We start from the raw sequence: 57671 nt of genomic DNA on the forward strand, positions 1-57671 counted from the left end.
CGATACGCGGCCATTTGGTGAGAAAATCCAGCCAAAAATCAAGCCTGCGATCAAAACTCCAAGTAGCATCACCACCGTTAGAATTGAGCCAAGTAATGTGCGCTTGAAGACGATGGTCCGATTAAACTGAGTAATGCTTTGGATCTCCCGATACATGAGTACGATTGGTACCAGTAAGGCGATAGTTGTTGACAAAAGCGGCCCATAAGAACGAAAGACCAGAATAAATGGAATTTGGAGGACCAATTTCACCACTACTCCATAGAGGAAGTAGCGAATAGCTTTGCGGTTTTGGAAGAGAGCTTGAATCATTGGGGACAAGACTGTGTAAAGACCCAAAATCACCGTCTGCAACATCGCTACGATAAAGAGTCCCAAAGCCAAGTCATCTGGTTTCCCATAAAATACTGTATAAAGTGGTTTTGCGACTGCAACTGCACCAAAGGTAGCTGGAAGCAAGAAGGCTAGCAACATGGTCAAGTTATCCTGTACGAGCTTGCCTGCAGCTTTTAAGTCGCCCTTGACATAATTCTCAGTCAACAGAGGAATCCCAACTCCCCCAATCGAAGTCGCTACTGCGATCAAGATCATGGTGATTTTGTTTGGATTAGCAGAGAAATAACTAAACATGACCAAGAGCTGTTTCTGACTATAATCTGTAAACCAAGACATGACATTGATAAAGGTCATCTGGTCGACAATTTGAAAGAGCTGAATGGCGGAACCAGTGATGATGAAAGGAACGGCCTCACGGATAGTATCCATGAGAAGCGCACGAGTATCGATTCCTTCACTTCTCTCTTGCTTTCTAAAAATAGAAGAGAGCAAGCCTGTCTTTGCAAGGTAATAAAAGAGCACCAGAAGGCTCGCTCCCATACCAATAAAGGCCGCAAAGGTCGACTGCGTCACAGCCTGCACATAATCTCCTGAGCCAGTCTTCATAATGAAGAAGGTCGTGAGCAACATCCAGATGACCCGGATGACTTGTTCTGCAATCTGGCTAATAGCGTAAGGTTTCATGTTGTTAAAACCTTGGAAAAATCCCCGAATGACACTCATCGAAGGAAAGATCAAGACAGCCCAAGAAAGGCTCTGCATGATCGGAATCAACTCTTTTCCCCCACCTGAAAGGCTCGCAAAGACAGGAGATAAAAGATACATGAGAATGGCAAATCCAAGGCCTAGTATTCCCATGAATTTCAAGAAGCCCCGAATCAAAGCAAAGCTATGATCGGCTTGGTCTCGGGTATTGTATTTGGCTACTTGCTTGGCAACAGCTACAGGTACCCCAGCTGTTGAAATCAAGAGAAACCAAGCGTAGATATTGTATCCCATTGTAAAAAGACCATTGGCTTGTGGCCCATATTTTCCCATCCAAATATACCAAGGAATAATATAAGCGGCTCCTAGCAAACGGCTGATAAAGTTGCTGGCTGTCATCCAGGCAGTCCCGCGTAGCATCTGGGCTTGCTGGTCATTTTGTTCGTGACTCATTGGTGTCCTCTTTCGTTTCTTCTTCTCTTCATTATAAACTTTTCCATGACACTTGTAAAATAGGGACTTTAGGTTTACAATAGAAAGTATGATGATAAAGATAGAAACTATATTAGATATTTTAAAAACTGATGGTCTCTTCCGTGAGATTATCGACCAAGGACATTACCACTACAACTACAGCGATGTTATTTTTGACAGCATCAGTTACGATAGCCGAACAACCAAAGAAAATACTCTATTTTTTGCAAAAGGAGCTGCCTTTAAAAAAGAATATCTGTTTTCAGCTATCGCACAAGGGCTTGGTTGGTACGTGGCTGAGCAGGACTATGAAGTTGGTATTCCTGTTATTGTTGTCAACAATATTAAGAAGGCCATGAGTTTGATTGCCATGGAATTTTATGGCAACCCTCAGGAAAAACTTAAAATCCTTGCTTTCACTGGTACTAAAGGAAAAACAACAGCGGCTTACTTTGCCTATCATATCTTGTCCCAACGCTACCCAACAGCCCTCTTATCGACAATGAATACAACTTTAGATGGCAAGACTTTCTTCAAATCTTCCTTCTCAACTCCTGAAAATATTGATCTCTTTGATATGATGGCTCAAGCGGTTAAGAATGGGAGAACCCATCTGGTAATGGAAGTTTCCAGCCAAGCATATCTGGTAAATCGAGTGTATGGATTAACTTTCGACGTGGGAGTTTTTCTCAACATCACACCAGACCATATTGGACCGATTGAACACCCAACTTTTGAGGATTATTTCTACCACAAACGTCTCCTCATGAAGAATAGCCGAGCCGTTGTTATCAATAGCGATATGGATCATTTCTCCGTCTTGAAAGAGCAAGTCGAAGGCCAAGAACATGACTTTTATGGAAGCCAGTCTGAGAATCAAATTGAAAACTCCAAAGCTTTCAGCTTCTCAGCCACTGGTAAATTAGCTGGAAACTATGATATCCAACTGATTGGTCACTTCAACCAAGAAAATGCTGTGGCTGCAGGTCTTGCCTGCCTTCGCCTAGGTGCGAGCCTCGAGGATATCCAAAAAGGGATTGCTAAGACGCGCGTTCCTGGCCGAATGGAAGTCTTGACTCAGAAAAACGGTGCTAAGGTCTTCATCGACTATGCCCATAATGGAGATAGCTTGAAAAAACTGCTCTCTGTTGTCGAAACCCATCAAACGGGGACCATTTCACTAGTTCTCGGATCAACTGGGAATAAAGGAGAGAGCCGCCGCAAGGACTTTGGCTTACTCTTAGAAGAGCATCCTGAGATCCAAGTCTTCCTCACAGCGGATGATCCCAACTATGAAGATCCTTTGGCAATCGCTGAAGAGATTAGTAGCTTCATCACGCGCCCTGTCGAGAAAATCGCAGATCGCGAAGAAGCCATTCAACTGGCTATGGCGACAACCAGCAAGCCTGAAGATGCTGTTATTATCGCTGGAAAAGGAGCGGACTGCTACCAAATCGTCAATGGCGTAAAAGAAGAGTATCCAGGTGACGCCGCCATCGCTGAACGTTATCTATAATCAAACAAAACAAGGCTAGGAAGTTTTCCTAGCCTCTTTCTATTGTTTGATAAACATCAGTCTTTCCTTATCCAAGTCCACTGCTAATGCATATTTGCCTTCATTATTTTTGCGGATATAGCCTAAGACTTCTAAACTATCGACAAAGATATCTCTGCGCTTTTGCTGGACTACTTCTTTTTTGAGAAATTTGAGCAAAAAGCTAGTCATATACTTGAGAGCATACTCAGGATTGACATCTCCCAAGATAGCATAGAGCTTCTCTTGCTCCTCCGTCAATAGATATTGGTGTTTCATCTTGTAGAAGTAATTGGAAAGAGTCTGTGCATTTCGCTCAAAGTCCGTCTCTTCCACCAAAATCGCTTCGTTGGTAGTATTGCGGAGTTCTGTTTGAAAGACCTTGGCTTTTAATTCTTGATAAAGTTCACTATCCTCTCGGACAAAGACCACTTCATCCAGGTCAACCCGATCAACTGACTCTAAGAAAGGCAAATTGAGAGTGTAGCGTTTATTTTCTCGAAGGATCAAGCTCGCTTTGATATACTCCTCCATCAGCTTATCCACTGGTTGATCTGGAAATTGGGCCTTGATTTGCCGCAGGATCACATCGTCGTGCTGATCCAGATAGTTGATCAAGTCCTTGAAAAATGGCTGACGTGTCAAACGTGTGGGATTAATGATGGTAATCATCCAAATACCTTTCTTTAAACTGTAGCTGTGGTGATTGGGCTAACTGACTAGGATTGGTCCCGGGCTGATTCAGAGGTACAGCTAGTCCTAGATCTCTGTAGTAGGCTTTCCAAAAGGAACTAATCTCTTCTTCTCCCTCTCCAAACTTCATTGGAATGGTATCAAAAATAGGAAGAATTGCTGCTACAAACTGGGAACAATAGAAACCATCTCCATCTGGATAAAAGGAAGCATTGTAGGGAGAACCTAAAAGGTTTTCCGACAACTTTTTGACCTCTTTGAGATCGATTTTCGGATAGCGATAAAGGTCATAGACTTTTCCAGCTTCGAAGAAGTCCTCAGGGGCCTGGACCAGGACGCCACCTTCCACCGTAGCATGATAAATGGAACCGTCCAAAAAGATAGCCACGTGACTGTAGTTACCTGTAGAAGCCTGGATAGCCTGCCCCATTTCTGTATCTTCTTTCACAAAAATCAAATCGCCATTTTCTAACATACTTCTCTCCTAGCAAAAAAGGAGCCGAAACTCCTTTTTAACAATGGGCTTCCCCATCTATGATTATGCATTAAAGCTTTCAGTCAATTGAGGTACCACTTGTTTCTTACGTGAAACAGCACCTGGAAGGAAAGCGTGGTTGTTTTCAAGTTTGAAGTCGAAAGCTGCTTCTACCTTGTCCATATTAGCACCAAGAGCCAAAATTTCTGAGTTTGAGTTCACGATATCTGTAATCATCAAAACAAAGTCAGAGTAGCCGTTAGCTGCATTTGCGGCTTGGATAGCTGCTTCGATTTCAGATTGGCGTTCCAAGACTTCAGCGATATCAACTGTATTGACTTGAGCCACACGAACATTGTTTCCGTTGAGTTCGAAGGTCTTGGCATCGATATCAATCAATTCTTCAGCAGATTTGCTTGCCAAGTTTGTACCAGCCTTGAGCATGGCAAGACCGTATTCTTCCAAGTTGACACCAGCCAATTCTGCCAATTCAGGTGCAATCACTTTATCAGATGGGTGTGTTGTTGGAGATTTCAAAAGAAGGGTATCTGAAATCAAACCTGAAAGCATCAAACCTGCCAATTCTTTTGGCACTGCTACACCGTGTTCTTTGAACATGCGGTATACAATAGAAGATGCTGATCCAACTGGTTCCAAACGCATGTAAAGTGGGCTGGCAGTTTCAAAGTTAGCCACACGGTGGTGGTCCACCACACCGTAAACTTCTACTTCAGCGATATCTGAAACAGATTGTTGGAATTCATTGTGGTCCGTTAAGATGACTTGCTCTGCACCTTCTGCTTTAGCAGATGTGATCACGCGCGGTGCTTCCACACCAAAATAATCCAATACGAAAGCCGTTTCTTCATTTGGAGTTCCAAGAGCCACCGCTTCTGTATCCAAACCATAAGCATCTTTTGCAAGATAAGCAAAGGCTACAGATGAACCAATGGCATCTGAGTCAGGGTTTTGGTGACCAAAAACGAGAATTTTTGACATATTTCTACCTCTTTATTTCATTTATAGATTCACTCTATTTTAACACGTTTTTCCGTTTAAAGAAAGGGAAGAACAATGCATTCACTAGAAAAAACAGTTGGGATTGCCAACTGTTTTTCTTCTTTATCCTTTGACCCGTTTCAGGTAATCTTGGTAACTTTCTGTTTCCATCAAATCTTTTGCATTTTGGACCCGTTCTTTTGTCGGTGGTTTCACACCCTCCAATTTGTACGGAATTCCCAATTCACGCCATTTGAATTCCCCCATAGTATGGTAAGGAAGGATCTCAAATTTATCGACATTTTTAAGGGTTTTAACAAATTTTCCAAGTTCGATCAAGTCGTCATCTCGGTCTGTCAAACCTGGCACCAAGACGTGGCGAATCCAAACGGGCTTGCCAATATCAGACAAATACTTGGCACAAGCTAGAATCGTTTTATTGGTATGGCTGGTCACAATTTTGTGTCGTTCATCATTGATTTCCTTGATATCAAGAAGCACCAAGTCTGTCACTGCCATCAAGCGGTCAAATTTTTCCAAATAACGAGGCGTATTCCGGAAAGGAAGAGCACAGGTATCCAAAGTACAATGAATGCCCAACTCTTGAGCCTTGGTAAAAAGTGCAATCAAAAAGTCAATCTGCAAGAGGGCTTCTCCACCACTGACAGTGATTCCCCCTTTTTCGCCCCAAAATCCACGATAACGGAGGGCTTCTTCTAAGACATCATCCACCGTCCGCTCACGGGACTTGTTGGTTTCCATTGCCCAAGTATCTGGATTGTGGCAGTATTGACACCGCATTTGACAGCCTTGAAGGAAGACAATAAAGCGGATCCCAGGCCCGTCTACTGCACCAAAACTTTCTGTCGAGTGTACCATTCCTGTTACTTTTCCATAGTCAACTGTTTCATTTTCCATTGAGGAACCTCTTCTCTTGAAAACGTTTTATGATTTTATTATATCACGATTCCATCTATTTTAAAGAGTTTAAGCTTCTTTTTGAAAAGAAACTGTTCTTTTCAGTAGTTTTCATTGTCCTAGTACAGTTTCCAATATGGGACTAACTGTCCTGTATTTTAATAGAAAAAAGGAGCCAGCGACTCCTTTTTTAGATCTTTCTTATGAAACACGTTAGTAAGTCATCCTTTTTTTCTTATACCAGACAAGACTCATCGTAGCTACTGCAACTCCAAAAAGAGCTAGATAGCTTGTTTTTTGTCCAGTAGATGGAAGGATTTTCCGTTTACCTGGTGTCTTAGTTTCTGTTACTGCCTCTTCCTTGTCTTCTTGCTTCTCATCTTCGTTCTTGCCCTTCTCTTTATTTTCAGCTGTTGAACTCTTTTGTTCATTAGCTTGGTCCTGATGAGGGGCTAGTTGAGTTCCTGTATTCGATGAAGAAGGGCTGGTTTGTTCCGTTGCTTGTCCTGTATTTCCTTGTTGATCATCCGTCGGCGTTCCTGGAATTTGTGCTCCACTAAAGTCGATTTGGACCAAGACAGGATCATGGTCTGATGCACGACCGTGTTCCTTCATAAAGGAAGCATTGATATGGACTGGTTCAAACCTTGCTTTGGCTGCCATGTTGTTTGAGATAAAAATGTTATCCAATACTTGATTGCTACCACGGTAGAAATAAGAATAGCGATCACCTGCATCATGTTGGGACATTAAGTTGGTTAGCTCATTGCCCGCAAGGATCTGTGCTGTGGTTGAGAAATCGTAATCATTAAAATCACCCGTCAAAACGAAGGTCGCCTTCGGATTTTGCTTCAATCCTTCTTGGACGAATTGATGGATGACACTAGCTTGTGCTTCACGAGTTGGCAAGGTATGTTCCACTGCTGGTTGGCTTGCCCCATAAATAGCATCATCTCCGATTTTTGATTTCAAGTGATTGGCAATCACCACAACTGGTTGACCTTTGAATTCAAACTCAATAGCTAAAGACTTGCGAGTATGATTAAACGATGGATCGTTAGGGGCAATCCGAGCTGGATTTTTAACCAGGTGTCCCTTGTCAAATTGTGCTGCTTCGTTGCTAGTCGCTGCCTCTTTCTTGGCTAAGGTCACACGTTCTGGATTGTAGAGGATTCCCAAACGAATATTAGAACCAGGCTTTCCTCCGTCAGCCCCATCTAGTGGAGCAACCTCCGTATACTCATAGCTCTTGCCACCCAATTCCTTGATCCGATTGGCTAGTTTGCGTCCACTTTCAAGACCACTGGTCGTCCCGTCATCCACACTGCCATTATTGTCCTGCACTTCGATCAAAGTAATAATATCCGGATTGTGAATTTCATGGATAAAGGAATTGGCAATCAGCGTCACCTTATCCTCTGGCGTTTCATTTTTGGCATTGTTGGCCGAGAAATTTTCAATATTATAGGAAGCGATGGTCAGCTTGTCCTCACTTGGTTGGGTTTGAGCTGATTGACGCTGCAAGCCACCATCTTGGACCGTCAGCTGTTGAGTGGGCTCTACCTTATAAAAGCTATTCCGATACGTTACCACTCCTGTTACGTCTTCTGCAAAGTAATCCTTGGCTTTTGCGACAAACTGATTACCAACATAAATCGGGATCGTCGCTGTATTTTGCGCATGTGGCCGTAGATTCAGACCTCCAATATTGTTGAAAGGAAGGCCTGTAAAATCTTCTCCCAATACATAGATATCTCCTTTATACTGGGGACCTAGAACATGCGGTTTCTTTACTACAGTGAGCATGCCTTCCAGACTTTCCCAATAATCGAGGGCATCGGTTTCTGGAGCATAAGCAGTTGGATTAGTCTTCACCTCTGCCGGCATCCCCGCAGTGATATTCACAGCTTCTGGAAGAGGGGCTGTCCCGTCTTTTGTGATCCAAGCATCAACCAACATGGTCACCGTTAAACTATTCGTCGGTTCCTTAAAGGTCTTCCCCGCTCCCAAGGTGACTTCTTCCATATAGCCTTCTTTGACGGTACCGGTGATTTTTACCTTGTCACCGACCTTGACCTTGTATTTAGAAACTACATAAATCCCATCTGAAGTCCGACTATTACCATCCGATTCAATATCTTGAGCATAAAAACCATAGCGGTCTGTTTTGGTCACCACCGCATTTTTGATGGCTACCTTTTGGCCTTCAAGTGGAGAGCGTTGCGCTTCCCCTTGAATCTCCCCAATCTTAACCGTTTTCTCTTCGGTATCCTCCGAGGAACTGCTAGATATCTCTCCTCTATCACTCGAAGCTCTCGTCGTAGCTTCTGTAGTTGTTGTAGCGGAAGTCGAATGATTTGTCGAGCCTTCCTCGCTACTAGTGTTCGTCACAAGTGCTGGCTCTGAAGTCGAAGCTGTGGTCTCGTCAGCAACTACCGTGAGGGCACTGTTAAAGACCCCAAACTGACTAGCCAATAAGGTAGCTACTGCTAATAATCGAATCTTTTTTCCGTTATATCTCATGCTTCTCTCCATCCCTAAAAAGTTTTCCTCTTTTATTATAAGGGAATGGTTTTACATTTTCAAGCGCTTTCAAAAATATTTTTCAAAAAAAAACAGACAAGCGAGTCCAAATCATGAAAAAATGCCAACATATCTATCAAATTTTTAAAGAGCAAATATTAGAAGAAAAATATCTAGTCGGGGATTTTCTGCCTAGCGAAAATGACTTAAAAGAGCACTACCAGGTCAGCCGAGATACCATCAGTAAATCCCTCAAGCTCTTCCAGGAGGAAGGCTTTATCGAGACTGTTCAAGGGATGGGGTCGCAAATTTGTAGACAATCCCATTTTGACTTTTCTGTCTCGCAATTAACCAGCTACTAAGAAATCGTCGAAGCTTCTGGTCTTCAGTCAGAGACCAATGTCATTCGTTTGGAAAAAATCGTTATCGATGAAAAAGGAGCCAAAAAAACTGGATTTCCCCTTCATCGTTTGGTTTGGAAAGTGACCCGGCAACGAGTGGTAGATGGCGTCGCTTCTGTCTTAGATATTGATTACCTGGATAGAGAGTTGATCCCTGGCCTGACTAAGGAAATTGCCAGCGCTCTATCTACCAATATATAGAAGAAGACTTGAATTTGCAGATTGGCTATGCCAAGAAAGAAATTTTGATTTCACCAATCGATAATCGCGATAAGATCTTACTGGATCTTGGAAAAAACCAACACGTGGTAACGGTCCGCTCCCAAGTTTACTTAGCAGACGGTCGGCAATTCCAGTTCACCGAAAGCCGTCATAAATTAGACAAGTTTCATTTTGTCGACTATGCAGAGAGGAGGAAATAAAAAGGAGGCTGGGACAAAAGTCCTAGCCTCTCAGTTATCTTTGTATTGTCGAGCAAGACGCAGTGATTGAGTGGGCTCTACTACACTGATTTCATCTGCTTTTACAGCCCTACTCAACTGTGCGGAGGTGGGACGACGAAATCGAATTCTAACGAATGACCGATTTCTGTCCCACTCTCTTTTATTCTATCCTAAGACCAATTCATCACTCACCAAGGTTTCACCACTGTTCTTGTGGAAAAGATGCATCAAATCTTCAACCGTTAGGTTTTTCTTTTCTTCTCCTTTGACGTCGACAACGATCTTGCCTTGGTAGAGCATGATCAAGCGGTTGCCGTATTCAATAGCATGGTTCATATCATGCGTAATCATCAAGGTTGTCAAATCATGGCTTTCCACGATCTTTTGTGTCAATTCCATGACCATTTCACTGGTCTTGGGATCAAGCGCTGCGGTATGTTCATCCAGAAGCAAGAGTTTGGGTTTAACCAAGGCTGCCATGACCAAAGTCAAAGCTTGACGTTGCCCACCAGATAGATATTGAGTATCGACTTTGAGACGGTTCTCTAAACCAATATTCAGTTCCTTCAAGGCTTCACGGAATAATTCGCGATCCTTCTCCCGAACGCCCCAGCCCAAACCACGAGATCTCCCCCGACGTTGGGCAATGGCCATATTTTCTTCAATGGTCAAACGAGAAGCTGTCCCCATTTTAGGATCTTGGAAGACACGCGCAATATCCTTAGCACGCTTACGAACACTGGTATTTTTGATGGAGTTGCCTTCAAGCAAGATATCTCCTTCATCTACGACCAGATTTCCTGCCAAGATGTTCATCAAGGTTGATTTCCCAGCTCCATTTCCACCGATGACCGAAATGAAGTCCCCTTCTTCTACTTGGAGATTCAAGCCTTTTAAGACATGGTTTTCATTAACCGTTCCTGCTTCAAATGTCTTATGAATGCCTTCAATTGATAATAATGTTGCCATACTATTCTCCTATTTATTTCCTAACTTCAATCCGCGAACACGAAGACGTTTTTGCGCCTCAGGAGCGAACAAGACAATCGCGAGCAAGATCGCATTGAAGAGACGAACCATATTTTGATCGAGATTTGGGATCTCGTAAATATTTAAGATAATCAAACGGTAAACAATGGCTCCAACCCCGATGGAAAGCAAGCGCCAACCAATGGTCAATTCGTGGATCAAAACCTCAGCGATAATCACCGCACTCAAGCCAACCACGATCGTCCCTGTACCAGAAGTCACATCTGAGAAACCATCATTTTGAGCAAACATGGCTCCACACAGAGCAATCAAGCCATTTGAAATCATGCAGCCCAACATCTTCATGTTGTCCACATTAACCCCATTAGCCTCACTCATCGGGATGTTATCACCTGTCGATCGTAGAACCAAGCCAAGTTGCGTCTTCATTAAGAGGGTCAACAAGATACATACGATGAACAAGCAGGAAATACTAATCAAAAAGACAGCTTCTTCATTGGAAAGTCCTAATTTCATGACACTCTTGAAAATGGTATCTGCATCGCCAATAGAAAGATTGGGAACTCCCCCCATGATTTTGATATTGATAGAGTAGAGACCCGTCAAAGTGACAATCCCTGTCAAAAGGGCTGGAATTTTCATTTTTGTATGGAGAATCCCAGAGATCAAGCCTGCGATCATCCCTGCTAGAAAAGCCAATAAGGTCGCCAGCCAGGGATTTCTTCCCGCTTGAATCTGTGAAGCCACAACCGCTGCTCCAAGTGGAAAGGCTCCTTCTGCTGTCATATCGGCAATATCTAAAATTCGAAATGTTAAGTAAACACCGATCGCCATGATCGACCACAATAAACCTTCTGATAAACTTGATAAAACGAAATTCATCTCAAACCTCCTATTTTTCTACCTTCAACGAGCTAATATCAATTCCAAGCTCTTTAGCCATCTCTTTATTGGTATGCAATTCTAATTTTTCAGGTGTTTCAACTGCGACTTTTCCAGGTTTCTCACCCTTCATGATGCGAATAGCCATCCGAGCTGCTTGTCTTCCCAATTCCTCATAATCGGTACCAAAATTGTACAAACCACCCGTAGTTACCATCTCAGTAGATCCACCAAAAACTGGCACCTTGTGACTGAGGGAAACCTGTTTGATGGTTTCCATTGTAGAAGAAATGATATTATCCGTCGGAACAAAGACGATATCTGCTTCTGACATGATACTGTCTGCTGCTGCTTTCACATTGTTACTATCGAGAATGGTTTTTTCAACCACTTGATAACCTTTGGCTTCTAGGATCTTCTTCGCATTGTCTTTTTGGACAACTGAGTTAGGCTCACTTTGCGTATAGAGAATCCCAACTGTTTTTGCTGTCGGGAGCACTTGTTTGATCAAGTCTACCTGTGTAGCGATCGCATCTTCTGACTGGTCACTTGTCCCTGTGATATTGCCACCTGGTTCTTTCAAGTTTTTCACCAATTTCGCTGCCAATGGATCGGTCACAGCTGAGAAGACAATAGGTGTTGATTTAGTGGTATTAGCCAAACTTTGAGCCGAAGGAGTTGCAATCGCAAAGACGAGATCACTTTCTTCAGCCAATTGTTTGGAAATATTTTTCAGATTTCGTTGCTCCCCTTGAGCATTTTGGAAATCGATCTGAATATTTTTCCCATCTATATAGCCCTCTTTCTTCAACTCCTCGATAAAGCCTTTTCGTGTCGCATCGAGCGACTTATGGGTGATGTACTGGGAAATCCCAATTCGAAAGACATTGTCTTTTTTAGCATCCTTCAGGTGGTGTAAGGTCACCAATGATGTTAATAGAAGTCCTACAACTAGGACAGGTGCTAGTAATTTTTTGACTACTTTCATTTCAAACTCCTTTACTGCAAAAATAAATAAAAAATCCGCTTAGATTATTCTCTAAACGGATGCTTGAAATTCTCCAACAAGATACAAAAACCTCGGTCCATTTAGATACTAGCTCTATGGACCATCATCAAAAATCTTAGCCACATAGATACAAACAAATTGCTTGGGTTGTTTGCATCCATGAGATCATGTCTACAAACACTATCTAAAGTAGCTAAAGTAAAATTTTTGAGTTGAAATGGCTTGTTGCTTCATGTTTATTTTCTGCTTTCTTTTTTTATGGGTATTATCTTACCGTAATTTTTTTTGGCTGTCAAGACTATTTCAGAAATTTTTGAAATTTTTTGAAAATTCAACTGGTCCTGACAAGAAAAAAAAACAGAGGCTGGAACACGTCCAAGCCTCTATTTTTTAATCTTCTTTTGATTTAGTTTCTTCATCTTCCTCGACGATTTCAGAAATTTCAACTTTCACCTTGGTCACACGACCATTTTTTACTTTGTCATTTGTCAAAATGAGGTGTTTCTTTTGACTATCGACTTCACAGCTGAGTCGCTCCTTCAAGGTTGGAATTCGCCCAACCTCTGTCAGATAATACCCTGCAATGGTATCCACATCATCACTTTGCAACTCAACATCAAAATATTCGTTAAAGTCATTTAGTGACATGGCTCCTTGTACGACATAGGTATTGTCCGCAATTTCAAAGACATCAATTTCTGCTTTGTCAGTCTCATCGTCAATTTCACCGACGATTTCTTCCAAGAGGTCTTCAAGGGTAACCAAACCAGACATCCCACCATATTCATCAAGCAGAATAGCCATTTGATTTTGGGTATTGCGCAATTCCTTCAAAAGATCATCCACAAAAATGGTCTCTGGAACAAACAAAGGTTCTTGTAAAATCTTTCTTAAGACAATATTATCAAAGCCATTGATAAATCCTTCGTTCAAGAGACGTTTGGTATGGATGAGACCGATGACATTGTCCTTGTCATCATCATAGACAGGAATCCGTGAAAAGTTTTGCTTAAGGATACTTTCAATGATTTCTTTGGTATCATCATTGATATCAACCATGAAGGCATCTGTCCGTGGCACCATGACTTCACGCGCTACCATTTCATCTAATGAAAAGATCCCTTGGAGCATCTCAATCTCGTCCGCATCTAGTGATGCTTCACTATTGGTCAGCATATACTCGATTTCATCCCGCGTCATCTTTTCATCTGGATCATCGAATTCCATTGGTGTGATACGGCTCAAAAGGTTGGTCGACGCTGAAAGCAACCAAACAAAGGGGCTAACAATTTTTCCTAATAAAATGACAATCGGAGCTGTTCGAACAGCTAACTCATCTTTCAGGTTCATAGCGATTCGTTTCGGATAGAGTTCCCCAAATACGATCGAAATATAAGTCAAAAACGCTAGAGATAAAAAGCTTCCAGCTGTAAGTGCCGTTTTAGTATTGCCCATCCATCCAGCAATAAGATGACCAAGGCTATCTGCAAGACTCGCCCCAGATAAGATGGTAATCAAGGTGATCCCCACCTGAATAGTGGATAAGAAATGGTTGGGCTGTTCCAAAACGCTAAGAAGACGAATGTATTTTTTATCCCCTTCTTCTGCTTTTTGCACTACACGAGAACGATTCAACGATACCATTGACATTTCGGTTGCCGAGAAAAAGGCATTCAACAATGTTAAAACAATCAATAAAATAAATTCCAGTAAAATTTCCTGACTGCCAGGGTCTTCCATGGATAATTTCCTCCAGTATATAATATTGTATATTATACCACAAAATAGGAGAGCCTGCATTCTTCTATAAAATTTTCTTTTTTTACCATCAAAAAATCAGGAACAAGTCCTGATTTTAGTGTTCTGCACTGGTAAAATCATAAAAGAAGGCATTGAGTTTTTCAACCAGCTCAAGCGATGAGAGACTACTTGTACAGATAAAAGGTTTTTTCTTTAATTCCGGCATCATAAAGTTGGCTACCACCACATCTGCATCCGTAGCTTCGATATCGTCCACTGTTAGATTGTACTTGATCATCTGTGTAAATTCAAAGTTGTCCGTACAGTAAAAATCAAGGAAATCAATCATGGATTTGGCATGGTGATCGTCAAAACGACTGATAATCAAGACCTTAATAGACTTCCGACGGCGCAATAACTGTGGCAAGAGACGTTCCCAGTGAGTGTATACCGTATAGATCATGTGCTTGATGATCTCATCATTCAGATCATGCTTCATGGTCTTCATATAAGTGATGATATGCTCCTTCAAATCATCATAGAAGGCTGGGAAGATGCTCATAAAATCTTCATTGGTGTTGGTCTTGGTATCAAATAAGAGAAACTCCGAGAATAATTCCTTCCGACCAAGATGAGATGTATTATGGACATGCATCAACATTTCATCTAAATTCTCAATTTCTAGATCATAGGTATAGCATAGATCCTTGAACATATCTCTGATGAGCGTCGTTGATTCTTTGGCATAAGTGTCTGTTTCTGCAGCTTCGATCAAACTTTCTGGACTGAAATAGAAATTCTCTTGAATAAAGATAATGAAGAACTGCTCCAGCACTTGTTCATTCAACTCGACACCCAGCTGTAAGCTAAAATAGCGCAACATCTCCTCGACATTGGTCACCTCTTGGTACTGATCTTTATAAGCTTCAAAAGTGGTTGGCATATCAATAAAGAAGCCTTGCTTAATGCGCGACAAGTAGACTGTCAAGAGAACTTTGTAAGACTTAATGACAGAGAAGGTCAATGGATAGCCATAGAGTTTAAAGAAAAAAGTAATCAAATCAGTCACAGCCTCTTCCTTAAATTCTGGGAAAGGCCATTCCATATAGTAATAACGCTCTGCAAAATATTGGGCATAAAAGAAACGAACATCGATCTCATTCCCAACAAGGTTCAAAGGTTTCAAATCAATCTTCACATTGTATTTAGTTTGAAGTTTCTGATTAATTGTCCGAATCAAGCGATAGAAAGATTGGTAACTCAGATCAAACTTTCTGCAAATATATTCATTGGAAACATCCTTGTGGAAGAAGAGGTATTCAATCAAGGCGAAGGCTTGTGATTCTTTAAAAAAGTGATGGTAAATCACCTCAAGCCCAACCGAATCCTCATAACTGATCTTGATCCCATTGGTAGAGGATTCAATTAAAAACTCATCAAATGTACTACGAAGATTAGACAAATCTTCTTTTAACGAACGTTCTGTACAATCCAAACGCTTGGCCAACTCTTTTAAGTGAAACCATCTTTTCTCCTTGATCAAGATTTCTAGCAATTGGAGTTGACGTCTTTGTTTTTTGGATAAGAGCAGTCTCATCTTTCCCTACCTATTTTCATATTTTATTTAAAAATCACTTATATTTTAACACATTTCATAACAGTTGTAGTTTTTTAACTGTATTTTTCTCAAAAAACTGTACAAAAAAGACTCCAAGGCCCATATAGGCGCTAGAGTCTAAGATTTATTAATGATTCCAAATTCTTCTTTTTTCTTCTGCTCCTTGGCAGCACGGTGGTTATCATAAAGATTTACCAAGAATTTTACAATTTCTTTCCCAATCGAATAGACTGGAATCGCGACGACCATCCCGATAATGCCGTAGATATTACTTGAGAGCAATAAGAGAACCATAATGGTAATCGGGTGAACCTTCATCACGCCTCCAACAATACGCGGATAAAGAATATTCCCATCGATCTGCTGGATGATCAACATGTAAATGACTGCTTTGATCATCATATCCATATCTGTGAAGGCATAGGTGATAATCATTGGAATCAAGCCGATGGTTGGTCCTACATAAGGAATCAAGTTGGCCAGCCCAGAAAAGATGGCAAAGACCAAAGCGTACTTCAATCCAATAAAACTATAGCCAATGTAGGCTAGTGTCCCAATGATCAAGGCATCGATTGAAATACCACTAATATAGCGGGAGACCGTTTCATTCAAACTAATCAAGAGGCTTGAGATATGAAGTTTGTCATTGCGTAAAATGGTCCGCTCTAGCATGGGTAATAACTTCTTCCCATCGATCAAGAAATAAACCAAGAAGACGGGGGTCATGATCAAAATAAAGACCGTATTGACAATGGTGTTAACCACACTTCCTAAACTGTTGGTCACACTATTCAAGAGATTTTGTAGGATATCCACATAAGAGAGATTCAACTGCTGAATCGTCGATTGGATATTCACATTCTGGAACAAAGGGTTGGTCGAGAGTTTTCGAACCAAACTTTGGACTTCCCAATACAGGCCTTGGGTCGAGTTGATCAAGCTGGTTAACTGATTGATTAAGATGGGGAGGAGATAAACAATCCCCAAGCCCACGATGCCAAATAAGACCACCAAGGTGATCAAAATGCCAAACACACGCTTGATTTTAAGGTGTTTCTCCAACAATTCCACAACTGGATTGGTAATGTAGTATAAAAAACCTGCAATTAAAAATGGTAAGAGGATGGTATTCAGAACGGATACAAATGGAGAAATCAAGGTGCCCATCGATTTCCAAATATAGAAAATCACCGTCAATAATAAAATCTCACATGTCCAGAATAACAATTTACTATTTCGAAACATTCCTTACCTCCTGTTTTCTATTCTACCATATTTTATGTTAGAATAAAGGAGATTTTAATCAAAAGGATGAAGTTATGAATAATTTGATTGAACTACAAGACGTCAATTTGATCCGCAAAGGAAAATCTCTTTTAAAAGAGATTAACTGGCGAGTAAAAGAAAATGAATGCTGGGCGATTTTAGGCTTAAATGGAGCAGGAAAATCGACCCTCCTTAAACTGTTGATGTCTGAATACTGGGCTAGTTCGGGACAGGTAACGGTCCTTGGAACACGCTTTGGAGAAGGGGGGATTCCTGAGTTACGAAAGCGTATTGGGATCGTTAGCTCCTTTATTTCAGAAAGACTGCCAGAGCATCTTTTGACAGAACAAATTGTCCTAACCGGTCAATACAAGAGTAGTATTTTATATGCTGCATACGGGGAGAAAGAACTAAACTGGGCACGGGATATGCTGACTTCTATTGGGGCTAGCTCTCTGATCGGTCGCAAATACCGGGAGCTCTCCCAGGGAGAAAAGCAGACGGTCCTCATTGCACGAAGCCTCATGGACCAGCCAGATCTGATCATCTTTGACGAAGCTTCAAGTGGATTGGATCTCTTTGCCAGAGAAAAGCTCCTCCGTCAGATCCATCATATCAAACAACTGGATCACGCGCCAACCATGATCTACGTCACCCATCATGCCGAGGAAATTACAAAAGACATGACCCATGTCCTCTTACTCAAACATGGCCAAGTGGTCGAGCAAGGACCAAAGGAAAAGATCCTAACTCCTCATGTCCTTAGCCAGTTTTACGAAGCACCAGTATCCCTTATCGATCTTGGAGATGAGCGACTTTTTGTTAAACCAGAAATCGCACACACAGAAGACCATGAATAAATCAAAAAGTGCTAAGATTTTCATCTTAGCACTTTTAGAATGTAGACAAACTACTTTAAAGTAAAATAAGTTAAGCGATTTTGCAAAAAAATAAAAATGAGTTCCAATTTTTAAATCGATTCAAGAAAATACCGAAACTTTCCGCTGTGAGAAAAGTGCCTGAAACGTTATTGTTTCAAGCACTCGGAATTATTGAGACCCTAGGCTCAATAATTAGTCATGGAACTTTAAAGAAGTTCGCTGACGTCCGTACTCACCTAAGGAAAGTTTTTTATATGACTTTTTCTTCAATCTGAAAGTGCTAAGATTTTCATCTTAGCACTTTTACTTTTACGCTTATCGATTTTGTGCATACTCGATCATATCGTATGGAAGAGTGTTGGCACTTTCTCTTAGGGAGTAGCTTTCTAATTCATTGACATTTTGACGCATGCGACGCGCTTGCTTGGCGGTAATCAGGTGTTGCGCTTCGTATTCAAAAATAATCTTACGCTCTAAATAATAACCTCTCAACATTTCATCGATATTATTTGGTTTCACCCGGTTAATAACCCGCTCCACAAAGGCTCCACTAGTAATAATGGCCGTCTCTCTCAGACGAGATTCTTGCAGGTAAGAGATCAAACTGCTCCGATAAACCCCTTTGAGGTCTTCCAAACTTTCAATGATGATTTCCGTATTGGCCAAATAAAGGGCCGCAATCTGGTCATAATCAACGGCTTCTAACTTTCTATCTTCTCGGTTCCACCAAGTTCGAAAGCCAGAACCTAATGTTAGGATTTCATGGACCAGCAAACGCAAGATGCGGAAAGAAACCAAGAGGTAGTAAGTTAGACGAGACGAAAGGTTGCGATTGACCCGCTGCTCCATATTACGAAGATAGCGTTGGTAGACGCGGTAGCCCCGCTCGCGCATCTTTCCTTCTTCGTAGGCTTGTTCCAAGCCGTCACTTTCAATACTCAAAATCAAGAGCTTCAGCTGTTCCCAGTCCTTTTGAATGAGCTTGTTTTCTTGGCTTAGAATCAAATTTTCAATCCGACCATGGTAGTTATCAATCGCCGCATACAAGGGGCCCTTGTGCTTACTATTCTTTAGGTCTGCTTCTAATTCCATGACGACATCATTTAAAATCGCGATCTGCATCAGGTAGTTATTGGTTTCTTCCTTATCTTCTGATAATTTTGGAAGCACCACTAAGCCAGCAATAAAGCTGACAAGGGTAACTCCTGCCACTAAAAAGAGTAGGACGGGGTATTCTTTTTCGATTTTGGTTGGTATCAAAAGAATCGTCGCAATCGAAACCGTTCCCTTCACACCCGAAAAGGTCAGCAATAAGGCATCTTTCAAATAATTTCTCAATGATTTTTTTAGTCGAACCGTTCGGAACCAATAAAAAAGGTAAACCATGACAAAACGAATTAAAAAGAGCAAGGTTGTCAACAGAAAGACAGAAAGAACTAAAAGAAGATTGTTGTAAATGGGACTACTTAAGATGGGCTTGGCGATCATTTCTAGTTCCATTCCCAAAATCACAAAGACTGACCCATTTAAGATAAAGTTGACCGTATTCCAGACAGTATGACTCACAGTATCTACCCGCGCTTCAAGGAGGGTAATGTGCTTAAAGCGACTGGCTTTTAGGATCCCTGACACAACCACTGCAATAATGCCAGAGACATGGAGTTCTTCTGCTAGGAAGAAGGTCAACAGCGGGAGGCTCAGTTCTAATAACAATTCACTGGCAATATCACTAGCGCGAACACTCAAGAGTAAGGTTTGCAGCCAACGGTTCACAAAGGCCGTCAAGATCCCCACCGCAAATCCTCCAATAATGGAGATTCCTAAGGAAATCCCTGCCTCTCCAAGGGAGAAACTCCCGGTCGCAAGGGCTGCCAAGGCCACTCGAAAGGCAACTAGACCTGAGGCATCATTTAGTAACCCTTCTCCTTTTAAGATATTCGAAACCCGCTTTGGAAAGGTAAAGCGCTCAGACAGGGAAGCAAAGGCTACTAAGTCTGTTGGACCTAGAGCTGCCCCTACGGCCATACAGGCTGCTAAAGGAAGGCTCAGCCACAAGGAGTGAGCTGCCCACCCCAAACTAATGGTTGAGATAAAAATCACTGGAAAAATCAAATAAAGAATAATGCGCCAGTGCTTTAAGACAGAGGTAATATCTGCTTCTTCCGCCTCTCGAAATAACAGAGGGCCAATGACCAAGGCCAGAAAGAGCTCTGTATCCAGATGAAAATTTTCTTCTGGGACAAAGAGAGCCCAAACGATCCCTAGTAAGATTTGAATCAAAGGCAGAGGAAGGCTCGGCACAAGTTTATTGGTGACATTTGAGACGATCAAGATCATCGAGAAGATCACTGCATAAAGGAGTAATTCCATCTTCCTCCCTCCCTAGCGTTCTTGGCAGCAAGTCTCAAATTGCTGTTTTAACTCCGCAATCTTTTGGTCTGTCTTGGTTACATCCTTGTGCTCAATCTTCTTTTGGCACCGTTCCATCTCAAGCGCAACCAATTTCTTTTTTATTTTGAGCATCTTTTTGGTCATATGGGCTTCATCATAAAAACCGATTGCACGCTCGTGAATGGTTGATTCAACAAAATGGTGTCTCAATCCTTCAATTTTATTTTTTAAATATTCTTTATCCATGACGATAGCTTTCTAATTTTTCAATCATGACCAAAAACGGTGGTTGGTTCACTTGATTCAGTGTCCGGTAGATGGTCGCTGTGTAATCTTTTTGAGGGAGCTGACTGACAAAATCTAGCACTGCATCACGCTCGATATCTCCTCCCTCATGACCATAATAGATCATCAAAGCCATTCGCCCACCTTTTTCTAGGCGAGCACAGATTTTTTCCATCGCTTCAATCGTGGTAACTGGAAGAGTAATCACCGACTTATCTGCAGATGGCAGATAACCCAGATTGAAAATAGCTGCTTTGAGGGTCTCTACATATTGGTCCACATGCTGGTGACCATCCAAAATCAACCGGACATGCTGAAGTCCCAACTTTTCCAATCTTTCTTGGGTATTTACAAGGGCCTGTTCTTGAATATCAAAGGCATAGACCTGGCCTGCTAGTTTGGCTAAAAAGGCCGTATCATGTCCATTTCCCATGGTGGCATCCACTACCACATCTTCTTTGGTGATGACTTCTGCTAAAAATTGATGGGCCATTTCAAGCGGTCGTAACATCAGCACTCTCCTTTTCTTCTAGCTTACATCCTTGGGTACTTCCACGACGACGCATTTCAATTTCAATAGCGTTTAGGACTTCCCATTTGTTGAGGCTCCACATAGGGCCAATCAACATATCCCGTGGTGCGTCCCCTGTAATTCGATGGATGACGATATGTTTGGGGATAATCTCCAACTGGTCACAGATGACCTTGACATACTCCTCCTGGCTCATGAGTTGAAGGCGTCCTTCATGATAGTCCCGTTGCATGCGTGTATTAGTCATCAAATGCAAGAGGTGCAACTTGATGCCATCAATTTCATTATCGGTCACACAACGGCGAACATTTTCCACCATCATCTCATGCGTCTCCCCCGGAAGGCCATTGATCAAATGGGACACGATCTCAGCCTTGGGCACCTGTTGGCGAATACGCTTGACTGTTTCAACATAGAGGTCATAACTATGGGCCCGATTGATTAATTGAGACGTCGCTTCATAAGTCGTCTGAAGCCCCAACTCAATCGTCACATGCATGCGCTCGGTCAGCTCTGCTAGATAGGCCAAGGTATCATCTGGTAAACAATCCGGACGCGTACCGATGTTGATTCCTACTACTCCTGGTTCATTGATGGCCTGCTCATAACGCTCTCGAATGACGTCCACCTTATCGTGGGTATTGGTGAAATTTTGAAAATAGACCAGATACTTCTTCACATCCGGCCATTTCCGATGCATAAAGTCAATCTCTTTGTAAAATTGTTCTCGAATCGGAGCTTCTGGGGCCACAATGGCATCTCCTGAACCCGAGACCGTACAAAAAGTACAGCCACCGTGGGCGACTGTTCCGTCTCTATTGGGACAATCAAAGCCTGCATCAATAGGGACTTTAAAGGTCTTTTCTCCAAATAAGGTTCGATAATAATCATTCAAGGTATTGTAGGATTTCATACCCTTCATTATAGCAAAAAAAGAGTCGAACTCAAAACACGAGTCCAACTCCTAGTTGTTAGTTATTTTTGCTTCCCTGTAAAGCGCCATTGAAACCGCAAGCGATCGTACAAGGGGTACTCAAATTGCAAGACAGCAAGACCCAAAATCATACTGCCGAGAACGTCTGATGGGTAGTGGACCCCAACATAAATGCGGGAAACCACAATGGTCACAATTCCCAGAACCAGAAAGCCTTGAAGGCAATAGAGGGCTGTTTTATTTTTTACATGTTGGCCGATCATGAGGATCAAACTTCCCAAAACAAGGGTAGACGCCAGTGAATGACCACTCGGGAAAGAAAAGCCCTTTTCCTCTACAAGATGAAGAATACTTGGTCTCGGTCTCTGATAGATATTCTTTAGAAGAAGAACCAAAAGACCAGTCAATACCAGATTGCTCCCAAGAAAAAGAGCTTCACTGTACCATTTCTTATAGGCAAAGACCGCCAGCAGAAGGCCCACCCAGATGACAATGATCTTGGTATCCATGACATGGGTCACCTTAGTAAAGAAGGCCGTCAGTGTTGCAGGCAGATCGCCTCGAATAGTAGATTGAAGCGCGCTATCAAAGCCCGTTAATTGTTGCGGGTAGAAACGAATCACATACCCGAGAATGACAAAAATGAGAAGGGCGAAGCTTGCCTTCGCCCAATGTTGTTGTTTATTTTTCATATTTTTTCAAAATCGGTTGCAAAAGAGTGTAGATCAATCCAAATGCGATGGCCCAAATCACTCCTTCGATCAGGTTAAACGGTGCAACCATTGCGGCTAAATAGTGGACAAGCCCTAGTGTTTTCGAAATATCATAGTTCATAAAGCGAGCATACAAAGGGATTGCATAGACATAGTTCACCAATACCATCGTGATACTCAAGCTGATCGTTCCGACAATCGTTGCCAGGACAAATCGGCCATGGGTCCGTTCCTTGTTCCAAATCCATGCAAAAGCAAGGACAAAAACAAGAATTCCAATGATATTGATTGGTAGTCCGATCAAGGTCTCAAGCCCCTTATTATTAAGAGCTAATTTAAGAACAGATCGGATCAAGGTCACCCAAACAGCACTTTTAAAATCCAACAAGACCAAGGCCAACAAGATGGCAATGATACTCAAATCAATTTTGAAGAAATCTATCAAGAAAGAAAATTGATAGAACATCAAAATAAAAGATAATGCGGATAAAACAGCCACTAGGGTCAGTTTACGTGTATTTGTCATAACAGGTTCCTCCAATTTTTTAAAAATTAGAGAAGCTGGAAAGACGTCTACCCCATCATTCTACTCTAAACTATTTAAACAAAGCTTAAACTAGAAAACATTCTAGTCACTTTAGCTGGTCCCCATTGAAAAACACCGCTAGTCAATCATAGCACCTAACGTTTTATTCCTATGCATCAGCTCTAAACAGATCAGAATAGCTGTCAGTCTATTCGTCTCTCGTCTTCTCCCATCCAGACTATACTGTCGGTTGTGGAGTCACACCACATCAGCTTGCGCTCGCGGACTTCTTTTAGAGTATGGAAATGGAGATTTTTCTTTTAAACGATACGACAAGCTGTAGTCATAACTTCTCGTTAAGCAAAGCTTGGCAACAAAGTATAAAAGGAAAAAAACATTTCCTAGTAAAAGTCACCGCCGGTCGGGAATCTCACCCTGCCCTGAAGACATTTTTATGATAACAAAAAAAACCTGCCTAGGCAAGTTTTTGTAACTTCATGGATTACATGGTTCGGTTTTTAATTTTTCGTTCTTATTTGAGCTTGTCGTGCTCATAACGATGGCTCAACTCCAGCCCCTTAAAGCCCTGCTGGCGAAGCGCCTCATAAACAATCATGCAGACGGTATTGGAGACATTTAAACTACGAACATGCTCGTCATTCATCGGAATGCGAATGGCCTTATCCTCGTGCTGACGCATAAAATCTTCCGGCAATCCTTTGTCCTCGCGTCCAAACAAGAAATAATGGGATTTCCCATCCTGATAAGAAACGTCCGAATAAGTCTGATTTGCAAACTTAGACACTAAGTGCACCTGACCGTCACGCGCTGCTTCCATAAACTCTTCTAAGCTATCATAGAAACGGACATCCAGCTTGTCCCAGTAATCGAGTCCAGCCCGCTTCATCTTGCGATCATCGATCGGAAAAGCCATGGGACGAATAATATGTAAGGGGGAATTGGTTGCCGCACAGGTCCGTGCAATATTGCCCGTATTTTGTGGAATCTGAGGTTGGAACAAGACGATGTGGTTTTGAGCTGCTGACTCTTGGTAGTCCAGTTCTTCAATATTCATACTCGATCTCTTTCTGATAAAAAAATAGCCACACTGCCCGGAGTCAAGCTCAGCAAACAGCGTGGTTACAGCTTCATTAACTTAACTCACAACAGGTTTGAGGTAAATCAACGAAGGTACTTTTTAAGTATATCACTTTTGAAGCTCCTGTCAATAGTTTTTTTAGATTTTTTTAAGAAACTTTATCAAAGTTTTCGTTCCCTCCTCATTCTTCTATTTTGACAATTTTTCCCACTTGTTCTTAGCTTGGTATAATTCCTCCAGAAAGTCCTTAAAATAGATGAATTTTTCTTGAAAATAGAGTATGATAGAAGCATACTCTGGAGGTAATCTATGAAAATTATTGTTGTTGGTGGAGGAAAGGTCGGAACGGCCCTTTGTCGTTCTCTCGTTGCTGAAAACCACGATGTTATTTTGATCGAAAAAGACGAATCCGTTCTCAACCATATTACCAAACGGTTTGATATCATTGGGATTTTAGGAAATGGCGCAAACTTCAAGATCTTGGAGCAAGCAGATGTTGAAGACTGCGATATCTTCGTTTCCATGACCGAGTACGACGAAGTGAACATGGTTTCTGCTGTTTTAGCTAAAAAAATGGGAGCCAAAGAAACCATCGTTCGGGTGCGGAATCCGGAATATTCCAATTCCTACTTCAAGGAAAAAAATATCTTGGGCTTCTCCCTAGTTGTCAATCCTGAATTGCTGACAGCTCGTTATATTGCTAATATCATTGACTTCCCAAATGCCCTTTCTGTGGAGCATTTTGCAAATGGTCGTGTAGCCTTGATGGAATTTAAGATCCGACCAGATAGTAATCTCTGCAATATGAGCCTCTCCCAATTCCGCAAGAAATATGGAAACGTCATTGTGTGTGCTATCGAACGGGGAAATGAGCTCACGATTCCAAACGGAGACTTTGTTTTGCAGCCCCAAGACAAGATTTTCGTGACAGGAAATCGGATCGATATCGTTCTCTTCCACAACAATGTCCGACCTCAAGTCATTAAGAGCATGATGATGATTGGTGCCGGAAAAATTGCCTACTATTTGCTCAATATTCTCCAAGATGTCCGTCGCAAGATCGATCTCAAGGTCATCGAGGTCAATCGCAAACGAGCTGAATTCTTTAGCCAAGAATTCCCTGACCTCTATGTGGTTCATGGAGACGGAACTGCTAAGGATATCCTCTTAGAAGAAAGTGCCAACAACTACGATGCTGTGGCCACTTTGACAGGAGTTGATGAGGAAAACATCATCACCTCCATGTTCCTGGATTCTATTGGCGTCAAAAAGAACATCACCAAGGTTAACCGAACCAGCCTGTTAGAGATTATTGGGGATCAGGATATGACCAGTATCGTCACTCCAAAACGCATTGCTGTGGATACCATCATGCACTTTATTCGTGGACGCTACAATGCACAGTTCTCAAACTTAGAGGCTCTACACCATGTTGCAAATGGCCGGATCGAAACCTTACAATTCCAAATCAAGGAAGATAATAAACTAACCCAAGGGCCACTATCCGAATTGAAATTGAAAAAAGGGGTTCTAATCGCTGCGATTATTCGAAACGGCAAGGCTATTTTCCCGAATGGAGATGATCATTTAATGGTGGGAGACCGAATTATCGTGACCACCTTGATTCAAAATGTCACTAAAATCTACGATCTACTTGAGAGGTAAGCCTGATGAATAGAAGCATGATTCGTTACCTCTTATCCAAACTCCTCTTAATCGAGGCAGGTCTCCTAATCGTTCCCCTAGTGGTCGCTGCAATCTATCGGGAACCTGCCAAGGTCTTTATCTCTATTGGAGCAACCATGGCCATCTTACTTGGACTTGGACTTCTTGGGAGTTTTCAAAAACCCAAAGACTTTCATATCTATGCCAAGGAAGGAGTCCTAATTGTGGCCCTCTGTTGGATCTTATGGTCCTTCTTTGGTGCCCTTCCCTTTGTTTTTTCCGGACAAATCCCAAACATCATCGATGCCTTCTTTGAAATTAGCTCGGGCTTTACAACAACAGGGGCAACGATTTTAGATGATGTCAGTGTCCTTAGTCACTCCCTTCTCTTTTGGCGCAGTTTTACCCACTTAATCGGAGGGATGGGAGTATTGGTTTTTGCTCTGGCTATTATGGACAACAACAAGAACAGCCACCTGGAAGTCATGAAGGCAGAAGTTCCTGGTCCAGTTTTTGGAAAAGTGGTTTCCAAATTAAAAAGCACGGCTCAAATCCTGTATTTCTTGTACTTGGGTTTGTTCTTCCTCTTTGTGGTTCTTTATTTCCTTGCCGGCATGCCCCTTTATGATAGTTTTGTCATCGCCATGGGGACAGCTGGTACTGGGGGCTTTACCGTCTTTAATGATGGGATCGCTCACTACAACAGTAGTCTAATTACCTATTTGGTCAGTATCGGGGTCTTGGTCTTTGGGGTTAACTTTAACCTCTACTACTTCCTTATGATCCGAAAATTCAAGGCCTTCTTTAAAGATGAGGAATTGCGGACCTACATCACTATTGTAATCCTATCTAGCGTATTGATTGCCTACAATTGCCTTCACCTTTATGCTAATGTTGCGAAGAGCTTTGAGATTTCCTTCTTCCAAGTTTCCAATATCATCACCACAACCGGTTTTGGTTATGGGACAACGGAAAAATGGCCTCTTTTCTCACAATTTATCCTCTTGATGCTGATGGTGGTCGGTGGTTCTGCTGGCTCGACTGCTGGTGGGCTAAAAGTCATTCGCTTCTTGACCTTATGGAGAATTGCTAAAAATCAGGTGCTTTCAACCTTGTCTCCCAATCGGGTGCTGACCCTACATGTCAATGATACCGTACTCGATAAGGACACCCAACACCGGATCCTTAAATACTTTACAATATATAGTTTTATTACGATCGGCTTACTTTTTGTAGTGAGTCTAGACAACAATAACTTCATGACGGTTGTCAGTGCTGTCTTTAGTTGTTTCAACAACATTGGACCTATGATTGGTACGGGCCAAACCTTCTCCATCTTTAGTCCGATTTCAAAACTGTTACTTTCCTTAGCCATGATTGCCGGACGGCTTGAAATCTATCCAATGATTCTGCTCTTCCTTCCTAAAACATGGTCTAAACGCTGATAAAACGAGAGTGTTATAAAAAAATGAGGCTGGGACAAAAGTCCTAGCCTCTTAATTGTTTTTGGATTGTCGAGCAAGACGCAGTGGTTGAGTGGGCTCTACAACGCTGATTTCATCAGCATTTACAGCCCTACTCAACTGTGCGGAGGTGGGACAACGAAATCGAATTCTAACGAATTACCGATTTCTGTCCCACTCTCATTTCTGTTTATTTGTGATCGTCCTACTTTGATTCTTCATTTCGCTTCAAACTAAAATGGTCTGGCAAGGGGTCTGGTCCCGCTTGGGTACCCGGATGGCATCGCAAGATTCTAGCAACCCCCATCAAGACACCTTTCACACCAAAGCGTTCAATCGCTTGGATCATATAATTGGAACAGGTCGGTTGAAAGCGACAAGAAGGCGGAAATAGGGGAGAGATCCATTTTTGATAGCCTCTGACCATAGCAATCAGGATTTTTTTCATGATTTTTTAGATTTAGTCACTGCTAGATTGTGCAACTGGCTAATTTCTTTTTTGTTCAAGCGACGGTATTCACCCGGACGAAGTCCTGAGACATCTAGGTTTCCAAACTGGGTTCGGGAGAGTTTGTCCACTAAAAGTCCTACAGCTTCAAACATCTTTTTGACCTGGTGGTTGCGCCCTTCATGAATGGTCAACTGAACCACTGAACGGTTCTTTTCAACATCCACTTTTAAGATCTCGTAAGTCGCTGGCTTGGTTTTCTTGCCATCAATGGTCACCCCTCGTGTCAAGGGACGCAAATTTTCCTTATTGGCAATCCCTTTGACACGCGCCACATAGACCTTATCAATCTCATTACGTGGGTGAATCATCTCATCTGTAAAATCACCATCATTGGTCAAAATCAAGACACCAGATGTATCCCAGTCCAAACGTCCTACTGGATAGATGCGCTCTGGCACTTGAGATAAAAGGTCAACGACTGTTGTCCGCCCTTTATCATCCGATACACTAGAGATGACGCCACGTGGCTTATTTAAAAGATAGTAGACCTTTTCTTCGTTGTAGATTGGAGTACCTTCTACTTCAACCTGATCACCGGTCTTAATAATGGTCGCTAATTCACGCACAACTTGGCCATTTACTGTCACCAAGCCTTGCTTGATCAGTTCTTCGGCCTTGCGACGACTAGCCACGCCTGCATGGGCAATATATTTGTTAATTCTCATCTAGTTCCTCTGTTCTCTCTGAAAATAATTGACCTTCCTCTGAATCGATGTCCACTTCTTCAACCTTTGGTAATTCCTCCAAATGATTGATTCCCATATAATCCAAAAAATACTCCGTCGTGACATACAAATTGGGACGCCCGAGGACTTCTTTTTTCCCATCCTCTCGGATCAGATCAAATGACAGTAGTTTGGTAATGGCACCGCTGGAATTGACACCCCGAATATCATCGACCTCCACACGGGTGATCGGTTGCTTATAAGCAATGATTGATAAGGTTTCGAGGGCAGCCCGAGACAAACTTTGATTCATGGGCGTTCTAGAATAGTCTCGTAAAACCGAAGCGTAGTCTGCCTTTGTCACCAATTTATAACGGGAAGCTGTCTCCATCAAACACAGACTCGTATCTGTGTCCTCCTGGTATTTTTGGCTTAATTTTTCTAAACTTTGCACCACACCTGTCGGAGGTAAAGAGAGAAGGTCTGCGATTTGTCTGGCAGTAATTCCTTCTTCACCCGCTACAAATAAGAGTGCTTCAATTTCAGCTAATTTGCTCATGTTCAATCCTATTTAAGTAAATTTCTCCAAAAGCCCTATCCTGTACCACTGTGACCTCTTGGATCTTGATCAATTCAAGGGTTGCAAGAAATAAGGTAATGACCTCTTGGAGATCCGCTGCTTCTAGAAACAAGTCCTGCAAGAGAACTTGTGAGCGATCGTAGAATCGGTGACGCAGCTGGTCCATCAGATCTTCAATCTTGTATTCATCCTTTACAATGGTTGTATGGTTCTGACGGAATTCTTCTTTTTTCTTGGTCAATAGCTTTGAGAAAGCCAAGAAGAGATCCACTGTGGTGCGATCATGAAGTAATTCGGTATCGTCATAAATCAATTCCATCTTTGGTTTTGAATAATAGAGGGCGCGCTCTTCGTGCTGTGAGGCCATCAACTCTCCTAATTGCTTGTAAGTACGGTACTCTTCCAATTGAGAAAGGAGGTCCTGCTCGAGATCCTCTGCTTCATCCATCTCCTCTGCAACCTTAGGAAGAAGTCTTCGACTCTTGATCAAGGTTAGTTGACTAGCCATCAGCATGTATTCTCCTGCTACCTCTAGTTTCATCGCCTGGAGGGTCGCCAGATAAGCCAGATACTGTTCGATCACCTCAATCAAGGGGACCTCATAAATATCCATCTGGTATTTAGAGACCAAGTGGAGCAAGAGGTCCAAAGGCCCTTCAAAATCTTTAATTTTAATATCCATTATTTATATTTTTCTAATGTCACCATGGTTTTTAGGCCCAATTCACGCGCAATACTAAAGAGATCCACACCGAGTTCACGTTGTTTCAAAATATATTGCTCACGAATCGATTGTGCCGAAAGGTCTTGATTCCCTTTTTCGATCAAGAAGGCTTCTAATTGTCGGAATCCCCACTGACGGGAGTAGCATTTTCCTTTATTATCAAAGAGATAAACACCATCTAGGAAAAGTTGCAACTCATCCAGTAAAGGCTCTGGAACCTTTAAAACCCGTTTTTGGCCATCTTTGCCCACTCGAATGACATGAAAGTCCAGCTGAATATCTTCGACTTTGACTTGGAGGATCTCACTTGGCAACAAGCCCATCTCCAGAATCAACAAGGCCATCAAGCGTCCCTGTGGGTTAGTTGATTCATCCCAAAAATGGGTCAGATCCAACAATTCCCGATCATGGGTCTTGGCCGGTTGAATTTTAGGCAATACCAAACGATGGTATTCAGAAATAAAGCGTTCTTGATACAAATAATATAAAAATTGGTTGACGGCGGATAATTTTCGTTTTTGAACCGCCGGTTTAAAATCTTTAATCGAAGCTTGGTAAATTCTCAAATTTGTCGGTGTCACTTTTCCATGGATCGACTCAATAAATTGGTCCAAATCATAGAAATAGGCAGACTGAGAATTTTCACTTAATTCTTTTTGATCAATAAAACTTGCAATAAATTCTTTCATTTTGGAATCATCTCGTATTCATTTGAAAAACCATGCAGGAGCGAATTGATGGCTTTAAGAATCGATTTCCGTGTAATAATCCCTTGGAAATAGCCTTCTTCATCCACCACCGAAAGGAAGGAGTCATCCACCAACTTGTGCAGGACTTCTGTCAAATTGAAGTCCAAGCCGATGACCCCGACCTCCTTCTTTGTAACGTCTACGATATCCATCGAAGCAAAAGTCTCCTCAGGAATCTCGTGTTTCAATTGATAAGATAGAATATCCGTTAGGGAGATCGTCCCCACAAACTTGCGTTCATCCGTCACTACCGGAATACGACTATAGCTAATCTGGCTCAACAACAAGACAGCATGGTCTACATTGTGGTTATCAATCAAGACCGCTAAATTTTTGGCTGGAGTTAAGAACGTCTCTTCCTGCGCCAGCAAGAAACGTTCAAATTCCTTTGCTATCATCTGCTAAACTCCTTTGTCAATTCAGGATACAATACATGGTCTCTCGTATAATACTCTACCTTGTAATGAGAATCATCTATCTCAATTTTAGCATAGAGACACTCTCGAATCAGACCGCGTGGCTGACTGATCGATCCAGGATTCACAAAGAGGGTTCTTCCTTCCTTCCAAGCATCTGGGATATGAAGGTGGCCGTAAAGACAGATATCTGCTTCTTCCTCTTGGGCCCACAGATCCAATTTTTGAAAACTAAAATTGATCTGGAAGAGATGCCCATGGGTCTGGATGATTCGTGTTGGTCCTAGTTGGGTCACCAAGCGTTCTGGATAGCCCTCATAAAAATCCATGTTCCCTTGAACAACGTGAATCCCTTCCCAGACAGGATCGTCACTTTTTAGCTCAGAATCCCCATTGTGAAAGATCCCATCGACCTGGCCTAGGTATTTTTCTTTAATAGCTTCAACAATGGAGCGGTCTCCATGCGAGTCACTCATCACGATGATTGTTTGCTTTGCCATGATGGAAATACCTCCAATAACTTTTTAACAGCTAAAGCACGATGCGATTGTGTATTTTTTTCTTCAAGTGTTAATTCAGCGGCAGCACGGCCCGTTTCCCCAACTAAGAAGAGTGGATCATAGCCAAACCCGTTTTCACCCTTAGGTTCAAAATTAATATACCCTGGCCAATCAGCTTCAACCACCAAGCTTTCCTTGCCTGGCCTTGCGACCACCAAGGTCGTATGGAACTGGGCTGAACGGTCTTTCAAGTCAAAGACCATGGCCAATTCGTGCAACAATTTCGCATTGTTTTCCGCATCTGTCGCACCAACTCCCGCAAAGCGAGCTGACCAAACCCCTGGTAAGCCTCCTAAGACATCTACCTTCAAACCTGAATCATCCGCTAAGACTGTTTTCCCAGTTAGCTCTGCGATGGTTTCAGCTTTTAGCCGAGCATTCTCCTCAAAGGTCATTCCTGTTTCTTCGACTTCTGGAAGCTCTGGATACTGATTGAGGTTTTCCACTTCAAAGCCTAGCTTTTCAAACATATTACGGAATTCTTTGGTTTTTCCCTCATTTCGAGTCGCAATAAGAATCGTATCTTTGACCTTGTCTTGCCCTAAAAAAGCTTCCAAATCCACCCCATCACTTGGCAAATGCAAATAGAGCAATTTCCCTTTTTCAACCAAGAGCAAGGCACCTTGACGCTGGACAATTTCAAAAGATCTTCCCTTGACTTCATTCAAGATTTTCGTCAAAAAGGTTAGGAAACGAAAGGCTGATCCATAGCGCATCACCGATAGATTGAGAGGAAATCCTTCAGGATCCTTGGCAAAGAGAAGTTCCAGCTGGTCTAACAGAGTGGAAGCTTCCGCAGGCACTTGACTAAATTGGTTGTAGTCTGCATCTTCTCCCCATTGGGCAATATACCAATCTTGGGAATCTTTGTATTCAAATAGTTTGTCACTCATAAATTTATGTGCTCCACATTCACTGAACGTTCTAGCCATTTTTCGGCAATCGCTGCAAAGCTATTGGCATTTGCAGTGGTATAAAAGCGGTGGGTCTGCTCTAAGAGTTCGCGACTCTTATTGAGCTCAAAATAGTTTAATAAAACGGAAATATCCCGAACACACTCTGCCCCACTATCAATCAATTTGACATCCGGTCCCATCACATTTTGAATGATCGGTTTTAAAAGGGGATAATGGGTGCATCCCAAGACTAAGGTATCAACCTTTCCAACTAGTGGTTTTAGGGTTTCGTAAACCACCTTTTTGGTCACACTGGATGCCAACTCGTTTGATTCTACTAAAGGAACAAACTTGGGACAAGCTAAACTGGTGACTTTCATATCTGGTGCCAGACTTTGAATCTTCTCTTTATAAATTCCAGAAGAAACTGTCATCGGTGTCCCAATGACCCCAATTTTTTGATGGGTCGTTGATTTAATGGCTGCAGAAGCTCCGGGCAAGATCACTCCTAAAACAGGAATATCAAGTTTTTCCTTGACTTCTTCCCAAACCACTGCAGTCGCTGTATTACAAGCTAAAACAATCATCTTGACATTTTTGGTCAGAAGGAAGTTCACCATCTGCCAAGTATACTCGCGAATTTGGTCTGCTGGTCTAGGACCATAAGGTGCACGCGCTGAATCTCCAATATAGACGACATCTTCGTGAGGAAGCTGACGGAGCAATTCGCGGACAACAGTCAAGCCCCCTACTCCAGAATCTAAAAAACCAATCGGTCGGTTATCCATATCTCTTCCTTCCAAAAGGAGGGACTAAGAAATTCCTCCAAGCCCCTCTCATTTATTATCGTGAGATTGCCCCACTCTTATTTTTTCTTGTTTTTCGCCATTGCTGATTTTTGTTGGTTCATAATTTGGCGATAGACTTGTTGAACTTTTGCTTCGCTTGGACGTTGGCCACTCGCACCTAAAAGTGTGCGGACTGCTTCAACATTCAAACGGGGATTTGATGCAAATTCTTTTTCAAATTGACGACGAAGCAAGAACATTCCTGCAACCATCCCACCAAAGAAAGCTAAAATAATCAACAAAATTCCTAAAAAGAGATTCATACAATTTTCTCCGATCCATTATTTTTACATAACTATCATTATATCAGACAATCGCTTATTTTTCAATGTCAAAGCCGTAGAGTGTCGCAAGATAATCTTCTGGTTTTTCTGCTCGACGAATCAAACGGGCCTGCCCATCTTCTTGAAGCAAAACTTCTGCAGAACGCAATTTGGCATTGTACTGATACCCCATTGAAAATCCATGAGCTCCGGTGTCATGGATCACGAGCAAATCTCCAATCTCCGTCACTGGTAGTTCTCGTTGTTTAGCAAATTTATCGTTATTTTCACAGAGACTTCCCACGACATCGACCACTTCAGTCGGTCCATCTGGACGATCCATATTGGTAATATGGTGATAGGCTCCGTACATAGCTGGTCTAAGAAGATTGACAGCTGAAGCATCAACGCCAACATAGGTCCGATAGGTCTTCTTTTTATGGGTCACAGTCGTCACTAAAAGACCGTGTGAAGCTAGCATAAAGCGACCAAGTTCGGTATAGATTTTCACATGGCCAAGTCCTGCCGGTTTGAGAATCTCATCAAACACACGATGCACGCCTTCCCCAATAATAGCAATATCATTTGGTTCTTGCTCTGGTTTGTAATTGACCCCAACTCCACCAGAGAGGTTGATGAAGCCCAAGTGAACACCTGTTTTCTCGACAACTTCGACTGCCAATTCAAAAAGTTGACGCGCTAGCTCTGGATAGTAATCGTTGGATACAGTATTAGAAGCTAATAAAGCGTGAATGCCAAACTCTTCCACACCTAGTTCTTTCAACTCGATAAAGGCTTGGATCAATTGCTCCTTGGTCATTCCAAACTTGGCTTCTTCCGGATTGTCCATAATATCAGTTCCCAGTTCAAAGACTCCACCAGGATTATAGCGACATGAGATGACCTTGGGAATGCTGGTCACAGACTTCAAGAAAGCAATGTCTTCATAGGCATCCAGATTGATAGTTGCCCCTAATTCTCTAGCATAGACAAATTCATCAGCTGGCGTGTTATTCGAAGAAAACATGATCTCTTTTCCACTAAAGCCAAGTTTATCTGCCATTAACAATTCGACGTAGCTGGCAGTGTCAACCCCACAGCCCTCTTCTTGCAAAATTTTTAGGATCGATGGGTTCGGAGTCGCCTTGATGGCAAAGTATTCTTTAAATCCTTCATTCCAAGCAAAAGCTCGATGGAGGGCACGAGCCGTTTCACGAATTCCTGCTTCATCATAGAGATGAAAAGGGGTAGGAAATTCTTGGGTCAGGCTTTCTAATTGTTCACGGGTTACAAAAGGTATTTTCATAAGTACTCATTTCTATTCTGTAGTCACTATAAGTATAGCACAAGTCGGAAGACAAAAAAAGCCGAGGCTATTGCCCCAGCTCAATCTCTCTTTGATTAGTCGTTTCTTCCGAAGATACGAAGAAGGCTGATAAAGAGGTTGATAAAGTCAAGATACAGTTCCAAAGCCATGGCCACTGCCCAGCCTGTCGCGGGTTGACCATTGGTTTGATCATAGACATAGCGGATTTTTTGGTTATCCCAAGCTGTCAATCCTGCAAAGAGGAAGACAGAAATAATACTCAAGATATAATCCATGCCAGAACTTCTCAAGAACATGTTCACAACAGAAGCGATGATCACACCGATCAAGACTCCCATCAAGGCACGTCCCATTCCAGAAAGGTCTTTTTTCACGACGCGTCCGATAGCTCCCATGACAATAAACATCAAGGCACTGACCAAGAAAGCCTTATAAACCGTCGCTTGCATGTAGCGCGCAATGATAAAGCTCAACGTAAAGCCATTCAAAGCTGAGTAGATCAAGAAGATTGGAAGAGCAGACGGACTGTTTTTAACAGCCTTCCCACTGGCAACAAAGACCAAGATCAATTCTACAACGACTGCTGCGTAGTAAACCATTGGTGCTGTTGTCAAGATTTGAACGAAGAAATCTTGAAAGACTGTCATCATCAGGCCAGACACAAGGGCTGAAATCCCAACACCAATTCCTACTAATGAATAGATTTTGTTATAAAAAGCATTCAATCCACTTTGTTCTTGGATTACTGAATCATTATACATATAAACAAGTTCCTTTCAAATTTGTTTACTACGATTTTAACATTTTTCGATGAAAAAATCTCTTTTTGGCCATCTTTTTCCGCCAAGGTTCGGAAGCTTCCTTAACAGCCCAGTATTTATCCACCATCGTCACCACGAAAGATTCTTTGTAGCGAGGCGGGGCAAGGGTAGCACCCCACATGTGTTTAACAATGATGTCTTCTTCCTTAGCATTAAGATCTGTAATCTTTCGCGCATTTCTCACGGCAATGCGTGGATGAATCCAGGCGTGACTCTTGGTAAACTTAGTCTCACGCCAATCATAGTAAAAAAGGTCATGCAAGAGGCCACCCCGAGCCGTACTTTTAGCATCCCAGCCAAATTTTTTAGCCAGTTTATAACTAGTATAGCTAACATGAATGGAATGCTCCAAACGATTGGAATGAATATGATGAGGAATGTCGGCTAATTTTTGAACCTTCGGATGCTGGATCAGATGTCCCACATAGTTCATGTATTCTTTGTCACGATGATATTGCATCAGATCACCACCTTTCCTTGATAGGCTCTCCCAATAAGATTTCCACCAATTTCTTTTTTCAATTTAAGTATACTGCTTTTTCTCAAAAATTCCTTAAATGAAACATCAAAATTCCAGCTGCTACTGCAACATTCAAACTCTCAGCCCGACCCGGCATGGTAATATGAACCAGCTGGTCTGCTTGTGCCGCCATTTCCTGGCTAATGCCATTTCCTTCATTCCCCATAACCAGGATAAACTGATCGTTCTGAGGAAGCTGACGGTAGTCAATGGAAGCTTCTGAAAGCGTCGTTGCGAGAACTGCTAGATGAGATTGCTCAACTCGCTCCATAAGTTCTTCTCGGTCCATTTTCCAGATAGGGAGATGGAAATGACTGCCCTGCATGGATCGAAGAGTCTTGAGATTATAGAGATCTGCGGATGCTTTCGAAAGCATGACACCATCAAAGCCGGCTGCATCTGCTGTTCGAATCATGGTTCCCACATTACCTGGATCCTGGACATCCTCCAAATAGAGGTAGCGACCTTGTAACGGATCTGGAAGGACGGGTTGCTCTAGAAGAATCTCTGCGACAATTCCTTGAGGGGTCTTCGAATCAGCCAAGAGACTCAAGATCTCCGAAGTCACGACAGTGACGTTTTGGATATTCTCTACCCGGTCTAAATAGGGTTCTAAAACAAAGACCTGACGAATGATCGCCTGATTTTCTACTGCCTCTTCAAAGAGATGCCAGCCTTCAATGAGATAAGAATCTGTCCGGTATTTTTTTTGATGTAATTTTTTGGCATTTTTGATTACATTATTGGATTTAGACGTTATAATATTCATAGACCTATTATAGCACAAAGAAAAAGAAGAAATCATGCCTCAGATAGATTTCTTCGAGTCAAGGAGGATGCACATGCAAAAGGTAAAAATGATTGCCCAAGGACGGGTTCAAGGAGTTGGTTTTCGCTGGGGAGTCTACAGTCTTGCCTTGGAGATTGGTGGGATCACTGGCCGTGTCTGGAATAATGACGATGGGACGGTTGGTATTCTAGCTCAGGCAGAGTCTAGCAGTCAAATGGCCAAATTCATCCAAGAAATACGCAAAGGTCCTACGCCGTTTGCGCATGTGACTTATTTGGATGTTACGCTCGCAAACTTTGAAAACTATAAGGACTTCAAAATTTCAAATTAAGACTAGAGAACTATTGTGTATTTTCAAAAAAAACAGTAGAATAGAAAGGTAACATTTTAAAAAAGAAGGAACGATTTGTGAAAAAAAATAAACTTGCATTATTGGCATCGATGGGACTAGCTTCGCTCGTCTTCTTATCAGGATGCGTGAGTGTCGATCGGAAAACTGGAAATCCAACTGGATTGATTTGGAATCTTCTTGGCCGTCCAATGGGCGAAGCCATCAAATTCTTTGCTAATAACCTTGGCTTGGGCTTTGGGATCGGGATTATTATCGTCACCTTGATCGTGCGTTTAATCATCTTGCCACTTGGTTTGTACCAATCATGGAAGGCAACCTACCAATCTGAAAAGATGAACTACTTAAAACCCATCCTTGGCCCAATCCAAGAGCGCATGAAAAACGCTAGCACACAAGAAGAAAAGCTATTGGCACAACAAGAATTAATGGCTGCTCAACGTGAAAATGGGGTTAGCATGTTTGGTGGAGTTGGGTGTTTACCACTCTTGATCCAAATGCCATTCTTCTCTGCCCTCTTCTTTGCAGCTCAGCACACCAAAGGGGTAGCAGAAAGTAGTTTCCTTGGTATTGCTCTTGGAAAACCAAGCTTGCTCTTGACGGCTATCGTAGCGGTTCTCTACTATATCCAAAGTATGCTCTCTCTTCATGGGATTGAAGATGAAACCCAAAAGGAAAGTATGCGTAAAGCATCACTGATGAGCCCGATTATGATCGGTGTCTTCTCATTGATCTCTTCAGCCGGAGTGACTCTTTACTGGGTAGTCGGTGGGGTGATCCAAATTATCCAACAATTTGTCATCAACTACTTGATTCGTCCAAATCTTCGCAAGCGGGTCGCTGAGGAATACAAAAACAATCCTCCAAAAGCGACTAGTCACCGTGTGAAAAAAGACGTTACACCAACTGCGACGACACAAATTCAACACAAACCAAAAAACAACCGCAATGCAGGAAAACAACGCAATAGAAAGTAGTACGAACTACTAATTCTAGCGAAAATAGAGCAGCACTTGAACCTTGGGTTCAAGTGCTTTTTTTGATATCGTTCAGTCAGCAAAGAATTTTCACTCTCACAAAAAGATTAAGAGCACAAAAAAAGCAGGCCCTCTAGGAGAGCCTGCTTTTTATAGTTACGCTGTTTTTTCTACGTTCAAAATTTTCACTTGGTAGCTTCCAGCTGGTGTTTCAACAGTGACCACATCACCTGTTTTTTTACCAATCAAAGCGTGACCGATTGGGCTTTCGTTTGAGATCTTTCCTGCAAAAGCATCTGCTCCTGCTGAACCTACGATGCTGTATACTTCTTCATCTGTTTCGCCAACTTCTTGGACTGTAACGGTTTTTCCGATCGCTACTTCATCTACAGCAACTGCATCGCTATCGACGATTTCAGCATAGCGGATTTTTGTTTCCAAGCTTGAGATTTGACCTTCCACAAAAGCTTGTTCATCTTTTGCTGCTTCGTACTCAGAGTTTTCTGAGAGGTCACCGTATGAACGAGCGATCTTGATCCGTTCTACAACTTCAGGTCGACGGACCAATTTCAATTCTTCTAATTCTAGTTCTAATTTTTCTTTTTCTGCTAGGGTCATTGGGTATGTTTTTTCTGCCATTATACTTCTCTTTCTATTATTTGAATGAAAAAGCTGTGGACGCGCCACATGCTTTTTCTAGTTTGAACTTGCTTGTGTCAATTTACTATTGACGTGTTCTTCTACATTTTTATTGTGTTCTTCGTATGTCTTAGCGAAGAAGACTTCACCATTTTCGACATTTGCGACAAAATACAAGTAGTCTGTCTTACTTGGGTTCACCGCCGCTTCGATCGCTGATACTCCAGGGTTATCCACTGGACCAGGCATCAAACCGGTATTCTTATAAATATTATAAGGTGAATCCAGCTCTGTATCAATCGTTGCATCTTCTTTTAAGGTCGTCTTTTGACCAAGTTTCCCTTCTGCATAAAGAATTGCAATATTACTTTGCAAAGGCATGTCTTGGTTCAAACGGTTATAGAAGACACTTGCGATATCTTTGCGGTCTTGATCTGTCGCCCCTTCTTTTTCAACCAAGGAAGCAAGAGTCAATACTTCGTTTACATTGATGTTCTTGCTCTCAAGTGTTTCATAGTATGGAGTTAAGTTTTGATCCATGGCCGCAAGCATCTGATCGATCATTTCTTTCACTGTGGTATCTTTCCCATAGTTATAAGTAGCTGGGAAGAGATAACCTTCTAAACGGTAGCGAACACCAGAATCCTTACCTGGCAGATTCGCCAAGAGCTTAGGATATTTGGCCACCATCTTCTCAATAAAGGCATCATCTTGGACAGCCTTCAAGAAATCTTCTTTCTTAAATGGAGTCTTGCCTGCCTTCTTAGTGGAGACATCGGTAGTGATAGCCGTCGCAATCTGATCGATCGTATAACCTTCTGGAATCGTCACCTTCCCAAGAACTGGAGCCTGGGGAGTTTTGGTTCCCTCTTCCTGCAGTTTTTGGATGATGGTTTCTAAATCCATGCTCTTTTGCAAATTGAAGTAACCGGATTTGAAATTGCTATAGTTCTTGAACTTGGTATAGTAGTTAAAGAACTGGCCATTTTTCACGAGTCCTTTTTTCTCAAGGATCGCTCCAATCTCACGATTACTTGAACCTGCTGGAATCTCAACCGTTACGAATTCTGTTGCATTTTTATCCATTGGCTTGACAGCTGAATGGATATAGGTCACTGCAAAGATCCCTGTAGCCACGATCACAATCAGCAAAAGGCTGACCACTGTCCGCACAATTCGTTTAGCGATCTTATTTTGTTTCTTTTGTTTTTGTTGGCGCTGGTTACGAGAAGAGCGTGATAAACTTTCCTCTACCGATTCCTGACTTGGTTCTTTTTTAGCAGGCTTTGTAAGCTCACTCTTTTCTTCTACAGCAGGAGTCGCCTTTTCTGGCTCCACTGGTTCTTCTGTGGGAGCCACAACAGCTTCTTCTTTTGGAGGTGGTGTTGCTTCTTCCTCCTCTTTCAGTGAAGAAGGGGTTTCAATGCTTCGATCAGGTAGATCATACTCTTTTTCAATCTTTAGAAGTTGCTCATTGGCTTCTTCTAAGTCTCTGAGGATCTGCTCTTTGAAGCTTAATAACTTCTCACTGTCTTGTGATTTATCAGTCAAATAATTGACCTCCCTCATCATAATCCTTAATATTATATCTTAAAAGATTTAGAAAAGCAATACAAATCGCCCTTCTTCTTCAAAATACCTATTTAATTAAGGTTTTCATTTTTCCAGACCAGATTGTACCAAACTTCACCCGCATATTGGGATTCTGAAAGCCCCTCATTGGTAAACCCTTGTTTTTCATAATAAGGAATCAAATAATCATGACAGGTTAGATTGATCCCCTCACGGCCATCCTCCATCGCAATCTCTTTCATCGCTTCAAGCAAAAGGGTTCCCACTCCAAGTCCTTGGGCTTCTTTGACAATGGATAGACATGTAATAGAAATAAAGCCTCTCTCTATCTGACTGAGATCTTCGACCTCTGTAAAGGAGGCATCGATCAAATAACGCTCTGGTCTAACAGGTCCTTCTAGATAGCCTAAAATCTGACCCTCGCACTCGGCTACTAGAAAAGTCGTTTGGATCTTTTCAATATGATCTTTTAAAATCTCACGCTCAATCGCTTCTTCCTCTGAAAAATTTTCGAGTTCAATGCGCTCAATCGCATCCAAATCTTGCAGCTCTGCTTGTCGAATGTGAATCTTTTCTTTCATCATTTACTCCTTCTATCGTTTCCAAACCATACGGACACCTCGATCAGACTCAGCTTCATCTCGAAATCCTTGCTGGGCAAAATAAGAAAGTAAGTCTTCTGGGCAATCGATCCAAATGACTTTCTTTTCAATTTGAACAGCTAAATCCTTTAAAGCAGCGATCAGAATCGAACCGTATCCTTGAGCTTGAAAGGCTGGCCTCACTGCTAATCGCAATACGATTAGGTCATCCATTAAATGCTGGTATTCTGTCGCCAACAAGTAAGCCGCAATATCTCCATCCTGCTCTGCAAGAATAGAAAAGGCCAAATTAGAATCCAGTATTTCCTCTAGAGCAGTAATGTAGTCAAAGCATTCATTGTCATGAAGTTCTTCTTCTAGCAACAACAGCTGCTCTTGATCAGCTGGGGTGATTGATCGAATCATCATCCTACTTCCCTCGTTTCATGATTCTTCAGCAGACAGATAAATTTGAGTCTGGAACCACTCGATTCCAGACTCAATCATCTCTTATTGTACGTTATGTGTCAAACTGGATAATAGACGCTCAAATGAGTATTCATAGGTTTGAATATCTCCTGCCCCCATAAAAACATAGACCGCATTGTCATGGTCAAGAAGAGGAGAAACATTCTCAGCTGTAATAATCGCTGAACGTTTGACAATTTTTGCTTCCAAATCTTCAACCTTCACATCGCCATGATCGACTTCCCGTGCAGAACCATAGATCTGTGCCAAGTAAACAGCATCTGCTTGATTCAAGGCTTCAGCAAATTCATCTAACAAGGCAATGGTCCGTGTAAAGGTATGTGGTTGGAAAATAGCCACAATCTCTTTACTTGGGTATTTTTGACGGGCCGCATCCAAGGTTGCAATAATTTCCGTTGGATGATGCGCAAAATCATCGATGATGACTGTTTCATTGACGACTTTTTCAGTGAAGCGACGTTTCACGCCAGCAAAGGTCTTCAGATGCTCACGAACCAAATCTAAGTCAAATCCTGCAATGTAAAGCAAGCCAATGACAGCTGTGGCATTCATGATGTTGTGACGACCAAATGTTGGGATATGGAATTGCCCCAAATCTTCTCCACGGAAATGAACGTTGAAGGTTGAACCTGTCGTTGAGCGAAGCAAGTTGCTTGCCACAAAATCGTTCGTCTCCTTGTCAAAACCGTAGTAATAAATTGGTGCAGATGAGGTAATCCGACGCAATTCTTTGTCTTCCCCGTAGATGAAAAGTCCCTTACTGATTTGTTTGGCATAATCATTAAATGCATTAAAGACATCTTCTAAACTTGTGAAATAGTCTGGATGGTCGAAGTCAATATTGGTGATGATACTGTATTCAGGATGGTAAGGCATAAAGTGGCGTTCATACTCATCTGATTCAAAAACAAAGTATTTAGCTGCAGCAGAGCCACGACCTGTCCCATCACCAATCAAATAACTAGTATCGGTAATATTTGATAAAACGTGAGAAAGCATCCCTGTTGTTGAGGTTTTTCCGTGCGCTCCGGCAACTCCCATGCTGACGAAGTCACGCATAAATTCACCAAGGAATTCGTGGTAACGTTTATAGGTTAAGCCATGCTCATCCGCATAAGCGATCTCCACATTATTCTCCGGACGAAAAGCATTCCCTGCAATGAGGATCTTGTCTCCTTCCAAATTTTTCACATCAAATGGATAAATTTGAATTCCTGCTTGTTCCAAGCCACGTTGCGTAAAGTAATACTTCTCAACATCTGACCCTTGAACAGTATGTCCCATTTGGTGAAGCATGAGAGCTAAAGCACTCATCCCTGCTCCTTTAATTCCAATAAAATGGTATGTATTAGACATGTTTTCTCCTTATTCTTGATCTAGATGGGTTAAATCCAATTCTTGTTTGATCGGCTGTGGTTTCAGCTTTTGCTGATCTTTATTGTATATCTGGCTGGTCTTTAAGAAATCATAATTATTTTTCTTCTCAGTAGGTTCTGCCACTTCTGTTTCTCCTGCGGGTTCAAACTCTGCAAGGATCAACCGATCTTGTCGCAATCGTTTGCTATATTTTAATAATTCACCCGGATTTTCCTTTTGGAAGGGTGCTGTTGGCTGGCCAGGTTTTCGTTCTGAAATAAATGGCTTTTTCCGCTTACTTGTGGTAGCCACTGGCTCTGTAGTCAGGTAGGGAGCTGTGCGTTTCTTTTTCAGATCTTCACGCGCACGCTCTCTAGCTTCCTCTGCATAACGATTGGCAGGGCTTTTTTTATCAATCGGCTCTTTAAAATCAGGTTTTCTTACTGGCCGTCTTTTCGGTAGGGGCTCTTCTAGTGGTTGATGGTAAGGATGCTTAGGCTTGGTATTTTCAGCAATCGGTTGCCATTCCAAAAAATTTTTATCCACATAGTCGCCTGTAATGTTACTAATCAAATCTGTTTCATCATACAGGTTCATGTGGGGCATCTCTGTTAACATCAACTCATTATCCCCTACTTGAGGAAAATATTTTTCTGTCATGCTTTCTTCCTTTCGACACTCCATTAATTATAAACTATTCACAGAATTTTTCAAGCTATTCTGACTGAATTCCAAGAATCTCACGAATTTCCTCAACCGATAAACTAGATCGTGTTTCCGTTCCATCTAAAATCGTTGAAACCAGATGGCGTTTTGAAACTTGGAGCTCTTGAATTTTTTCTTCGATAGTCCCACGGGTAATCATGCGGTAGACTTCAACATTTTGTTCTTGCCCCATTCGATGGGCCCGGCCAATCGCTTGTTCTTCTACAGCAGGATTCCACCACAAATCGACTAAGATAACGGTATCGGCACCAGTGAGGTTCAATCCAACCCCACCAGCCTTCAGTGAAATGAGAAAAGCATGGCGCTCTCCTGCATTAAAGGCATTGGTCATTTCTTGACGATCTTTTGCGGGAGTAGAACCCGTGATTTTAAAGGAGGTCATACCGAGCTGGTCAATCTCCTTCTCCAGAATATCCAACATGCCTCTGAATTGGGAGAAGATCAAGACCCGATGGTCTCCATCCTGGATTTGAACCAGAAGGTCGCGAAGACTCTCCAACTTCCCACTGTCTCCTTGATAGTCTTCCATAAAGAGGGCTGGGGTATCACAGATTTGGCGAAGACGCATGAGACCGGAGAGGATCTCCACCTTGCTTCGATTTAATTCTTCCTCGCTAGAGCTTCGAACCCGATCTTGAATTTGTTTTAATTGAGCCAAATAGATCGTTTTTTGACTTTCATCCAACTCATTGTGATAGGTTGTTTCAATCAAGTCCGGTAATTCTTGGAGCACTTCATCTTTTTTCCGTCTCATGACGAAAGGTTTGACAAATCGCGCAATGGTCTCAGGGCTTAATTTTTGAAATTCTTTTTTAGCAGGAAATAGACCAGGAAGCACAATTTGGAAAATGGACCAAAGTTCTCCAACATGGTTCTCAATGGGTGTGCCAGAAAGAGCAAATACATGTGGCACATCAAAACCACGTAAGTGTTGAGCAATCTTGGTTTGGGCATTTTTCATGACCTGAGCTTCATCCAAGATCAAGTATTCATATTGATTTTTTTGGTATTCCTCTACATCCTGACGGAAAGAGGCATAGCTTGTAATGACCACTTGGGGATTGGTTGCAATGAGTTCATCTCGATGTTGCTTGAGGCCGTAAACAACTGCCACTTCCATCTGAGGAGCGAACTTTGCAAATTCCTGTTTCCAGTTGTAGATGAGACTAGATGGCGCTAGAATCAAGATTTTGGTTTCAGTCTGGGCTATACTCGTTAGAAATGAAATAGTCTGCAGGGTTTTTCCAAGCCCCATATCGTCGGCTAAAATGCCCCCAAAACCATAATGATTCAGCATGGAGAACCATTTGACCCCTGTCTCTTGGTAATCCCTTAGGGTCGCTTGGATTGTCATCTGAGGGAGTTGGTAATCTTCTGGATGGGTCAGATCATGAGCCAAATTTCGAAATTCTTCTGAAAAATGAACATTGTCTTGATCTGCCAACAAATCAGATAGCTGATAAGCAGCAATCCGGCGGGCGTGTAGCTTCCCACCCTTGCTCATCTTAGCGCGCAAATCCGCTAAGGCTCGACTGATCTTCTTGGTTTCTTCATCAAATACAAGGACCTTCCCTGTATGGCTGACAAAATAATCTTCTTGCCCCACAAGAGCTTTGAGGACCTGATCCACTTCAGCTGGATCCACACTTTCAAAGTCAAAACCGATCTCCAGTAGACTCCCATTGGTTTTGACATCAATTTTTGGACGCTCCACTTGATAAAGATCTAAAAGGCTATCAGACAGGGCAACCTCTCCTAAAGCTTCAAAAGTCGGGATCTGTTGGTGAAAGAATGGATAGATTTGCTCACTTGATAAAGGACTTCTTTGGGAAGAAAAATCATCCGTAAAACCTGCTGCTAGCATGGTTGCAAAGACCTCTTGCTCCTTATCAAAATCACTGGAATAAGGAAGATTGAGAAGCTCCTCACGCGTGGTCACCGCACGATCTTCGTATTGAAAGACAACATCCAGTAAAACGGTCTGGTCCTGTGCTAGATCAAAATGAAATTCCGGAGTGAAATCGTGGATTAAAAAGCTGGTCGGTGCTGTTATTTGTCCCAGTTTTTTGAACTCTTTTAAACTATAGGAAAGTTTGGTCTGATCCGTTGGATCAAAATGCAGGCGTTTTTTGCGATCCTGATCCATTGGAAGATCTTGAATGGCCTTCCATAGGGTCCGCTGTTGGGGCGTCAGGTGATAGAAGATACCATTTCGAAACAGGTAATTAGCCGACTCGACAACCTTCACTTGTGGCTCCGTAATAATCAATTCGTAAAAATCACCATGGTCTTCCACCTGAAAATGAAAGAGATCTTCCTCCCCATGGACATCCTGAAAATGGACTTCTGAAAAGTCATATAAGCTATATTGCAGGAGAAAAGAATCCAAATTCATCAGTAATTCCACAGCTTCTTCAAAAAGAGTCGGTGGAAAATAGAGATGGCGCCCAGCATTTGGAAAGAAATCTTGCTCTTTCGATCCACTATCTGTGACCAAGCCCTGTAGGAAATTGATCACATCCTGGCTAGCCCCATCAAATTCTAAGTAAGAAATGGGTTCATAATAACTTTTGCCAATGGCAAAGTGTCCTTCTTTCTGAAGGGTCTGCAAAAAAGCTAGCACATCTCTGATCACATAAGAGCGCTCGTCTGGCAAGCGACGAATGCGAAGGGTCCACAAGAATTGACCAGAGTATTCATCCTCCTGTCCAACTGCTGATAAGACATAGCGTGTTTCTTTTTTTTCGATTTTTGGAAGGACCTGGTCTAAAAACAAACTTCCAAAAGAAACCTTCTCCTGCGTTTCTTCAGTCGCCGTGGCGTCTTCTTCAAGACTTGCAAGAGCAGCTTTCCCACTGTCATCATTCTTCAAAAAAGCTTCTACAGCTGCCAGATGCGTACAGAATTTTTTCTTTTGAAAGAAAGCACAGCTACAAAAAACGGCATCGTCGTCCAAACTGTACCGCAAGCTTTCTTCTTCCACTCGAAAATACAGGTATTTTTCTTTTACTTCCTGAAGGGAAATTTTCCCAGCTTCATAGAGAAGGCTCCCTTGTGAACGAACCTTCCCAGGAATTAATTTTGCCATGTTTACCACCTTAGATTAATCCCTTTATTATACCATATTTCAAAGTATAGTTAAAATTTATTCGATAAAACTTATTAAAATAGACGTTTTCGGGCTATTTACTATTCAATGATCCCCACTTAAACAGTCCTTAAAGTTCCTAAAAAGTTCACAAAAAAATGCCCCTCAAGGGGACAATCTATTCACGAGTTCAGCAGGCAAGATCTCTCACTGTCACACGATGCTTTTTTACTCTACATCTATATCTTTCCCGTTAATGATCGACTTGATCTTGTGAGTTGTCTTTTATTAAGGCATTTCCAATCATCATGTAGAATGTTCCCAAGCATAAAAGTTTGATGAAGGACCAAAATATCCCAAAAACAGCTAACCCTTTTACCAATAGAGAGTAATAACTTACTTTGACAATCTCTCCATAAAATGTCATCGATGATGTCATGATCACCCATTCCCAAATGATAAGAATGAGTGAGGCACCATAAAGGATAGCCATGCCCCAAAAGATCAAAGAATTCTTTAAAAATTTTCTCATGACACGTACAAGTGCCCATAAGCATAACAAAGAAACAAACAAAAGTAATTCTGTACTTGACATCATTTCACTCCCTTTTAAATCCATTTAAAAACATTAGAATTTTTCTTCTACTTGGTTAGTCTCTCAGATGTTCATATAAAAAAGGACCCTTCTTGTCTCTTGCAGTTGACAAAGAGCCCTTTTTACTTATTTTTCAATCGTGCTCGAACTTTATCGAACCTTGACCATCCCGTTTTCTTCTAACATTTTTTTCGTTTTAATATAGTCAGTTAAGTCCTTCAATTTATTATTCGACTTAAAAGCTTTGTTCCAAGTTTTTAGGTCCAATTTTGAAAAATCTGTCACTATATGGATCTGCAAATGGCCTGACTTGGACTTTTCAACAGTATAGTCCATTCCCTTGATATGACCATAATTTTCAAGCAAACTATCTTTAGCTGAGTTAAATGCCAATGAGTCGGAAGCATCAATATCAGGTATTTCTTTCCAGAACTCCGTCTTAAGTATTTCCTTATTTTTAATGGTCAGTATGATTGATTCATCCCCATTTCCATAAGATCCCTGATACTTTTCTTGACGCGTCGACTGACAAGCTGTTAAGAAAACAATGATGAGGCTGGTAAGCAAAAATTTCATCAAAACAGTTATTTTTCGCATATTCCCTACTTCCGTTTTCGCGCAATCAAATGGATTGGAGTTCCTTCAAAAACAAAGGCCTTGCGAATTTGGTTCTCCAAGAAGCGGAGGTATGAGAAGTGCATGAGTTCTTCTTCATTGACAAAGACCACAAAGGTTGGTGGCTTGGTTGCCACTTGGGTCGCATAGAAGATCTTGAGACGTTTTCCTTTATCTGTTGGTGTCGGATTGATGGCAATGGCATCCATAATCACATCATTCAAGACAGCTGAAGGAATCCGCGTATTTTGACTCTCGCTAATCTGTTTGATCATCTCTGGCAACTTATGCAAGCGTTGTTTGGTAAGTGCTGACACAAAGACAATCGGAGCATAAGAAAGGTATTGGAATTGGTCACGAATATCATCTTCCCACTGCTTCATGGTATGGTTGTCTTTTTCAATGGTATCCCATTTGTTAACAACAATGATCATACCTTTACCAGCTTCATGGGCAAATCCAGCAATCCGCTTATCATACTCGCGAATTCCTTCTTCGGCATTAATGACCATCAAGACCACATCTGAACGGTCGATGGCCCGCATAGCACGCATGACAGAATATTTCTCAGTGTTTTCATAGATTTTACCCGACTTACGCATACCGGCTGTATCGATCATGGTAAATTCTTGGCCATCTGCATCGGTAAAATGGGTATCAATGGCATCCCGTGTGGTTCCAGCTACTGGGCTTGCAATAACCCGGTCTTCTCCAAGGATTGCATTGATCAAGCTTGATTTCCCAACATTGGGACGACCAATCAAACTGAACTTGATGATATCAGGGTTTTCTTCTTCTGTTTCGTTGGGGAGATTTTCGATGATGGCATCGAGTACATCTCCAGTTCCAATCCCGTGGACAGAGGATACCGGTAGTGGCTCCCCCAGCCCCAAGGCATAAAAGTCGTAGATATCATTGCGCATCTCTGGGTTATCCACCTTGTTGACAGCCAGAATCACTGGTTTATGGGTCTTATACAAGATACGGGTGACATATTCATCAGCATCGGTGATCCCTTCTTTCCCAGAAACAACAAAGACAATGACATCTGCTTCGTCCATGGCAATTTCTGCCTGATGCTTGATTTGCTCCATAAATGGGGCATCTACGTCATCAATTCCCCCTGTATCAATGATACTAAATTTTCGATTCAACCACTCAGCTGTTGCATAAATGCGGTCACGAGTGACTCCTTCTACATCCTCAACGATGGAGATCCGCTCACCGGCAATCCGGTTAAAGAGCGTCGATTTTCCAACATTGGGACGGCCTACAATCGCAATAGTTGGTAGGGCCATGATTTCCTCTTTTCTAAAGATAGGCGAGACCTCATTTCAAGAAGGTCTCTCTTCACTTCTATAATAGTTTGTGTTTTTCTAGTAGTTTTTTGGTTTCTTCTTGTTCAGGTTGCCCAAATTGAGCTGCAAGGCGCTCGCTCCAGCTGTCCGTTACACGCGCTCCAGCATAATCTGCCTGTACCTTGTCATAGGCAGTCACAACTGATAAGTCTTGTTCTTGGTATTCTTCTTCAAAAGCAACCTGCTCCAAGGGTAAGCGTGGTTTCACCGCATGCTGCTGATTGGGTACTCCAAGGGCAATCCCAAAAACAGGGTAGGTATAGTCTGGCAGACGGAAGAGTTTTGCAACTTCCTCTGAACAGTAGCGCAACATGCCAATAATGACTCCACCATAGCCGAGACTTTCAGCTGCCAATAGCGTATTTTGAGCTGCTAGAGCCGCATCCACTGAGGTGATCAGTAAGTTGTCCACCCCTTCAGGATGGAAATCCTGCTCATGAAGTTTGATAGCTTTTTCAGCACGGTTTAAATCCCCAACAAAGAGAAGAAAGACGTCTGATTGGCGAATCGCTTCTTGGGGAAGCAAGTCGTAGAGAGCTTCTTTCTTTTCCTTGCTTTTGACCACAATCACAGAATAAGACTGAAAGTTTTTCCAACTTGATGCCATCTGCCCAGCTGATAAGATTTCCTTGAGGTCAGCTTCTTTGATAGCTTCTTCCTTAAACCGGCGAACAGAAAAATGAGCATTCATTAAACGGATGGTTTCATTCATCGGCGATTGACTCCTTCCAAATGGATTTCCTTGGCTAAAAATTTCACGCGCTCCATGACACGTTTGGCCTGCCAGGTTTCATCCCCATTGCGCGAAGCTGAAAAATGACGTTCCAACTCTTCAAAATTAAAGTTAGAAGTAAAGAAGGTTGGGAGATTTTCCTGCATTCGGTGCTGCAAAATCACCTGTAAGATTTCATCTCGCACCCAGGCTGACATCTGTTCCGCACCGATATCATCGAGAATTAAAATTTCGGCTTTTTTCACCTGATCGACGGTTTCTTTGACCAAGCCCGAACTGATGGCATTTTTGACATCGATAGCAAAACTTGGGAAATGTAGTAGAGTGGTAGAGGCCTGGCGTTTTTCTGATAAATCATGAGCCAGGGCTGCCATCATGTAGCTCTTTCCTACTCCAAAATCACCATAGAGGTAAATTCCCTTTTGATACTCGGGATAGTTGGCTACAAAATTGGCTAATTCCTCAAAGGCCACAAATCGTCCCTTATCATCGAGCTCTACCTTGGCTAGACTCGCTTCTTTCAAAGTTGAAGGGAGATTGATCAAGTTGAGACGTTGGTTGATCGCAGCACGTTTTTGTGCTTCGATTAACTCTGGTGTCTCCTCATAAGCGACATCCGCATAGCCTTCATTCATGGTGAGGATGGGCTTATATCCTTTGGCAATGTAATCCGAATCTCCCAATAAGAAACGGTTGCGCTCACTGATGTATTGATTAAATTTTGAAATACTACGACGAATTTCTTTCTCAGACAAAGACTGGTCTTTGATAAAGGCAGCGACTTCTTGGTCTGCCAAGATCTGTGCGACCAAATCCTCATAGTTAAATTGACGCGCACGATTCATGTGAGACATGGTTTGACCTACACTTTCCATCTACTCACCTCCTTGATTCAGTTTTTCTAACAGGCGTTGTTTCTCTTTAGCGAGATCCACCTTTTCTTCTTGACTGGTTTGATTTTGATAATGTGGTTGACTCCACTTGGGAACATTGTTTTGCTTGCCCTTGGCTGATGTAGGACTCGTCCCCTTGTTTCCTTGAACCTTAGCCTGTTTCTGGCGTTCTCGAACTTTTAAAATCGCCAGTTCCGCACTGTTGACTCCTTGATAAGAAAAATCATTTCCTACCTTCAAAGCATACTTTTCATTCAGATTAGCAGACTGGGTCTTGTTAAAGGTCAACAATAAAATAATATTGATCACCTCATCTAGTAAGCCTAGATCAGCTAACTTAGATAGAGTCTTGCGTTCGCTCTGCGTAATGGTCGCATTGCGAACCTTTTTAATCTCCGCTAAAAATTGTAAGCTGGATTTTGCCTTAGCTTCTCTCAGAATAGTTTCTTCCTGACGGCTATAGGACATACGTGGTTGCTCTTGGCTAGCCTGAGCCAATTTTTGCTTCATTCTCTTCGGAGAAATGGTCCGTTCTACAGCTGTTTCTTTCGCCAGGAGATAGGTTTCATACCAGGTCCATTGCTGCTCTTCTGCGATGGCAAAGAGGGCAAGAGTTGCTTCTCCTTCATCCGCAAAACGAAGTCCATCACGCCCCATCATCCGTTTAAACATTTCCATATCAAACTGCTGTTTTTTACTGGCAACAACAGCCACCTCACCAGCATCTAGTCCAAATACTTGAGAGAAGGACACTTGCCGTCTAGTTCCTAAAGAGCGTGCTGGAAGCAGATCCTCCACTGCCTTTTCCCCAATCTTTTTTTCCAGTAAGCGTTTAAAAACAGCATTTGAAAAAAATTGTTCTGAGGCAAGAGGAGCATGTAACTGGATGGTGATCCCAACTTCTTCCTCATAGAGATCGAGCAAACCCATGGCAATTAAACGATCAAAGGCTAGTAGCAACTGTGGAAATCCTATATTCAAATGATTGAGGATTTGAGCAAGTAAATATTGTTTTTCACCCTGATCATAAGAGGCGAGCAGATAACGATAAACTGCTACTGTTTCCGTCTCTAAAATAGGCAGGTAATACTGCTCCAATGCAGCCCCTGCCGGTGGAAGAAGATTATTTTTTAAAAATGCGAAAGGCGTATTGGGCTTCATCTATTTTTCCTTTTTCTTCTTGGTTCCCTTCGTAATTTGTTTCAAGAGGGTCTCTAACTCACCGACATCCTTGAAACTCCGGTAAACACTAGCAAAACGGACATAGGTGATCTCATCTAGATCTGCTAACTCATCCATAACCAAAGAACCAATATACTCACTGTTGATTTCATTATCACTTTGGCTGCGAACCTTTTGCTCGATCCGATTTACAATTTCTTCGATTTCGTCACTAGAAACAGGCCGTTTTTGAGCCGAGCGGATAATACCATTAAAGATTTTATCACGAGAAAATTGCTCACGTGTCCCATCCTTTTTGACAACCACTAGGGTCCGCTCTTCCACTCGTTCGTAGGTAGTAAAGCGATAATGGCATTCTTCGCATTCCCTGCGACGACGGATGGTGTTCCCATCTTCAGCTTGTCGACTATCCACCACACTAGACTTACTTCCACCACATTTTGGACAACGCATTTGCTACCTCCTTAAACTGTTTTAACACTTCATTTTACCATAAATTGAATCGTAAAGAAAGCAGAAGAACAGGAGAATCCCCTATGCTTGCTCCTCATTGATCCATAAAAAAGAGTCGAAGGACGATTGAATAAATCGTTTTCCTTTCGACTCTCCGTTTATATTAAAGCGATAATTCAGCTTCTAAGCCATAGTGATCACTGACATGAGGTTTGTTTTGACCATCAAAAATGACATGTAGACGCTGGATGTCCCATTCTGGACTTGCAAAGACGTAATCAATCCGCAATGGAATTTGATTGTCTGTCCAGCCATCAATTCCAGGACCTACAGTATAGGTACCCTTTGTTTCTTTAGCTTCAATAAAGCTATCTTGAAGTTCAAGTGAACTGGATAGAATCGTTTCATAGCCTTCTTGACCAGCAGGATTATTGAAATCACCAGCTAGAATAAAGGGTTTACCTACTTGGCTGAAGTACTTCTCAATACGTGGCCACTCAAATTGGAAGCCTTTGTCCCACCAAGAAAGATGGACACTGGCAACAGCAATCTCTTTTCCATCGACACTGGTATGGGCAACGGCCACCCGACGCGTATGGTAGTCCGTTGGATCATCCATATTGGAGACCAATATCTCATCCGCCTTCAAAGGTTGACGTGAAAGAACCGCTACACCCTCATTAAGGTGATCATAGCCAATATGGTTGTAGGCCCAAGTCCAATAATAGTGGAGTCCTTGAGCAGCCAACTCTTCTACCAATACGCGAACAAAGTGATCTTTGTGAATGGCTACAGCTGATGGCAAGGCTTGATAATACTCATCCGTTTCGACAGCTTCTGAGGCCATTTCTTGATTGACCTCTTGGAAACAGATCACATCATATTGCGCTTCTAAAATTTGCTCCTTGAGGGTTTCAAATTTTTGCTGGGCATTCTCTTCCATCCAACTATGGGAATTTAATGTTAAAAATTTCATCCCCTGATTTCTCCTTTTTTCTAAATCAAGAAACGGCAAGAGGCCGGGTGCATTGCCCCAACCTCGTTTTCTTTGCCGATGTCTCTTATAATTCTACTGTGGCAACAGGCGCATTTGCTCCCAATTTACCAGTATGTTCGACCTTAACGGATTTAATCGCATCTGCATTTGTGAAGACAACAATTGTTGATGTTTCACGACCTGCTTCACGGATCGCATCAAGGTCTGCTTCTACCAAGAGGTCTCCAGCAGCTACTGTTTGACCTTCCGTAACTTTAACCTCGAATGGTTTTCCTTCAAGACTAACTGTATCTAGACCGATGTGAACCAAGACTTCCAAACCATTATCCGTTACCAAACCAAGGGCATGTTTGGTTGGGAAGACGCTGGTAACTTTACCAGCAACTGGTGAAACGATGTGGCCATTTTCAGGCTCAACCGCAAATCCGTCACCCATCATTTTTTGTGAGAATACAGGATCTTTCACATCTTCGATGTTGATCACTTCACCATCTGCAACGGAGTGAACTTCATCCGTCACACCTTTAAAGGTTGCTTCAGCCTTTTGAACTGCTGTCATTTGGCTAGGAAGTGTTTCAGGAATGACTTCACCTGAATCAAGAACGTCTTGGATATCAGATTTCAATACGTCAGCTTTAGGTCCGTAGATCGCTTGGACACCTTGTCCTTTCATGACAAGACCCATAGCGCCTTCAGCTTTCCATTGTTCTTCTGTTCCGACTTTTTCAGCGTCCTTAACGGTTACACGAAGACGAGTCATACATGCGTCAACGTCTACGATATTGGCACGTCCACCAAGAAGGTTGATGATGTTAATCACTTGTGAGCTTGCTGAACTTGTAGCAGCACCTGCTGCTGCACCATCTCCTGAAGGGGCATCATCATTTTGTTCATAGTTCCCGTTACGTCCTGGAGTCGCATAATTGAATTTCTTAATCATGAAGTTGGCAATGAAGTACATGATAAATCCAAAGAGGACTGTTACCCATACAAAGTTAAAGATATCTAGTGCCAAACCAGCGTTGAGGGCCATTGGGGTACGTGTCAAGAATTCGATTGAACCGAATGAGTGAACACGAAGATCAACCAAGTCAGCCATTGCAAAGGCAGCCCCTTGCACAAATGCATAAATAATGTACAATGGTGTTGCAATAAACATGAACATGTATTCAATTGGTTCAGTAACACCTGTCAAGAAGGTTGCTAGAGCAGTTGCAACAAGCATCCCTTTGTATTTTTCTTTTTTATCTGGATCCACATTGCGGTAGATGGCAACCACAACCCCCATCAAAATACCAAATGATCCGATCATTTGTCCAACTTTGAAACGAGCTGGTGTGTAGGCATGAAGTAAGTGTTGGTATTGGCTAGGATCTGCCTTCTTCAAGTTAACAAGGTCTGTTACCCAAGCCAACCAAAGAGGATCTTGTCCAAATACATTTTTACCCTGATCTACGCCAGTTAAAATGTGGTATGTTCCACCAAGTTGGGTATAATTGATTGGGATGGTCAACATATGGTGAAGACCAAATGGCAAGAGTAAACGTTCCAAAGTACCGTACAAGAACGGTGCCAATACTGGTGCAGTAGATTGTGAGTTGGCAATCCAAACACCAAATCCGTTAATTCCTGCTTGAATCACTGGCCACAAGGCTGCTAAAAATAATGCAGTAATAGCAGAACGGAAAATAACCACGAATGGTACAAATCGTTTCCCATTAAAGAAAGAAAGTGCTTCTGGAAGTTTACGATAATTGTAATATTTATTGAAGGCAGTTGCTCCAACAAAACCAGCGATAATACCTACAAATACACCCATCTTAAGAGCTGGTGCTTCAAGAACACTAGTAAAGTAATCTGCAACCTTAATTGAGCCACCAAAAATCGTATGAACCGTAGCATTTCCCTTAGAAAGCATTTCAGATGTCACGCCAAAAACTGCACCTGTAATACGGTTAATCAAGATGAAAGAAAGACCAGCTGCAAAGGCCCCCCCTGCACGTTCTTTGGCCCAGCTACCACCGATAGCAAGGGCAAAGAGGATGTGAAGGTTCCCAATAACCCCCCAACCGATTTGTTCGAGAATCCCACCTGTGATTACAAGTGGAGATAAATTAGGGTTGATCATAGGGATAGATTTCCCGATTGAAATCATCAACCCAGCTGCTGGCATAACAGCGACAACGACCATCAAGGCCTTACCGAACTTCTGCCAGAATTCAAAGCTAAATAAACTTTTGAATGATCCTTTGTTCATCATTCAACCTCCTTATATTGTTTAAGGCTTTGTTTTAAGAAAACGTTTGCGCTTAATTTGTTTCTAGTATACCATATTTTAAAAATTTGTAAAGCCTTACATTCATTTTTTTCTCCTAATTTTATCTTTTTTAATCTTTTTTTAGGCTGAATCCTTTTAAACCTCATTCTTTTTCAGCGCAAACGTTTCCCTTGAAACATAAAAACATTCGAACCCTCTAAGGGTTCGAATGCTTCACTCTAATGCGTCTTGCATGGCATAGCCAATCCCACGAACTGTCTTAATATAGCTTTTTTGACCTGGTAGATCAATTTTCCCACGGAGATAACGGATATAGACGTCAACAATATTAGTCTCACCTGTACTCTCGTACTTCCAGACACTTTCCAACAACTGATCTCGTGTCACCACTCCCTTGCTACCCATCAGAGTCGCCAGGAGGTCATATTCTCTGCGGGTCAAACTAATCATGTCTTTCCCACGATAGACGGTATGGTGTTCCACATCAATGCGCAAATTGCGGTATGACGTTGGGATTTTCATCTGGCTACAATGTTGGTCAATATAATCACGTCCTCTAAAAATGGCTGTGATCTTATCTACCAAATCGCTGATAATAAAGGGTTTAACCATATAGGAAACGGCAAAGCGCTGAATACTCTCTTTGTGCTCAGCAATTTTTTCGCGGCTATCTAAAACAATCAAAACAGAAGCTGGGCGAATCCGACTGATTTCCTCTGCGAATGTTTCACCAGACATATCTGACAGATCGTAATTAAACAAGATCAGATCATATTTGGTCGCAGCAATCAATGCCAGACCCGCTTTCCCATCTTCGACCACATCAACTTGATACCCCTCTTTTTGAAGTTCCAAATCAATAAAGCGAGCGATTTGCTTCTCATTTTCTACTAGTAGAACTCTTTTGACCATAAAGCAAGATTATTTTTCGTCGTACCAAGAATAGTGGAAAGTACCTTCTTTGTCTTTACGTTGGTATGTGTGAGCACCAAAGTAGTCACGTTGTGCTTGGATCAAGTTTGCTGGAAGATCCGCTGAACGGTAGCTATCGAAGTAAGTAATGGCTGCTGAGAAGGTTGGTACTGGTACACCTGCTTGAACAGCAAGGGCTACGATATCACGAACTGATTGTTGATACTTAGCAGTAACATCTAAGAAGTACTTATCCAATAGAAGGTTAGCAAGATCTGCATCACGGTTGTAAGCATCTGTAATCTTTTGCAAGAAACGAGAACGGATGATACAGCCATCGCGCCAGATAGATGCGATGTCCGCAAATGGCAAGTTCCAGTTATTTTCTTTAGAAGCGACACGCAATTGCGCAAAACCTTGTGCGTATGAGATGATTTTTGAGAAGTAAAGGGCTTGACGGATCTTTTCAATCAACTCAGCCTTATCTCCTTCAAATTTGAAAGCAGCTGGTTTTGGAAGTACCTTGCTAGCGTGTACACGTTCTTCTTTATAAGTTGAAATGTAGCGCGCAAATACTGACTCAGTAATCAGTGACAATGGCACACCAAGGTCAAGAGCTGATTGGCTAGTCCATTTACCTGTCCCCTTGTTTCCTGCAGCATCCAAGATGTAGTCTACGATTGGACCATCTTGATCTTCGTCGTCTTTGCGTC

General features: G+C 42.1%; 57 protein-coding genes, 1 pseudogene and 1 riboswitch (1 of these 59 running past the window's edge). Of the genes and pseudogenes, 7 read left to right on the forward strand and 51 right to left on the reverse strand.

What is annotated here, in order from left to right; all coding sequences use genetic code 11:
* On the reverse strand, positions 1-1494 hold a 1494-nt coding region (locus tag AB5Y61_RS07490), incomplete at its 3' end, for a putative polysaccharide biosynthesis protein (protein WP_368403711.1).
* 91 nt (positions 1495-1585) lie between these two features.
* Between AB5Y61_RS07490 and AB5Y61_RS07495 the strand changes: the two genes are divergently transcribed.
* Positions 1586-3031 carry a UDP-N-acetylmuramoyl-L-alanyl-D-glutamate--L-lysine ligase gene (locus tag AB5Y61_RS07495; protein ID WP_368403712.1) on the forward strand — a complete coding sequence of 482 codons (1446 nt, stop codon included), beginning with the start codon at positions 1586-1588 and terminating at the stop codon, positions 3029-3031.
* Positions 3032-3070: 39 nt separating this feature from the next.
* Here the strand turns inward: AB5Y61_RS07495 and AB5Y61_RS07500 are convergent, their stop codons facing one another.
* The 5 genes from AB5Y61_RS07500 to AB5Y61_RS07520 form a co-directional block, all read right to left on the reverse strand.
* Positions 3071-3721 (reverse strand): DUF1803 domain-containing protein, encoded by a 651-nt coding sequence (locus tag AB5Y61_RS07500; RefSeq protein ID WP_368403713.1) that lies wholly within the window; start codon positions 3719-3721, stop codon positions 3071-3073.
* Positions 3705-4217 (reverse strand): YiiX/YebB-like N1pC/P60 family cysteine hydrolase, encoded by a 513-nt coding sequence (locus tag AB5Y61_RS07505; protein WP_368403714.1) that lies wholly within the window; start codon positions 4215-4217, stop codon positions 3705-3707. Before AB5Y61_RS07505 ends, AB5Y61_RS07500 begins: the two co-directional genes overlap by 17 nt.
* A gap of 63 nt (positions 4218-4280) precedes the next feature.
* Positions 4281-5216, reverse strand: a complete 936-nt coding sequence (locus AB5Y61_RS07510; protein ID WP_368403715.1) for a manganese-dependent inorganic pyrophosphatase — start codon at positions 5214-5216, stop codon at positions 4281-4283.
* A gap of 123 nt (positions 5217-5339) precedes the next feature.
* Positions 5340-6134, reverse strand: a complete 795-nt coding sequence (gene pflA / locus AB5Y61_RS07515; protein ID WP_003005017.1) for a pyruvate formate-lyase-activating protein — start codon at positions 6132-6134, stop codon at positions 5340-5342.
* A 213-nt stretch (positions 6135-6347) separates the two neighbouring features.
* Entirely contained in the window at positions 6348-8669 is a 2322-nt protein-coding gene (locus AB5Y61_RS07520) for an endonuclease/exonuclease/phosphatase family protein (RefSeq protein WP_439145118.1), read from the reverse strand.
* 101 nt (positions 8670-8770) lie between these two features.
* On the opposite strand from AB5Y61_RS07520, the pseudogene treR reads away from it, so the two are divergent.
* A pseudogene (gene treR / locus AB5Y61_RS07525) lies at positions 8771-9480 on the forward strand (trehalose operon repressor).
* Between the two features lie 186 nt (positions 9481-9666).
* On the opposite strand, the gene AB5Y61_RS07530 reads toward treR, so the two are convergent.
* From AB5Y61_RS07530 to AB5Y61_RS07555, 6 genes are all read right to left on the reverse strand, one after another.
* Entirely contained in the window at positions 9667-10470 is an 804-nt protein-coding gene (locus tag AB5Y61_RS07530; RefSeq protein ID WP_368403717.1) for an ABC transporter ATP-binding protein, read from the reverse strand.
* 9 nt (positions 10471-10479) lie between these two features.
* Positions 10480-11373: an ABC transporter permease gene (locus AB5Y61_RS07535; protein ID WP_368403718.1), complete on the reverse strand. Its 894-nt coding sequence runs from the start codon at positions 11371-11373 to the stop codon at positions 10480-10482.
* A gap of 10 nt (positions 11374-11383) precedes the next feature.
* The gene (locus AB5Y61_RS07540; RefSeq protein ID WP_368403719.1) at positions 11384-12361 is read right to left on the reverse strand and encodes an ABC transporter substrate-binding protein; all 978 of its coding nucleotides are present in this window, start codon (positions 12359-12361) and stop codon (positions 11384-11386) included.
* A gap of 411 nt (positions 12362-12772) precedes the next feature.
* Positions 12773-14122 (reverse strand): hemolysin family protein, encoded by a 1350-nt coding sequence (locus AB5Y61_RS07545; RefSeq protein ID WP_368403720.1) that lies wholly within the window; start codon positions 14120-14122, stop codon positions 12773-12775.
* A 115-nt stretch (positions 14123-14237) separates the two neighbouring features.
* Complete coding sequence (locus AB5Y61_RS07550; RefSeq protein ID WP_368403721.1) at positions 14238-15719, reverse strand: M protein trans-acting positive regulator PRD domain-containing protein; 1482 nt, start codon at positions 15717-15719, stop codon at positions 14238-14240.
* Between the two features lie 138 nt (positions 15720-15857).
* Positions 15858-16985, reverse strand: coding sequence for an AI-2E family transporter (locus tag AB5Y61_RS07555; RefSeq protein ID WP_368403722.1), 1128 nt, complete (start codon positions 16983-16985; stop codon positions 15858-15860).
* Positions 16986-17059: 74 nt separating this feature from the next.
* Here AB5Y61_RS07555 and AB5Y61_RS07560 point away from each other — a divergent pair, with 74 nt between their 5' ends.
* Positions 17060-17866 (forward strand): ABC transporter ATP-binding protein, encoded by an 807-nt coding sequence (locus tag AB5Y61_RS07560; protein ID WP_368403723.1) that lies wholly within the window; start codon positions 17060-17062, stop codon positions 17864-17866.
* Between the two features lie 336 nt (positions 17867-18202).
* On the opposite strand, the gene AB5Y61_RS07565 is transcribed toward AB5Y61_RS07560, so the two are convergent.
* The 7 genes from AB5Y61_RS07565 to trmL all read right to left on the reverse strand — a co-directional run bounded on the left by AB5Y61_RS07565 (position 18203) and on the right by trmL (position 24343).
* Complete coding sequence (locus AB5Y61_RS07565) at positions 18203-20257, reverse strand: cation:proton antiporter (RefSeq protein ID WP_368403724.1); 2055 nt, start codon at positions 20255-20257, stop codon at positions 18203-18205.
* A 12-nt stretch (positions 20258-20269) separates the two neighbouring features.
* Positions 20270-20524, reverse strand: coding sequence for a hypothetical protein (locus AB5Y61_RS07570; protein WP_003005673.1), 255 nt, complete (start codon positions 20522-20524; stop codon positions 20270-20272).
* Positions 20517-21074: a class I SAM-dependent methyltransferase gene (locus AB5Y61_RS07575; RefSeq protein ID WP_368403725.1), complete on the reverse strand. Its 558-nt coding sequence runs from the start codon at positions 21072-21074 to the stop codon at positions 20517-20519. The genes AB5Y61_RS07570 and AB5Y61_RS07575 overlap by 8 nt, the downstream gene beginning before the upstream one ends.
* Positions 21058-22017 carry a TIGR01212 family radical SAM protein gene (locus AB5Y61_RS07580; RefSeq protein ID WP_152902918.1) on the reverse strand — a complete coding sequence of 320 codons (960 nt, stop codon included), beginning with the start codon at positions 22015-22017 and terminating at the stop codon, positions 21058-21060. The genes AB5Y61_RS07575 and AB5Y61_RS07580 overlap by 17 nt, the downstream gene beginning before the upstream one ends.
* Before the next feature lie 53 nt (positions 22018-22070).
* Entirely contained in the window at positions 22071-22721 is a 651-nt protein-coding gene (locus AB5Y61_RS07585; RefSeq protein WP_368403726.1) for a phosphatase PAP2 family protein, read from the reverse strand.
* Positions 22711-23283, reverse strand: coding sequence for an ECF transporter S component (locus AB5Y61_RS07590; protein WP_414326809.1), 573 nt, complete (start codon positions 23281-23283; stop codon positions 22711-22713). The genes AB5Y61_RS07585 and AB5Y61_RS07590 overlap by 11 nt, the downstream gene beginning before the upstream one ends.
* Positions 23284-23485: 202 nt before the next feature.
* Positions 23486-23720: riboswitch (FMN riboswitch) on the reverse strand.
* A gap of 80 nt (positions 23721-23800) precedes the next feature.
* A complete protein-coding gene (gene trmL / locus AB5Y61_RS07595) occupies positions 23801-24343 on the reverse strand; it encodes a tRNA (uridine(34)/cytosine(34)/5-carboxymethylaminomethyluridine(34)-2'-O)-methyltransferase TrmL (protein ID WP_368403728.1) in 543 nt (180 codons plus the stop codon).
* 333 nt (positions 24344-24676) lie between these two features.
* Between trmL and trkA the strand changes: the two genes are divergently transcribed.
* Both trkA and AB5Y61_RS07605 read left to right on the forward strand, forming a co-directional pair.
* A complete protein-coding gene (trkA, locus tag AB5Y61_RS07600) occupies positions 24677-26032 on the forward strand; it encodes a Trk system potassium transporter TrkA (RefSeq protein WP_368403729.1) in 1356 nt (451 codons plus the stop codon).
* Positions 26033-26037: 5 nt separating this feature from the next.
* Complete coding sequence (locus tag AB5Y61_RS07605) at positions 26038-27477, forward strand: TrkH family potassium uptake protein (RefSeq protein ID WP_324738313.1); 1440 nt, start codon at positions 26038-26040, stop codon at positions 27475-27477.
* 223 nt (positions 27478-27700) lie between these two features.
* On the opposite strand, the gene yidD is transcribed toward AB5Y61_RS07605, so the two are convergent.
* The 14 genes from yidD to AB5Y61_RS07675 form a co-directional block, all read right to left on the reverse strand.
* Positions 27701-27943 (reverse strand): membrane protein insertion efficiency factor YidD, encoded by a 243-nt coding sequence (yidD, locus tag AB5Y61_RS07610; RefSeq protein WP_324738312.1) that lies wholly within the window; start codon positions 27941-27943, stop codon positions 27701-27703.
* A complete protein-coding gene (locus AB5Y61_RS07615; RefSeq protein ID WP_013904014.1) occupies positions 27940-28671 on the reverse strand; it encodes a pseudouridine synthase in 732 nt (243 codons plus the stop codon). Before AB5Y61_RS07615 ends, yidD begins: the two co-directional genes overlap by 4 nt.
* Entirely contained in the window at positions 28661-29230 is a 570-nt protein-coding gene (gene scpB, locus AB5Y61_RS07620; RefSeq protein WP_368403730.1) for an SMC-Scp complex subunit ScpB, read from the reverse strand. Before scpB ends, AB5Y61_RS07615 begins: the two co-directional genes overlap by 11 nt.
* Positions 29214-29933: a segregation/condensation protein A gene (locus tag AB5Y61_RS07625; protein WP_368403731.1), complete on the reverse strand. Its 720-nt coding sequence runs from the start codon at positions 29931-29933 to the stop codon at positions 29214-29216. Before AB5Y61_RS07625 ends, scpB begins: the two co-directional genes overlap by 17 nt.
* Positions 29933-30664 (reverse strand): site-specific tyrosine recombinase XerD, encoded by a 732-nt coding sequence (xerD, locus tag AB5Y61_RS07630; RefSeq protein ID WP_368403732.1) that lies wholly within the window; start codon positions 30662-30664, stop codon positions 29933-29935. The genes AB5Y61_RS07625 and xerD overlap by 1 nt, the downstream gene beginning before the upstream one ends.
* A complete protein-coding gene (cbpB, locus tag AB5Y61_RS07635) occupies positions 30661-31122 on the reverse strand; it encodes a cyclic-di-AMP-binding protein CbpB (protein ID WP_368403733.1) in 462 nt (153 codons plus the stop codon). Before cbpB ends, xerD begins: the two co-directional genes overlap by 4 nt.
* Complete coding sequence (locus AB5Y61_RS07640) at positions 31119-31640, reverse strand: metallophosphoesterase (protein WP_195487480.1); 522 nt, start codon at positions 31638-31640, stop codon at positions 31119-31121. The genes cbpB and AB5Y61_RS07640 overlap by 4 nt, the downstream gene beginning before the upstream one ends.
* On the reverse strand, positions 31616-32593 hold the full coding sequence (locus tag AB5Y61_RS07645; protein ID WP_368403734.1) for a nucleoside-triphosphate diphosphatase: 978 nt from the start codon (positions 32591-32593) through the stop codon (positions 31616-31618). The genes AB5Y61_RS07640 and AB5Y61_RS07645 overlap by 25 nt, the downstream gene beginning before the upstream one ends.
* Positions 32590-33384, reverse strand: coding sequence for a glutamate racemase (gene racE, locus AB5Y61_RS07650; RefSeq protein WP_320909798.1), 795 nt, complete (start codon positions 33382-33384; stop codon positions 32590-32592). Before racE ends, AB5Y61_RS07645 begins: the two co-directional genes overlap by 4 nt.
* Before the next feature lie 77 nt (positions 33385-33461).
* Positions 33462-33707: a YneF family protein gene (locus tag AB5Y61_RS07655; RefSeq protein ID WP_195487481.1), complete on the reverse strand. Its 246-nt coding sequence runs from the start codon at positions 33705-33707 to the stop codon at positions 33462-33464.
* Positions 33708-33762: 55 nt separating this feature from the next.
* Positions 33763-35013, reverse strand: coding sequence for a diaminopimelate decarboxylase (locus AB5Y61_RS07660; protein ID WP_368403735.1), 1251 nt, complete (start codon positions 35011-35013; stop codon positions 33763-33765).
* A 95-nt stretch (positions 35014-35108) separates the two neighbouring features.
* Positions 35109-35795: a Bax inhibitor-1/YccA family protein gene (locus AB5Y61_RS07665; RefSeq protein WP_003008369.1), complete on the reverse strand. Its 687-nt coding sequence runs from the start codon at positions 35793-35795 to the stop codon at positions 35109-35111.
* A gap of 28 nt (positions 35796-35823) precedes the next feature.
* Complete coding sequence (locus AB5Y61_RS07670) at positions 35824-36315, reverse strand: HDIG domain-containing metalloprotein (protein WP_368403736.1); 492 nt, start codon at positions 36313-36315, stop codon at positions 35824-35826.
* An 82-nt stretch (positions 36316-36397) separates the two neighbouring features.
* The gene (locus AB5Y61_RS07675) at positions 36398-37144 is read right to left on the reverse strand and encodes a TrmH family RNA methyltransferase (protein ID WP_368403737.1); all 747 of its coding nucleotides are present in this window, start codon (positions 37142-37144) and stop codon (positions 36398-36400) included.
* Positions 37145-37217: 73 nt separating this feature from the next.
* Between AB5Y61_RS07675 and AB5Y61_RS07680 the strand changes: the two genes are divergently transcribed.
* Both AB5Y61_RS07680 and yidC read left to right on the forward strand, forming a co-directional pair.
* Entirely contained in the window at positions 37218-37496 is a 279-nt protein-coding gene (locus AB5Y61_RS07680) for an acylphosphatase (RefSeq protein ID WP_303471590.1), read from the forward strand.
* Positions 37497-37573: 77 nt separating this feature from the next.
* Positions 37574-38491, forward strand: a complete 918-nt coding sequence (gene yidC / locus AB5Y61_RS07685; RefSeq protein ID WP_013904026.1) for a membrane protein insertase YidC — start codon at positions 37574-37576, stop codon at positions 38489-38491.
* Positions 38492-38647: 156 nt separating this feature from the next.
* Here yidC and greA read toward each other — a convergent pair whose 3' ends face one another.
* The 18 genes from greA to gndA form a co-directional block, all read right to left on the reverse strand.
* Positions 38648-39130 carry a transcription elongation factor GreA gene (gene greA / locus AB5Y61_RS07690; RefSeq protein WP_013904027.1) on the reverse strand — a complete coding sequence of 161 codons (483 nt, stop codon included), beginning with the start codon at positions 39128-39130 and terminating at the stop codon, positions 38648-38650.
* A 57-nt stretch (positions 39131-39187) separates the two neighbouring features.
* The gene (mltG, locus tag AB5Y61_RS07695; RefSeq protein ID WP_439145120.1) at positions 39188-40714 is read right to left on the reverse strand and encodes an endolytic transglycosylase MltG; all 1527 of its coding nucleotides are present in this window, start codon (positions 40712-40714) and stop codon (positions 39188-39190) included.
* Between the two features lie 59 nt (positions 40715-40773).
* Complete coding sequence (locus AB5Y61_RS07700) at positions 40774-41283, reverse strand: GNAT family N-acetyltransferase (RefSeq protein ID WP_368403739.1); 510 nt, start codon at positions 41281-41283, stop codon at positions 40774-40776.
* Positions 41284-41295: 12 nt separating this feature from the next.
* On the reverse strand, positions 41296-41709 hold the full coding sequence (locus AB5Y61_RS07705; protein WP_368403740.1) for a GNAT family N-acetyltransferase: 414 nt from the start codon (positions 41707-41709) through the stop codon (positions 41296-41298).
* 84 nt (positions 41710-41793) lie between these two features.
* Complete coding sequence (gene murC, locus AB5Y61_RS07710; RefSeq protein WP_368403741.1) at positions 41794-43128, reverse strand: UDP-N-acetylmuramate--L-alanine ligase; 1335 nt, start codon at positions 43126-43128, stop codon at positions 41794-41796.
* Between the two features lie 9 nt (positions 43129-43137).
* Positions 43138-43788 (reverse strand): cystathionine gamma-synthase, encoded by a 651-nt coding sequence (locus tag AB5Y61_RS07715; RefSeq protein WP_368403742.1) that lies wholly within the window; start codon positions 43786-43788, stop codon positions 43138-43140.
* Positions 43789-43843: 55 nt separating this feature from the next.
* Complete coding sequence (locus AB5Y61_RS07720) at positions 43844-46942, reverse strand: SNF2-related protein (RefSeq protein WP_368403743.1); 3099 nt, start codon at positions 46940-46942, stop codon at positions 43844-43846.
* A gap of 253 nt (positions 46943-47195) precedes the next feature.
* Complete coding sequence (locus tag AB5Y61_RS07725; RefSeq protein WP_368403744.1) at positions 47196-47537, reverse strand: hypothetical protein; 342 nt, start codon at positions 47535-47537, stop codon at positions 47196-47198.
* Between the two features lie 150 nt (positions 47538-47687).
* Positions 47688-48134, reverse strand: a complete 447-nt coding sequence (locus AB5Y61_RS07730; RefSeq protein ID WP_368403745.1) for a hypothetical protein — start codon at positions 48132-48134, stop codon at positions 47688-47690.
* 5 nt (positions 48135-48139) lie between these two features.
* Positions 48140-49450, reverse strand: a complete 1311-nt coding sequence (gene der, locus AB5Y61_RS07735) for a ribosome biogenesis GTPase Der (RefSeq protein ID WP_003005632.1) — start codon at positions 49448-49450, stop codon at positions 48140-48142.
* 58 nt (positions 49451-49508) lie between these two features.
* The gene (locus AB5Y61_RS07740) at positions 49509-50222 is read right to left on the reverse strand and encodes a nitroreductase family protein (protein ID WP_368403746.1); all 714 of its coding nucleotides are present in this window, start codon (positions 50220-50222) and stop codon (positions 49509-49511) included.
* A complete protein-coding gene (dnaI, locus tag AB5Y61_RS07745; RefSeq protein ID WP_368403747.1) occupies positions 50219-51118 on the reverse strand; it encodes a primosomal protein DnaI in 900 nt (299 codons plus the stop codon). The genes AB5Y61_RS07740 and dnaI overlap by 4 nt, the downstream gene beginning before the upstream one ends.
* On the reverse strand, positions 51119-52297 hold the full coding sequence (locus tag AB5Y61_RS07750; protein WP_368403748.1) for a DNA helicase: 1179 nt from the start codon (positions 52295-52297) through the stop codon (positions 51119-51121).
* Positions 52298-52771 (reverse strand): transcriptional regulator NrdR, encoded by a 474-nt coding sequence (nrdR, locus tag AB5Y61_RS07755; protein ID WP_003005476.1) that lies wholly within the window; start codon positions 52769-52771, stop codon positions 52298-52300.
* A 163-nt stretch (positions 52772-52934) separates the two neighbouring features.
* Positions 52935-53747, reverse strand: coding sequence for an endonuclease/exonuclease/phosphatase family protein (locus AB5Y61_RS07760; protein ID WP_368403749.1), 813 nt, complete (start codon positions 53745-53747; stop codon positions 52935-52937).
* Positions 53748-53832: 85 nt separating this feature from the next.
* Positions 53833-56028 (reverse strand): PTS transporter subunit IIBC, encoded by a 2196-nt coding sequence (locus AB5Y61_RS07765; RefSeq protein ID WP_439145119.1) that lies wholly within the window; start codon positions 56026-56028, stop codon positions 53833-53835.
* A gap of 231 nt (positions 56029-56259) precedes the next feature.
* Positions 56260-56958, reverse strand: a complete 699-nt coding sequence (locus tag AB5Y61_RS07770) for a response regulator transcription factor (protein ID WP_021153723.1) — start codon at positions 56956-56958, stop codon at positions 56260-56262.
* A 9-nt stretch (positions 56959-56967) separates the two neighbouring features.
* Positions 56968-57671, reverse strand: the end of a protein-coding gene (gndA, locus tag AB5Y61_RS07775; RefSeq protein WP_368403750.1) for an NADP-dependent phosphogluconate dehydrogenase. 721 nt of this gene lie beyond the right edge of the window; only the last 704 of its 1425 coding nucleotides appear in the window; the start codon falls outside the window, past its right edge; the stop codon is at positions 56968-56970.

Origin of the sequence: Streptococcus parasanguinis (assembly GCF_040908565.1) — a bacterium.
Classification (GTDB): domain Bacteria; phylum Bacillota; class Bacilli; order Lactobacillales; family Streptococcaceae; genus Streptococcus; species Streptococcus parasanguinis_AC.

Bases quoted from the DNA above. Each gene is read 5' to 3' on its own strand.
- AB5Y61_RS07495 (WP_368403712.1), top strand. From the start codon at position 1,586: ATGATAAAGATAGAAACTATATTAGATATTTTAAAAACTGATGGTCTC.
- AB5Y61_RS07500 (WP_368403713.1), bottom strand. From the start codon at position 3,721: ATGATTACCATCATTAATCCCACACGTTTGACACGTCAGCCATTTTTC.
- AB5Y61_RS07505 (WP_368403714.1), bottom strand. From the start codon at position 4,217: ATGTTAGAAAATGGCGATTTGATTTTTGTGAAAGAAGATACAGAAATG.
- AB5Y61_RS07510 (WP_368403715.1), bottom strand. From the start codon at position 5,216: ATGTCAAAAATTCTCGTTTTTGGTCACCAAAACCCTGACTCAGATGCC.
- pflA (WP_003005017.1), bottom strand. From the start codon at position 6,134: ATGGAAAATGAAACAGTTGACTATGGAAAAGTAACAGGAATGGTACAC.
- AB5Y61_RS07520 (WP_439145118.1), bottom strand. From the start codon at position 8,669: ATGGAGAGAAGCATGAGATATAACGGAAAAAAGATTCGATTATTAGCA.
- AB5Y61_RS07530 (WP_368403717.1), bottom strand. From the start codon at position 10,470: ATGGCAACATTATTATCAATTGAAGGCATTCATAAGACATTTGAAGCA.
- AB5Y61_RS07535 (WP_368403718.1), bottom strand. From the start codon at position 11,373: ATGAATTTCGTTTTATCAAGTTTATCAGAAGGTTTATTGTGGTCGATC.
- AB5Y61_RS07540 (WP_368403719.1), bottom strand. From the start codon at position 12,361: ATGAAAGTAGTCAAAAAATTACTAGCACCTGTCCTAGTTGTAGGACTT.
- AB5Y61_RS07545 (WP_368403720.1), bottom strand. From the start codon at position 14,122: ATGGAAGACCCTGGCAGTCAGGAAATTTTACTGGAATTTATTTTATTG.
- AB5Y61_RS07550 (WP_368403721.1), bottom strand. From the start codon at position 15,719: ATGAGACTGCTCTTATCCAAAAAACAAAGACGTCAACTCCAATTGCTA.
- AB5Y61_RS07555 (WP_368403722.1), bottom strand. From the start codon at position 16,985: ATGTTTCGAAATAGTAAATTGTTATTCTGGACATGTGAGATTTTATTA.
- AB5Y61_RS07560 (WP_368403723.1), top strand. From the start codon at position 17,060: ATGAATAATTTGATTGAACTACAAGACGTCAATTTGATCCGCAAAGGA.
- AB5Y61_RS07565 (WP_368403724.1), bottom strand. From the start codon at position 20,257: ATGGAATTACTCCTTTATGCAGTGATCTTCTCGATGATCTTGATCGTC.
- AB5Y61_RS07570 (WP_003005673.1), bottom strand. From the start codon at position 20,524: ATGGATAAAGAATATTTAAAAAATAAAATTGAAGGATTGAGACACCAT.
- AB5Y61_RS07575 (WP_368403725.1), bottom strand. From the start codon at position 21,074: ATGTTACGACCGCTTGAAATGGCCCATCAATTTTTAGCAGAAGTCATC.
- AB5Y61_RS07580 (WP_152902918.1), bottom strand. From the start codon at position 22,017: ATGAAGGGTATGAAATCCTACAATACCTTGAATGATTATTATCGAACC.
- AB5Y61_RS07585 (WP_368403726.1), bottom strand. From the start codon at position 22,721: ATGAAAAATAAACAACAACATTGGGCGAAGGCAAGCTTCGCCCTTCTC.
- trmL (WP_368403728.1), bottom strand. From the start codon at position 24,343: ATGAATATTGAAGAACTGGACTACCAAGAGTCAGCAGCTCAAAACCAC.
- trkA (WP_368403729.1), top strand. From the start codon at position 24,677: ATGAAAATTATTGTTGTTGGTGGAGGAAAGGTCGGAACGGCCCTTTGT.
- AB5Y61_RS07605 (WP_324738313.1), top strand. From the start codon at position 26,038: ATGAATAGAAGCATGATTCGTTACCTCTTATCCAAACTCCTCTTAATC.
- yidD (WP_324738312.1), bottom strand. From the start codon at position 27,943: ATGAAAAAAATCCTGATTGCTATGGTCAGAGGCTATCAAAAATGGATC.
- AB5Y61_RS07615 (WP_013904014.1), bottom strand. From the start codon at position 28,671: ATGAGAATTAACAAATATATTGCCCATGCAGGCGTGGCTAGTCGTCGC.
- scpB (WP_368403730.1), bottom strand. From the start codon at position 29,230: ATGAGCAAATTAGCTGAAATTGAAGCACTCTTATTTGTAGCGGGTGAA.
- AB5Y61_RS07625 (WP_368403731.1), bottom strand. From the start codon at position 29,933: ATGGATATTAAAATTAAAGATTTTGAAGGGCCTTTGGACCTCTTGCTC.
- xerD (WP_368403732.1), bottom strand. From the start codon at position 30,664: ATGAAAGAATTTATTGCAAGTTTTATTGATCAAAAAGAATTAAGTGAA.
- cbpB (WP_368403733.1), bottom strand. From the start codon at position 31,122: ATGATAGCAAAGGAATTTGAACGTTTCTTGCTGGCGCAGGAAGAGACG.
- AB5Y61_RS07640 (WP_195487480.1), bottom strand. From the start codon at position 31,640: ATGGCAAAGCAAACAATCATCGTGATGAGTGACTCGCATGGAGACCGC.
- AB5Y61_RS07645 (WP_368403734.1), bottom strand. From the start codon at position 32,593: ATGAGTGACAAACTATTTGAATACAAAGATTCCCAAGATTGGTATATT.
- racE (WP_320909798.1), bottom strand. From the start codon at position 33,384: ATGGATAACCGACCGATTGGTTTTTTAGATTCTGGAGTAGGGGGCTTG.
- AB5Y61_RS07655 (WP_195487481.1), bottom strand. From the start codon at position 33,707: ATGAATCTCTTTTTAGGAATTTTGTTGATTATTTTAGCTTTCTTTGGT.
- AB5Y61_RS07660 (WP_368403735.1), bottom strand. From the start codon at position 35,013: ATGAAAATACCTTTTGTAACCCGTGAACAATTAGAAAGCCTGACCCAA.
- AB5Y61_RS07665 (WP_003008369.1), bottom strand. From the start codon at position 35,795: ATGTATAATGATTCAGTAATCCAAGAACAAAGTGGATTGAATGCTTTT.
- AB5Y61_RS07670 (WP_368403736.1), bottom strand. From the start codon at position 36,315: ATGCAATATCATCGTGACAAAGAATACATGAACTATGTGGGACATCTG.
- AB5Y61_RS07675 (WP_368403737.1), bottom strand. From the start codon at position 37,144: ATGAATATTATAACGTCTAAATCCAATAATGTAATCAAAAATGCCAAA.
- AB5Y61_RS07680 (WP_303471590.1), top strand. From the start codon at position 37,218: ATGCAAAAGGTAAAAATGATTGCCCAAGGACGGGTTCAAGGAGTTGGT.
- greA (WP_013904027.1), bottom strand. From the start codon at position 39,130: ATGGCAGAAAAAACATACCCAATGACCCTAGCAGAAAAAGAAAAATTA.
- AB5Y61_RS07700 (WP_368403739.1), bottom strand. From the start codon at position 41,283: ATGAAAGAAAAGATTCACATTCGACAAGCAGAGCTGCAAGATTTGGAT.
- AB5Y61_RS07705 (WP_368403740.1), bottom strand. From the start codon at position 41,709: ATGATTCGATCAATCACCCCAGCTGATCAAGAGCAGCTGTTGTTGCTA.
- murC (WP_368403741.1), bottom strand. From the start codon at position 43,128: ATGTCTAATACATACCATTTTATTGGAATTAAAGGAGCAGGGATGAGT.
- AB5Y61_RS07715 (WP_368403742.1), bottom strand. From the start codon at position 43,788: ATGACAGAAAAATATTTTCCTCAAGTAGGGGATAATGAGTTGATGTTA.
- AB5Y61_RS07720 (WP_368403743.1), bottom strand. From the start codon at position 46,942: ATGGCAAAATTAATTCCTGGGAAGGTTCGTTCACAAGGGAGCCTTCTC.
- AB5Y61_RS07725 (WP_368403744.1), bottom strand. From the start codon at position 47,537: ATGTCAAGTACAGAATTACTTTTGTTTGTTTCTTTGTTATGCTTATGG.
- AB5Y61_RS07730 (WP_368403745.1), bottom strand. From the start codon at position 48,134: ATGCGAAAAATAACTGTTTTGATGAAATTTTTGCTTACCAGCCTCATC.
- der (WP_003005632.1), bottom strand. From the start codon at position 49,450: ATGGCCCTACCAACTATTGCGATTGTAGGCCGTCCCAATGTTGGAAAA.
- AB5Y61_RS07740 (WP_368403746.1), bottom strand. From the start codon at position 50,222: ATGAATGAAACCATCCGTTTAATGAATGCTCATTTTTCTGTTCGCCGG.
- dnaI (WP_368403747.1), bottom strand. From the start codon at position 51,118: ATGGAAAGTGTAGGTCAAACCATGTCTCACATGAATCGTGCGCGTCAA.
- AB5Y61_RS07750 (WP_368403748.1), bottom strand. From the start codon at position 52,297: ATGAAGCCCAATACGCCTTTCGCATTTTTAAAAAATAATCTTCTTCCA.
- nrdR (WP_003005476.1), bottom strand. From the start codon at position 52,771: ATGCGTTGTCCAAAATGTGGTGGAAGTAAGTCTAGTGTGGTGGATAGT.
- AB5Y61_RS07760 (WP_368403749.1), bottom strand. From the start codon at position 53,747: ATGAAATTTTTAACATTAAATTCCCATAGTTGGATGGAAGAGAATGCC.
- AB5Y61_RS07765 (WP_439145119.1), bottom strand. From the start codon at position 56,028: ATGATGAACAAAGGATCATTCAAAAGTTTATTTAGCTTTGAATTCTGG.
- AB5Y61_RS07770 (WP_021153723.1), bottom strand. From the start codon at position 56,958: ATGGTCAAAAGAGTTCTACTAGTAGAAAATGAGAAGCAAATCGCTCGC.